Genomic DNA, 55,182 nt, shown 5'->3' on the forward strand with positions numbered 1-55,182 from the left:
GGCGGCGGCAAGTCGGGCGGGGGCGGCGGGCTGGACGGGATCTTCCTCAATGCGTCGCTCGAGCTCGACGTCTGGGGCCGGGTGCGCTATGGCAGTGCGGCGGCCCGCGAGCAGCTTGCCGCCGCCGAGGCCGACTTCGCCTATGCGCGCCAGTCGCTGGCCGCGATGGTCGCCAAGAGCTGGTTCCTGGCGATCGAGGCCGGCATGCAGCGGGCGATCGCGAAGGATTCGCTCGGGTCGTCGGAGACGCTGATGCGCATGGCCGACGACCGGCTGCGCGTCGGCAGCGGCACGGCGTTGTCGTCGGCGCAGGCGCGCGCGAGCGTCGGCACCTACCGCGACACGCTGAGGCAGGTCGAGCTGTCGCGCGAGCAGGCGTTGCGCGCGCTCGAACTGCTCGTCGGCCGCTACCCGGCGGCCGAGATCGCGGTCGCCGACCAGCTGGCGCCGATGCCGCCGCCCTTGCCTGTCGGCGTGCCGTCCGAACTGCTGGAGCGCCGCCCCGACATGGTGGCGGCCGAGCGCCGCGTGGCCGCGGCCTTCAACCGAGTGGGCGAAGCCAAGGCGGCGCAACTGCCGAAGATCAGCCTGACGGCCGGCGGCAGCAACGTGTCGAGCGAACTGATCGTGCTGAAGGACGTCAGCAGCCCGGTGTGGAGCCTGGGCGCGAACCTGATCGCGCCGATCTACCAGGGCGGCGCCCTGCGGGCGCAGGTCGAGATCCGGTCGGCCGAGCAGAAGCAGGCGGTGGCCGAATATGCGCGTGCCGGGCAGAAGGCGTTCAGCGAGGTGGAAACCGCGCTGGGCACGGAATCGATCCTGCGCGAGCGCGAGGCGATCCTGGCCAGCACGATCCGCGACAACGAAGAGGCGCTCAAGCTGGCGCGGATCCAGTACCAGGTGGGTTCGGCGGACCTGCGCACGGTCGAGCAGAGCCAGCTGGCGCTCTATGCGGCGCGGACCTCGAGGCTGCGGGTGCAGAGCGAGCAGCTGGCCCAGCGCACGAACCTGTACCTGGCCCTGGGTGGCGGGGTCTAGCGCGATGGTGTACACGCACCGATGGGAGACACGATTGAAGACCAGCATCACTTTCTTGCGGGCCGCACTGTTGGGTGCCGCCCTGATCGCCAGTGGCTGTTACTACCCGCCGCCCGCGTACCCCGTGCCGGTGGCGGCCCCGGCGAGCTTCGACCGCTCTTTCTCGGCCGCAGCCGGCGCGATGCGCGACCAGGGGCTGGCGATCGGGACCGAAGACCGCGCCGCGGGCATGATCATCGGCAGCGCGGGCAGCGCCACGGTGTCGGCCAGCGTGCGCCGGCAGGCGGACGGCAGCGTGCGGGTCCAGTTCGACGCCACCGGGGCGCGCGATCCCGCGCTCATCGATCGAATCTCGCGCAGCTACGACGCCCGCATGGGCCGCTGACCCCGTCCCGCCAACGGATCGGCAATTGCGGCCTTTCGCCTAGCCCCGTATGCTGCATCCAACCCGAAGAGGAGTGCCCATGTTCTCTGTTGCGACCCGCTTCACGCGCATGCTGGCAGTGACGATCTCGCTGCTGGTGTCGGCGTCCCTGGTGACGGCGCAGCAGGCGCCCACCTTCAGCCGGGAACAGCTCGACCAGATGATGGCGCCCATCGCGCTCTATCCGGATTCGCTGCTGTCGCAGGTGCTGATGGCCGCCACCTATCCGGCCGACGTGGTCGACGCCGCGAAATGGTCGAAAGCCAACTCCAAGCAGCAGGGCGATGCCGCCGTGAAAGCGGTGCAGGACAAGCCCTGGGACCCGAGCGTGCAGTCGCTGGTCGCCTTTCCGCAGGTGATCCAGATGATGGGCGACCAGCCCGACTGGACGCAGAATCTCGGCGACGCCTTCCTCGCCTCGTCCAAGGACGTGCTCGACTCGGCCCAGCGGCTGCGGACCAAGGCCCAGCAGCAGGGCAGCCTCAAGACCACCGAGCAGCAGAAGGTCATCGTCGAGCAGGAGCCGCAGACGCAGCAGACGGTGATCAAGATCGAGCCCACCAACCCGGAGGTGGTCTACGTGCCGGCCTACAACCCGACCGTGGTCTATGGCGCCTGGCCCTATCCGGCCTACCCGCCCTACTACTACCCGCCCTATCCGGCCTACTACCCGGGTGCCGCGCTCGCCACGGGCATCGCCTTCGGCGTCGGCGTGGCCGCCGTGGGCGCGCTCTGGGGCAATGCGAACTGGGGCGGCGGCAATGTCAACGTCAACGTCAACCGCTACAACAGCATCAACAGCAATCGCCAGATTTCGGCGAACCAGACCAACTTCCAGCACAACGCCGCCAACCGCAAGGGCGTGCCGTACCGCGATTCGCGCAGCCAGCAGCAGTACGGCCGCAACGCCGGCGATCCGGGCCAGCGCCAGGACTACCGCGGCCGCGACAACGCGGGCCGCGATGCGCAGCGGCAGCAGGCGCAGTCCTCGCTGCAGCAGCGGGGCATGGACCCGGGTCAGGGCCGAGAGAACCTGCGCAACGACCCCGGCACCCGCGAACGGGCGCAGCAGGCCGTCGACCGCGGCGGCCAGCGGGGCGGCCAGGGCGGGGCCGGCGGCGGCCTTGACCGCGGCGGGCAGGGGCAGGGCGGCGGCTTCGACCGCGGCGGCGCCGGCGGCCGCGAGCAGGTCCAGCATCGTGGCGGTTCCGACAACGCCCTGCGCGGCGCGGGCGACGGCGGCGCCCAGGCGCGGCAGCAGGCCGATCGCGGCAACGCGAGCCGCCAGTCGATGGGCGGGGCCGGTGGCGGCGGCGCCGGCGCGCGCGCGGGCGGCGGTGGCTATGGAGGGGGCGGTGCGCATGCCGGCGGCGGTGCGCGCCCGAGCGGCGGATCCTATGGCGGCGCCCATGCCGGCGGTGGCGCCCGCGCCGGCGGCGGTGGCGGCGGCATGAGGGGCGGTGGTGGCGGCGGACGCGGCGGCGGCGGAGGCCGGCGCTAGGCGCACGTGCGATGACGGCGATGAACCCACTCCACTTCATGCGAGGCTCGAACATGCTGAATCCGATGCGCACCAGGGCGGCAGCGGCCGCAGCGGTCGCCACACTGGCGCTGGCTCTTTCCGCACCCTCATTCGCGCAGCGCGCCTACCCCAGTCCCGAGGCGGCCTCCGAGGCCTTCTTCCGGGCGCTGGCGGACAACGACCAGAAGGCGCTGCAGACGGTGCTCGGCAACGACTGGCGACGCTTCGTGCCGGCGGGCGAAGTCGATCGCGAGGACATCTACGATTTCCTGGGCGCCTACGCCAAGCAGCACAAGGTGGTGCCCGACGGGCCCGACCGCGCGCTGCTGGCGGCGGGCGAAGGCGGCTGGACGCTGCCGATCCCGATCGTCAAGGGCGCGGGCGGCTGGCGCTTCGACCCGCGTGCCGGCGCCGACCAGATGCAGACCCGCCGCATCGGGCGCAACGAGCTGGCCGCCATGCGGGCCGCGCTCGCCTACTTCGATGCCCAGCGGGAGTACGCGCAGGTCGACCGCGACGGCAACGGCGTGCTCGAATACGCGCAGAAGTTCGCCAGCGCGCCGGGCAAGCACGACGGCCTGTACTGGCACACCGGCCCGGGCGAGGCGGAGAGCCCGCTGGGCCCTCTTTACGCCTCGGCCCGGCCCGGCGAGGGCTACCACGGCTACCACTTCAAGATCCTCAAGGCGCAGGGCCCGAACGCACCCGGCGGCGCCTACGACTACGTCATCGGCAAGCGCATGCGCGGCGGCTTCGCGCTGGTCGCCTGGCCGGTGAAGTACGGCGAGACCGGCGTGATGAGCTTCATGGTCAACCACGACGGCGTGCTCTACGAGAAGAACCTCGGCGCCGGCAGCGACGCCGCCGCACGGGCGATGACCTGGTTCGACCCCGATGCGGGCTGGAGAAAGGTCGACGTACAGTAGGCCCGGGCGCAGCGCTGGCGGCGCCCTTCACGCAGCGAGGGCCCGATTGATTCCCGACACCACCCGTCCCGACGGCGGCAGCGACGACCTGCTGCTGCGGGTTTCGCCGCCGAGAGTGCCGCGCCATCTGGTGTCGAGGCCGCGGCTGCTCGCGGCCGAGCCCGCGTTCCGCGATGTCCCGGCCATCCTGCTGCAGGCGCCGGCGGGCTTCGGCAAGACCTCGCTGCTGGCCCAATGGCGGCTCGAGCATCTCGCGCACGGCCGGGTGGTGGCCTGGGTCTCGGCGCAGGCGCGCGACACGCCGCAGCGGCTGGCGCAGGCGCTGGCGCTGGCGGTCCGGCGGGCGGCGGGGCGGTCGACCTTCGGCCACGTGCTGCTCGACGCGGCAACGCCGAGCGGCCTCGAAGGCATCACCATCTGGCTGGCCGAGCTGGCGCAGACGGCGCTCGACGTGGTGCTGGTCGTCGACGAGGCGGAACGCCTGCCGGCGGCTTCGCGCGAGGCGCTGGCCTACCTGCTGCGCAATGCGCCACCCAACCTGCGCACCGTGATCGCCAGCCGGCCCGACTGCAACCTGGACATCGACGACCTGATCGCCTATGGGCAGTGCATGGTGGTCGGCCCCGCGATGCTGCGGTTCAGGCTCGAGGAGACGCTGGAGCTGGTGCAGGGCCGGTTCGGCGCCGGCGTCGACAACGACACCGCCGCCCGGCTGCACGCGCTCACGGAGGGCTGGCCGCTGGGGCTGCAGCTCTCGCTCACCGTGCTGGCGCGCGGCAGCGACGCGCGGGCCGACGTGGCGGGCATGGGTGTGCTCGGCGGGCAGCTGCGCGAGCAGTTCCTGGCGATGCTGCTGGCCAATCTCGAAGCCCGCGACCGCGAGTTCCTGACGCGCATCGCGATCCTCGACCACCTGCATCCGGAACTGTGCCGGCAGGTCGCCGGCATGGACGATGCCACCGAGCGGCTGGCCCGGCTGAGCCGCGACACGCCGGTGTTCGTGGCGGCGGAGCAGGGCGACTGGCTGCGCATGCACGCGCTGGCGCGCGACGTCCTGCGCGAGGGCTTCACCGCGCTGCCGCCGGATGCGCAGGCCGGGGCCCATGCCCGGGCGTCCGCCTGGCTGGCCGAGCGCGGCATGCTCGAGGACGCGGCCCGCCACGCGCTGGTCGCCGGCCAGCGCGAGCGGGCCTACGAGCTGGCCGAGCGCAGCCTCTACGAATCGATCATGACCCACGGCCGGCAGGGCGTGGTGCTCGAATGGCTGGCGCAACTGCCGCCCGAGGAGCTGGACCGCCGGCCGCGGCTGCTGCTGGCCGCCGCCTGGACGCTCGCCACCAGCGAACGCCATGAAGATGCCGGCCGGCTGGTCGACCGGATCCTGGCCCAGCCGCAGCACGCGCCCGATGCCCCCCTGCGCTGCGAATGCGCGTTGATCCTGAGCGGCGGCGCGGTGTTCGCCGACGACCCGGACCGCTTCGCGGCGCTGCACGATCCGTGGGCCGAGGCGCCGCCGCTGCGCGACCCGCTGCTGCTGCAGGTGCACGCCAACCGCACCGCCTACCGGACGCTGCTCGAGGGCGACCCGGCGCTGGCGCGGCTGCGCCAGCAGCAGTCGCCGCGCGGAGACTTCGGCCGCGGGCAGGGCTTCATCGGACGCTGGGGCGAGCTCATCATCGCCCTCTCGTACGTCTGGGAAGGCCAGGTCCGGCTGGTCGAGAGCCTGCTGCATCCGGCCGTGGCCAGTGCCGAAGCCGACCTGGGGCGGCGCAACAGCTTCGTCTGCATGCTCGCCGCCCTGCTCGCCGCCGCGCTGTGGGAGCGCGGCCGCCCCGTCGATGCCGCCGCGCTGCTGGCCGACCGGCTCGACGTGCTGGAGCGCAGCGGGCTGCCCGAAGCGCTGCTGCTGGCCTACCGGACGATGGCCCGCATGGCGGTGGCCGACGGTGCCGAGCACCGGGCGGTGGAACTGCTCGGCGCGCTCGACGCGGTGGGCTCGGCGCGCGCGCTGCCGCGGCTGCGCATCGCCAGCCTGGTGGAGCAGGTGCGCCTGCATGCCCGGCGCTACCGGGCGCAGAGCTGCCGGGAGCTGTGCCAGCGCATCGACGCCCTGCTGGCCGACCCGGCCCTGCCGCAGGGGCGGCTCTGGCGCCGCAGCGTGGACGGGATGCGCGGGCTGGCCCAAGGCTACGCGGCGATCGCGGCCCAGGACTGGCGCGGTGCGCTGGCGCCGCTGGTCCAGGCCAGCGAACTCATGCAGGTGGTGCGGCAGGGACGGGTGGAGATCGAGATCCTCGGCCTGCGCGCCTTCGCGCTCGAGCGTTGCGGCGAGAAAGGCGCCGCTCCGATGCTGCGCGAGGCGATCGATCTGGCCCAAAGTTACGGGCTGGTGCGTATTTTCGAGGATGCCCATCCGGACCTGGGCGCCTGGGCCCGGCAGGCCGGCGGTGACGAGCACGCGCCGATGGCGCCGGCCATGGCCGCCCCGGCGCGCCCGGCGCCGGCCGCCGAGGCGCCCCGGCCCCCGGCCGTGCGCGGCATGGTGCTGACGCCCAAGGAGCGCGAGGTGATGGAGCTGCTGGCGCGCAGCCTGTCCAACAAGGAGATCGGGCGCGCCATGCAGGTGGGCGAGACCACGGTCAAGTGGCACGTCAAGAACCTGCTGGCCAAGCTGGACGCCGGCACGCGCAAGGAAGTCGTGGTCCGCGCCCGCATCCTCGGGCTGCTCCAGCCGGCGCCCTAGCCGGGCGCCGCCCTGGGCGGGAGGGCCCTCCCCCCCTCCTGCAAGGAGGGGGTCTGGAAGGGCGCCGAATCCTATTCTTCGGGCTTGGGAATTCGCGCTCCAGCGACCTCCCACCAGACGGAGACAAGACATGCCCTCGACAACCGAAGCCGCGCCGCTCCAAGGCGCACCCGCCGTGGTATCCAGCGCGGCGCTGAAGACATCCATCCAGGTCGAGCCCTTGACCTGCACCATCGGCGCCGAACTGCGCAACGTGGACCTCGGCGCGGCCTCGCGCGACGCCGACACGGTGGCCGAGATCCGCGCCCTGCTGCTCAGGCACAAGGTGCTGTTCTTGCGCGACCAGGACTTCTCGCGCGCCGAGCACGTGGCCTTCGCCCGCCACTTCGGCGAACTCGAAGACCATCCCGTGGCCGGCAGCGACCCCGAGCACCCCGGCCTGGTGCGGATCTACAAGTCGCCCGAGACGCCGAACGACCGCTACGAGAACGCCTTCCACGCCGACGCCACCTGGCGCGAGAAGCCGCCCTTCGGCTGCGTGCTGCGCTGCGTCGAAACGCCGCCGGTCGGCGGCGACACCATCTGGGTCAACATGGCCGAGGCCCATGCCCGCCTGCCGGAAGACATCCAGCGCAAGATCGAGGGCCTGCGCGCCCGCCACAGCATCGAGGCCAGCTTCGGCGCCGCGATGCCGGTCGGCAAGCGCCTGGCGCTGCACGCGCAGTTTCCCGATGCGGAGCACCCGGTGGTGCGCACCCATCCCGAGACCGGCGAGAAGATCCTCTTCGTCAACGCCTTCACCACGCACTTCACCAACCACCACACGGCGGCCAACGTGCGCTTCGGCCAGGACCACGCGCCGGGCGCCAGCCTGCTGCTGAACTACCTGATCAGCCAGGCGGCGATCCCCGAGTACCAGGTCCGCTGGCGCTGGAAGAAGAACAGCGTGGCCTTCTGGGACAACCGCAGCACCCAGCACTACGCCGTCATGGACTACCCGCCCTGCCACCGAAAGATGGAACGCGCCGGCATCGTCGGCACGGCGACGTACTGAGATTCCTCTTCAACACCCAACCGAAAGACCAACCATGAACTTCCTCGACGGCTCCCTCTTCCCGGAGAACCAGGACAAGCTGGTGATCACCGTGGCGCCCTACGGTCCCGAGTGGATCCCCTCCGACTTCCCGCACGACATCCCGGTGACCATGGCGCAGCAGATCCAGAAGGCGGTCGACTGCTACAACGCCGGCGCCAGCGTGCTGCACCTGCACGTGCGCGAACTGGACGGCAAGGGCTCCAAGCGCCTCTCGATGTTCAACGAGCTGATCGCCGGCGTCCGCAAGGCCGTGCCCGACATGGTGATCCAGGTCGGCGGCTCGATCTCCTTCGCGCCCGAGAACGACGGCGCCAACGCCAAGTGGCTGCACGACGACACGCGCCACATGCTGGCCGAGCTCGACCCGAAGCCGGACCAGGTCACGGTCACCGTCAACACGACGCAGATGAACGTGCTGGAGCACATGGAGGCCGAAGACATCGCCGGCACCTCGCTGGCCGAAGCGCAGACCAACGCTGCCTACCGCGAGATGATCGTGCCCTCGGGCCCCGGCTTCATCGAGGAGCATGTGCGCCGCCTGAGCGCCGCCGGCATCCAGAGCGCCTTCCAGTTCTACAACATCAACAGCTACGAGACGGTGGAGCGGCTGATCCGCCGCGGCGTCTACAAGGGCCCGCTGGTGATGAACTGGGTGGCGATCAGCGGCGGCATGGACGCGCCCAACCCCTACAACCTGACGAACTTCCTGCGCGCCATCCCCGACGGCTCGATGCTGACGGTGGAAAGCAGCATGCGCAACGTGCTGCCGATCAACATGATCGGCATGGCGCTGGGCCTGCATGTGCGCTGCGGCATCGAGGACAACCTCTGGAACCAGTCGCGCAGCGAGAAGATGACATCGGTGCAGCAGATCGAGCAGCTGGTGCGCATGGCGCGCGAGTTCGGCCGCGAGGTCGCCAACGGCAAGGAAGCGCGCGAGATCCTGAAGATCGGCGTGTTCTACGACACCGTCGAGGAGACGCTGGCGGCCAACGGCTTCGCGCCCAACCCGAAGGGGCGCCAGCAGGGCTACCTGCGCCGCGTGGCCTGAAGGTGAACGGAGCGCACCCCATGCCCACCGTGCTCATCGTCCCCGGCCTGCGCGACCACGTCGACGCGCACTGGCAGACGCTGCTGGCCGCCCGCCTGGCGGCGCGCGGCCGCCAGGTGCGCTGCGTGCCCCCGATGGGCCGGGCCGACCTCGACTGCGCGACGCGGGTGGCCGCGATCGAGCGCGAGGCGCAGGCCGTCGAAGGCCCGCTGATCCTGGTGGCGCACAGCGGCGGCTGCGTGATGGTCGCGCACTGGGCGCGCCAGACCAAGCGGGCGGTTCACGGCGCGCTGCTCGCCGCGCCGCCGGACTTCGACCGGCCGATGCCCGCGGGCTATCCCACGCTCGAGGAACTGCGCGCCAGCGGCTGGCTGCCGGTGCCGCGCCGGACGCTGCCCTTCCCGAGCATCGTGGCGGGCAGCCGCAACGATCCGCTGGCCGACTACGGCCGGGTGGCGGAACTGGCCCGCGACTGGGGCAGCCGCCTGGTCGACCTCGGCGAGGTCGGCCACCTGAACCCCGCGTCGGGCTTCGGTGATTGGCCCCGCGCCGAGCTGTTCATCGCCGAACTCTCGCACCGCTGAATCCCTTTCCGGACGGCCCGCACGCTGCCGGCCACTTTTGAAGAATCCAAGGAGACACACCATGGCCCAGGCCATTCGCTTTCATGAAACCGGCGGACCCGAAGTCCTCAGGCTGGAGAACGTCGACGTCGGCGAACCCGGCCCGGGCCAGGCGCGCGTGCGCCACACCTACATCGCGGTCAACTTCATCGACATCTATTTCCGCACCGGCCGCTATCCGCTGCCGCTGCCCAACGGGCTCGGCTCCGACGCCGTCGGCGTGGTCGAGGCCGTGGGCCCCGGCGTGACGGACATCCGCGTCGGCGACCGCGTGGGCTACCTGGTCGGCCCGCAAGGCGCCTACTCGCAAGTGCGCGTGATGCCGGCCGAGGTGCTGATCCCGCTGCCCGATGGCGTCTCCGACCGCACGGCCTCGACCTTGATGATGAAGGGCATGACGGCGCAGTACCTGTTCCGCCAGGTGTTCCCGCTGAAGGGCGGCGAGACCATCCTGTACCACGCCGCCGCCGGCGGTGTCGGCCTGATCGCCTGCCAGTGGGCGCGCGCCATGGGCGTGACGATGATCGGCACCGTCAGCACCGACGAGAAGGCCGCCATCGCCCGCGCCAACGGCTGCACCCACACCATCGTGACCTCGCGCGAGAACATCGCCCAGCGGGTGCGCGAGCTCACCGACGGCAAGGGCGTGCCGGTGGTGTACGACTCGGTCGGCAAGGACACGCTCGAGGCCTCGCTCGACAGCCTGCAGCCGCGCGGCTCGCTGGTCAGCAACGGCACCACCTCGGGGCCGGTGGTGATCGACTCGCAGACGCTGGCGGTGAAGGGCTCGATCTGGGTCACGCGGCCGGCGATGATGCACTACATCACGCCGCGCGCCCACATGCTGTCGATGGCCGAGGAGCTGTTCGGCCATGTGCTGGCGGGCCGCATCGCGAGCGAGCCCAAGCAGAGTTTCGCCCTGGCCGACGCCGCCGACGCGCACCGCGCGCTCGAGTCGCGCGCGACCACCGGCGCGACCGTGCTGGTGCCCTGAGGCCAGGGGAAGACCATGGACCTGCATTCCCACGACGCCAAGCCGGGCGCGGCCGACGGCTACCTGATCGGCCCGCGCCAGGCCTGGTTCGCCTTCGCCATGACCATCGGCCTGATGATGGTCGACTACATCGACCGCCAGGTGATCGTGTCGCTGTTCCCGCACCTGAAGGAGGCCTGGGGCCTGTCGGACAAGCAGCTCGGCGCGCTGGTGTCGGCCGTCTCGGTGACGGTGGCGCTGGGCGCGATCCCGATCGCGCTGTTCGCCGACCGCTTCAGCCGCGTGAAGAGCATCGTCGCGATGGCCACGATCTGGAGCCTGGCCTCGATCAGCTGCATGTTCACCCGCAACTACGGCCAGCTGCTGGCCGCGCGTGCCGCGGTGGGGCTGGGCGAGGCGGGCTACGGCGCGGTCGGCGCGGCCCTCATCGCCAGCCACTTTCCGGCCCGCATGCGCGGCGCGCTGATGGCGGCCTTCTTCGCCTCGGCCTCGGTCGGCTCGGTGCTGGGCGTGATGCTCGGCGGGCTCATCGCCGCCCAATGGGGCTGGCAGGCCGCCTTCGGCGTGGTCGGCGTGCCGGGCCTGCTGCTGGCGCTGCTCTACACCCGGGTGCGCGACTACCGCACCGTGGCGCTGACGCCGCGCATCGAACAGGCCACCCGTTCGACCCAGGGCGCGGCGCGCGCCATCGTGAAGCGGCTGGCGCGCTCGCGCACCCTGCTGTGGGTGTGCCTCGGCGCACCGGCGCAGCTGATCCTGGTGTCGGCCATCTGGGCCTGGATGCCCAGCTACCTCAACCGCATGCATGGCATGGCGCCGGAACAGGCGGGCATGAAGGCCGCGCTGGTGGTGCTGTGCGGCGCGTTGGGCAGCGTGGTGTGGGGCGCGGTCGCCGACCGCGCCGGCCGCAAGAATCCGGCCGCCAAGCTGCACGTGACGGCCGCGGTGTGCGTGGCCTCGGCGGCGGTGCTGGCGTTGGCCTTCGGCGCCGGCCACCTCGGGCTGGAGCTCGGGCGGCAGGCGCAGTTCGCGTTGTTCGCGCTCGGCGGCTTCCTGATGACCTGCACCGTCGGCGTGGTCGCCGCCGTGGTGATCGACGTGATCCACCCCGGCATCCGCGCCACCGGCGCCTCGGTGCTGTCGCTGTTCCAGAACCTGCTCGGCCTGGCCGTGGGCCCGCTCATCGCCGGCACGCTGTCGGACCTGTGGACGCTCGAGAGCGCGCTGATGGCGATGCCGGTCTTCGGACTGCTGGCCGCCTGGGCCTTCATGGTTGCCTCGCGCAGCTACGGGGCCGACCTGCGCAGCGCCGGCGACAGCCGCGACGAAGACACCCCACCCGCGCCGGTCGGCGCCCCCCGCAGCGTCCCGGCCTGAGCCGCGCCGCGCCACCCCTGTCCAATTGAACGAACGAACGGAACCCGCCATGAACGGATTGATGATGGATCAGCCGCTGCTGATCTCCAGCCTCCTCACCCACGCCGAGCGCCACCACGGCGACCAGCAGATCGTCTCGCGCCGCGTCGAAGGCGACCTGCACCGCTACACCTACCGCGAGCTCGGCCAGCGTGCGCGCCGGCTCGCCAACGCGCTCGCCGCGCGCGGCATCGAGAAGGGCGAGCGGGTCGCCACGCTGGCCTGGAACGGCTACCGCCACATGGAGCTGTACTACGCGGCCTCCGGCTCGGGCGCGGTGCTGCACACGCTCAACCCGCGCCTGCACCCCGACCAGGTGGTGTGGATCGCCGACCACGCCGAAGACGAGATCCTGTTCTTCGACCTGAGCTTCCTGCCGCTGATCGAGGCCATCGCCTCGCGCGTGTCGACCATCAAGGCCTTCGTCGCCATGACCGACCGCGCCCACATGCCGGCCGAGTCGAAGGTGCCCAACCTGCTGTGCTACGAGGAACTGATCGAGGACCACTCGCCCGACTTCATGTGGCCGGTGTTCGACGAGAAGGCGGCTTCGTCGCTGTGCTACACCTCCGGCACCACCGGCAACCCGAAGGGCGCGCTCTACAGCCACCGCTCGACCATGCTGCACACCTATGCGGCGGCACTGCCCGATGCGCTGAACTGCTCGGCCAACGACGTCATCCTGCCGGTGGTGCCGATGTTCCACGTCAACGCCTGGGGCCTGCCCTACATCGCGTGCATGGTCGGCGCCAAGCTGGTGTTCCCGGGCCCGTGGCTGGACGGCAAGTCGCTGCACGAGCTGTTCGAGGCCGAGGGCGTGACGGTCTCGGCCGGCGTGCCCACCGTGTGGCAGGGCCTGCTCGCCCATGTGGAGAGCAACGGCCTCCAGTTCAGCACCATGCGCCGCACCATCATCGGTGGCTCGGCCTGTCCGCCCGCCATGATGCGCGCCTTCCAGGAGCGCTACGACGTGCAGGTGCTGCACGCCTGGGGCATGACCGAGCTCAGCCCGGTGGGCGCGGTGTGCACGCTCAAGCCCTGCCACCGGTCGCTCGACGCCGAGCAGCGCCTGGCGCTGCAGTCCAAGCAGGGCCGCTCGGTGTTCGGCATCGACATGAAGATCGTCGGTGCCGACGGCGCCGAGCTGCCGCAGGACGGCAAGGCCTCGGGCGAGCTGATGGTGCGCGGCGCCTGGGTGATCTCGGGCTACTTCAAGGGCGAGGACGCGGGCCCGCTGGTCAAGGGTTGGTTCCCCACCGGCGACGTCTCGACCATCGACGCCGACGGCTTCATGCAGATCACCGACCGCAGCAAGGACGTGATCAAGTCCGGCGGCGAATGGATCGGCTCCATCGACCTCGAGAACATCGCCATGGCGCATCCCGCCGTGGAGATGGCGGCCTGCATCGCGGCGCGCCACGCCAAGTGGGACGAGCGCCCGCTGCTGATCGTGGTGAAGAAGCCGGGGCAGGATCTGACGCGCGAGGAACTCATCCGCTTCTACGACGGCCGCATCGCCAAGTGGTGGACGCCCGACGACGTGGTCTTCGTCGAGCGCATCCCGCTGGGCGCCACCGGCAAGGTGCAGAAGAACCTGCTGCGCGACGCCTACGGCGACCACCTCATGGCCGACGGCGGGCTGAGGTTCGCATGACCGCCCTGTCCGTCGCTGCCTGGCCGGCGCGCAGCCGCACGCTCTTTCCCGGCGTGCTGGCCTGCGCGGTGGTCGCCGCCGCCGCCACCTTCCTGTCGCAGCACTACGGTGCGCCGGTGATGCTGTTCGCGCTGATCCTCGGAATGGCGATGAACTTCCTCTCGGTCGACGGCGCCTGCAAGCCCGGCATCGAGTTCACGGCGCGCCAGGTGCTGCGCTGGGGCGTGGCGCTGCTGGGCCTGCGCATCACCGCCGCGCAGGTGGTGGCGCTGGGCTGGCATCCGGTGCTGCTGGTGGTGCTGTCGGTGGTGCTGACCATCGGCGTGTCGATGGTGGTCGCCAAGCTGATGGGCTTCCAGTCGCTGTTCGGCCTGCTCAGCGGCGGCGCCACGGCGATCTGCGGCGCATCGGCCGCGCTGGCGCTGGCGGCGGCGCTGCCGGCGCATCCGCAGAAGGAGCGCGCGACGCTGTTCACGGTGGTCGGCGTCTCGGCGCTGTCGACCTTCGCCATGATCGCCTATCCGATGATCGCGCACGCCCTCGGGCTCGACGAGCGCGCCGCCGGGATCTTCCTCGGCGCCACGATCCACGACGTGGCGCAGGTGGTCGGCGCCGGCTACGGCATGTCGAAGGACACCGGCGACATCGCCACCCTGGTCAAGCTCATGCGGGTGGCGATGCTGCTGCCGGTGATCGTCTTCGCCGTGATGTGCACGCGCGCCGCCGGCAAGGGGGCCGGGGGCCCGCGCCCGCCGCTGCTGCCGTGGTTCGCCGTTGCCTTCGCGCTGCTGGTCGCCGTCAACAGCACCGGCTGGATTCCGAAGCTGCTGGCCGACGCCGGCAGCGACTGCTCGCGCTGGTTCCTGGTGGCCGCCATCGCCGGCATCGGCATGAAGACGCAGTTGCGCGACCTCGCCACGGTGGGACTGAAGCCCGTCGTCCTGATGTTGGGCGAAACGGTGTTTCTCGCCATACTGGCGATCGCGCTGATTCGCTGGATCTAGATTGAAACACCCCCCGAAGCGCCTGCGGCGCTTCCCCCCTCAAAGGGGGCGATACCAGCGGCCCGGCAAAGCCGGTTCCGCGGTATCCCTGGCCTTTGGCTGCGCCGGTTTCATGGGGCGCGGGCCACACCTGGTGCGGTGGAGCACTGAGATGAACAACTGACTGAGGAAACCGAACATGAATCCGAATCAATGGCGGCGCCGCTTGGTCCAGGCCGCGTGCCTGTCCTGCCTCGGCGTCTCGAGCCTCGCGATGGCCCAGGCCCAGCCGGCGGCGAAATGGCCCGAGAAGATGGTGCGCGTGATCGTGGCCGGCCCGGCCGGCGGCACCGCCGACATCATCGCGCGCCTGGTGGCCGACCAGATGTCGAAGGACACCGGGCAGCCCTTCGTGGTCGACCCCAAGCCCGGTGCGGGCGGCGTGCTGGCGGTCAACGAGCTCTCGAACGCGCCGCACGACGGCCACACCCTGCTGGTGGGCGTCAATTCGCTCGTGAGCGAGATCCCGCACATCATCAAGCTGCGGGTGGACATGGCCAAGGAGATCAAGCCGGTGGCCGAGCTCGGCCACGGCGGCCTGGTGATGGTCGGCGCGCCCACGGTGCCGGCGAAGAACTTCCGCGAGCTGATGGCCTGGATCAAGGCCAACCCCGGCAAGGTGAGCTATGCCTCGTACAGCGCCGGCACGGTGTCGCACGTGGCGGGGCTGCAGCTCAACAAGGCGGCCGGCGTCGACATGACGCACGTCGGCTACAAGGGCTCCACGCCGGCGCTCGCCGACGTGATGGGCGGCCACGTGCCGCTGATGTTCGACGGCATGGCGACCTCGCTGCCGTTGATCAAGGCCGGCAAGATCAAGGCCTTCGCGGTGAGCACCCCCAAGCGCTCGCCCTTGCTGCCCGAGGTGCCGACCTTCGCCGAGCTGGGCTATCCGCAACTGGAGACCGTCTCGTGGATGGGCCTCTGGCTCAAGCCCGACGTGCCCGCCGCGGTGCAGGCCAGCGTGCGCGAGGCGACGCAGAAGGCGCTCGCCCAGCCGGCGCTGCGCGCGCGCCTGCTCGACACCGGGCTGGAGGCCGGCGGCACCCGCACGCCGGAGGAACTCACGGGCTCGCTGGCGGCCGACTACCGGCGCGTGGGCGAGGTGCTCAAGTCGATCGACTTCAAGCCCGAGTGAGTGGGCAAGGACGCCCTAGTCGCGCAGCGCGCGCAGCATGGCGTCCAGCAGCGCATCGGCCGACACGGCGCCGGCCAGCGCCAGCGAGCCGTCGAATACGAAGAAGGGCACCCCGCTGACCAGGTGGCGCACCTTGGCCTGCGGGTGGCGGGCGTGGCTGCGTTCGCCGCCAGCGGGAGGGGCCTCGGCCGGCAGGCCGCATTCGCGCGCCAGCTGCGCCAGCACCGACGCGTCGCCGATGTCCTGGCCGCCGTTGAAGTAGGCCATGAAGATGCGGTCGATCAGCTGGCGCTGCTGGGCCTCGGTGCCGGCCGCGGCCGCCTGCGCCACCCGGGCGTGCGCCGCGGCCGTGTTCGGCAGCACGGCGATCCGGTCGAAGGCGAAATCGACCCCGGCCGCCTGGCCGGCCTGCAGCACCTGCGCGCGCCGCCGGGCGACGGCCTCGGGACTGCCCAGCCGGGCCACGTAGAAGGCCTGGTAGGGCAGGCCGGCCGCCGGCGTGTCGGGCAGCAGGGGGTACGAATGCCAAACCAACTGCAGCGGCACATCGGGCCGCAGCGCGGCGAGGCGGGTGGCGGCGGCGTCGAGCTGGCGCTTGCCGATCAGGCACCAGGGGCAGACGAAATCGAAGTAGACCTCGACCGTCAGCGCGGGCTCGGGCGGATGCATGCTGTGCTCCTGTGGAAGGTGGCCGCACCCGGGTGGCGCGGCGGGGGGAAGGCCCGTCGGGGCCGTGCCGCCAATCTATCGTCCGGAGGTCCCCGCGGCCCCCTCCGCGAAGGAGGGGGAAGCTCGGCCGCGGGGCCGTGGCGGGCCAGGGCCCAGGCCCTATCATCGCCCCCGGCCCATCCGAGGAGGTGCCATGAAGAAGTCGCTGCTGACTCTGGCGGTCGTGGGAACCCTTCAGGCGGGTCAGGGCGCCTGTGCGGATCCGTCGGCCGACGAACCCGAGGACCCGGTCGGGTTCCATGGCCAGGTGATGCTCGACGCGATCCATGACGCCAAGCGGATGAACCCCCAGTGGCGTGCGACCTTGCGGCCGTCGCAGATCCCGGTCGACTGCCCCGGGGACCCGGGCTGCGGCAAGGAAGGCGTCGGCACTTTCAGCGTGCGCCAGTCGAGCCTGGGCTTCAGGGCCAACATCCCGACCCCCATGGGGGCGATCAAGACCGACCTGAGCTTCGACCTGTTCGGCACCGATGGCGGAACCCATGTCCACTGGCTCAACGTGTGGGCCGAGCTCGGCGGCTTCGGCGTCGGCCAGTACGACTCCAACTTCATGGACATCGACGTGTTCCCGAACACCATCGACTACTGGGGCCCGAGCGGGATGATGTTCCTGCGCAATCCCCAGCTGCGCTACACCGCGCTCGACCGCGACGGCATGAAGCTCGCCCTGTCGCTGGAGGCGCCGAACTCGGTGCTCGACACCGGCAAGCTGTCCGAAGTCGACCCGGGTTTCGGCTTCGGCGTCCAGCCTTGGAACCGGCTGCCCGATGCGATCGGGTCGTTTCGCCTCGAGCGCGACTGGGGGCACCTGCGCGTGGCCGGCATGGTGCGGCAGGTGGGCTTCCAGTCCGCCGCCACGCCGCAGGGCCTTGCGTCGGGCCACAAGACCGGCTACGGCCTGAACCTGTCCGGGGCCTACAGGCTGCTCGGCAAGGACTCGATCACCGGGCAGGTCGCCTACGGGCACGCGATCGCGAGCTATGCGAACGACGGCGGCGTCGACCTCGCACCCGGGCGCAACCTGCGGGCCGAGACCGTGCCTTCGACCGCCTGGCTGCTCTACTACAACCATGCATGGAGCGAGAAGTGGTCCAGCGCCATCGGCTACAGCGAACACCGCCAGAGCAACACCTTCGGCCAGTTGGGCAATGCCTTCCAGAAGGGCAGCTACGCCTCCGCCAACGTCCTGTACTACCCGGTCAGGAACATCACGGCGGGGCTCGAGTTCATCTGGGGCCGGCGCGAGAACAAGGATGGGGCGGCGCAACCCGATTCCCGGCTTCAGTTCTCGACCAAGCTCGTCTTCTGACGGAGGAATGCCGCGGCGCCATCGTCCGGCGCCGCGCGCTTCAACCGCCCAGCGCGATGACGATCAGCTCGATGGTCACGCCCAGCACCACCATCAGCAGTGCGGCCCGCCAGGGCGGGGTGCCGGCGTAGCGGCCCCATTCGTAGCCGCAAAGGAACAGCATCACGATGGCGATCGCGGCGGATGCGCGCATCGCGGTGCGCAGGTCGGAGAAGAAGACGAAGGGCAGCGTCGGCGGAAAGGTCGAGAGGAAGACCAGCAGGAAGACGCCCAGGCCGCCGACCACGTCCCGCCGCTTCAGCACGCGGGCCGGGGCGACGTGCGCGGGCTGGGACAGCATCCATTGGCGCGTGCGTTCGAACTCCGGTCGCCCGAGCGCGTCCGACAGCGGGCCCAGCTCCTGGGCGATCAGCCCGTGCGCCTCGTCGGGTTTCTGGCTGGAAACCACCTGGCGCCAGAGCATCGCCTGGCGGGCGCGGCCGACGATGCTGCGCAGCATGAACATCACGCCATCGACGAGGCCCCAGGCGATGTTGCAGCCGAGGGCCGCGAGCAGCATGGCGCGCACTTCCTTCGGCCCCGCCGAAGCCACGCTCAATGTGCCGGTGAAGGTCAGGACCATGAAGAGCCCGAACAGGATCTCCGAGTTGCGATCGATCGGGTCCAGCACACGGTGGCTCATGTTGTCTCCATGCGGTCGGGCATCACGCGTCGACCCAGTGTACGTTCGCCGCCGCGGTCCCGGACGCATCGAACGCGCCGCTCGCCCGTCGGGGATGCGGTGCGCCCGCAACTCGCCGAGCGCGAAGGTGTGATCGCGGTGATGGGACTGGCCGGCCTGTGCCGCCGCCTGTGACGACGGCGCCTTTGCCGTTCCGTCGGGCGGGCATGGACGCCGCTGACGCCGCCAAGCACAATGCACCCGCTCCCGGTCATGTGGGGCAGGAGGAATCCATGAAAGCTCGGTGGCTGGCGCCGTGTGCGCTCGTGCTCGTCTCGTTCCTGCTCGGCGCCTGCGCCAACCCGCCCGGCGCGGCGCCCGGGGGCCCGCTGCCGCGGGTCGTGCAGACACAGACCCTCAAACTCGGCTACAGGGAGGATGCGCAGCCCTTCTCCTTCAAGGGTTCCGACGGCAAGCCGGCCGGCTATTCGGTGGCCCTGTGCCAGCGGGTCGCGGCGTCCATCCAGGCCCAGCTCAAGCTGCCCAAGCTCCAGGTGCAATGGGTTCCCGTGACCGCCGCCACCCGGATGCAGGCGGTCAACGACGGCAGCGTGGACATCGAATGCGGCAGCACCACGCGCACGCTGGGCCGCGAGCAGCAGGTGGATTTCAGCAACACGATCTGGGTCGAGGGTGCCTCCTTCGTGACGCAGGCATCGTCGCCCATGGCGCGCGCCGCCGACCTCAATGGCAAGCGCGTGGGCGTCATCCCCGGCACCACCACCGATGCGGTGCTCAAGAGCCTGGCGGCGCGCGGCATCGTGCCCGTGCTGGTGCCGATGCAGACCCACACCGAGGGCATCGCGGCGGTGCGCACCGCCCGCGTCGACGCCTATGCCACCGATCGCCTGATCCTGCTGGGCGAAGCGCTCGGGCAGCCTTCCACGGTGGCGCTCAAGCTCAGCGACGACTACCTGTCCATCGAGCCTTATGCGCTGATGATGCGGCGCGACCCCGACCTGCGGCTGGCGGTGAACCGCGGCTTGGCCGAGACCTACCGCAGCGGCGCGATCGTCGAGCTGTTCAAGCAGTCCTTCCCGGCCGGCGCGCGACCCTCGCCGCTGCTGGAGGCCGCCTACATCCTGAACGCGCTGGAAGAGTAGCCGGGCCGTTTCCACGCCGCTCGCTCCCGGGGCGCCGCAGTGCTACGCTATGCGGCACACGAGCGCAGGAGACAACCATGACGGCCAGCTACGTGGAAATACAAGGCGCCCAGGCGGATGTCGATCTCTGGGACGGGCTCATCAGGGACCACAACGCCCTGATCGTCGCCATGATGCAGAAGATGTCCGAGGTGGCCAACCCGGACGCGGTGTGGTTCGACGAGCGGATCACGGAGGCCGAAGGCATCGAGAATCGCCTGGTCGTCGGACTCGACCGCGCCCAGCGCCGGTTGCGCGGATTGATCTAGGCCGCGTGCTGGTCCATGAAGCGCTCGACGCGCCGCGCAGTCTGCGCGGCGCGGGTCAGCACGAAGAGATGCCCGCAGTCGACCGTCTCCAGCGTCGCCCGGGGCAGCCCGGCCGCGATGATGCGGCCGTTGACCGGCGGCACGATCGGATCGTCGCTGCCCATCATCACGAGCGCCGGCGCCTGCACCCGCTTGAGCCATGGCCAGCTGGTCCAGCCCGCGGTGGCGAGCAACTGGTAGAAGTAGCCGTGCCAGCTCGGGCTGCGCATGGATTGGGCATGCAGCTGCAGCAGCTCGCTTTCGAAGCGCAGTTCGCCGCCGTAGAGGTCGCCGCCGATGCGCATCAGGTAGGCCGGATCGACGTAGCGCCGCGGGCTCAGCATCTTCAGCAGCACGTTGAGCCGGCCCGGCACCATGACGATGCCCGCGCAGGTGGCGGCCAGCGTCAGCGTGCTGCAGCGGCGCGGATGGTGGATCGCGAACTCCTGCGCCACGGCGCCGCCCCACGAGACGCCGAACACATGGGCGCGCTGCACGCCCAGGTGGGTGAGCAGGTCGGCGCCGAGCCGCGCGACGTCGCGCGGACGGTAGGGCAGCCAGGGCGCGGGCGATTCGCCGACGCCCGGCGCATCGAAGGTGACGACCCGCGTGCGCGCGAAGCGGGCCATGAAAGGCGCCATCGTCTCGACGCTGGCGCCGATGCCGTTGAACAGCAGCAGGGTGCGTTCGGCGTCCGGCGCGCCGCCGATGGCGACGCGCAGGCGCTGGCTTCCGAGGCGGACCGTGAAGGTCTCCAGAGGCGGGGCCCCGGCCTTCATTCGGCCGCCGGCCCGCCGGGCCCGAGCACGTAGCTTCCCGGTGCCGCGCACAAGGGCGGATGGCTGCGCCCGCCTTCGCGCTGCGGCGCGCGCTTGGGCGCGTCGGAGCGCTGCGCCAGCCAGGCCGCGAGGTGCGGCCACCAGCTTCCTTCGTTCGCCTGGCTGCCCGCCTCGAAGCGCTCGGGCGTGTCGTGCGCACCGGCATTGGTCAGGAAGGACGCCTTCTTGCCGCCTGGCGGCGTGACGATGGACTGCACATGACCGCTCGAGGTCAGGACGAACTCGCTGCGCCCGCCGAGCATGCGGCGGGTCTGGTAGCAGCCCTCCCAGGGCGTGATGTGGTCGGTGCGGCCGGCGACGATGTAGCTGTCGCAGGCGACGTCGGCGAGCGACAGCGGCAAGCCGTCGATCGAGAGCCCGCCGTCGTGCGCCAGGGCGTTGGTCTCCAGCAGCGCGATGAAGTCGGCGTGCAGCCGCGCCGGCAGGCGCGTGGTGTCGGAGTTCCAGTAGAGGACGTCGAAGGTCGGCGGCTTTTCGCCCATCAGGTAGTTGTTGACCCAGTAGTTCCAGATCAGCTCGTTGGGCCGCAGCCAGGCGAAGACCTTGGCCAGGTCCTTGCCCTGCAGCACCCCGCTGCCGCCGCTGGCGCTGCGCGCGAGTTCCAGCGTCTCGAGGTGCGCGAACAGGCCCATGGAACTGTCGGCAATGCCTTGCACGTCGAGCAGCGACACCAGCAGCGTGAGGCTGCGCGCCCAGTCGCTGCCCTTGGCCGCCAGGTACGAGAGCAGGGCCGATGCGGTGATGCCGCCGGAGCAGGCGCCCAGCACGTGCATCTGCGGCGCGCGCGAGATGCTGCGCACGGCTTGCATGGCCTCTTCGAGTGCCAGCACGTAGTCTTCCAGCCCCCAGCCCGCCTGGGCCGCGGCGGGATCGAACCAGCTCACCACGAAGACCTGGAAGCCCTGCTGCACCAGGTGCTCGATCAGGCTGCGGCCGGGCGCGAGGTCCCAGATGTAGTACTTGTTGATTTGCGGCGGCACGATGAACAGCGGCGTGCCGTGCACCTTCTGCGTCTGCGCCCGGTACTGGACCAGCTCCAGCATCGCATGGCGATACACGACCGAGCCGGGTGTGACCGCGAGGTTCTCGCCGACGCCGAAGGCGGTGCCATCGACCATCGCAGGCAGGCCGCCGTTGTCGCGCCAGTCGGTGACCAGGTTGCGCGCGCCGTCGAGCAGGTTGCGCCCGCCGGTATCGAGCGTGCGGCGCAGCGCCGCCGGGTTGCCCAGCAGCGTGTTGGTCGGCGCCAGGGTGTCGGCGACCATGCCCAGCGCCATGCGGGTGCGGGCCTCGTCGCGTGGCGACAGTTCGAGTTCGCCGGCCAGCCGATGGGCTTCCCGCACCAGTGCCAGGTGGCCGTGCATCAGGCCGCGATAGAGCGGGTTGCCCTGCCAGGCCGGATCGTCGAAGCGGCGGTCGCCGGCGGCAGGCGCGAGGGTCGAGCGGCCGAGTGCCGCGTCCAGCAGCGCCGCGCCGGACCGCCGCAGGCTCTGCAGGGCCTCGACCGGCCGGGTGCCGGCGGCGGTGGCGAGCGCGGCCAGCGAATTGGCGAGCCGCGTGCCGTCGCGCGGCAGGTCGCCGCGGATGTGCGCGCTCATGCCATCACCAGGGCCAGGGATTCGGCCACCATCACCGGACCCCAGGCCTCGCCGCGGGCATGCGCCGTGTTGCGGCAGCGGACCAGCCACTGGCCGGGCTGCTTCTCGGAGACCTCGGCCAGTTCCACCTGCAGGCGGACATAGCTGCCGCTCGGCACCGGCGCGAGGAAGCGCACGCGGTCGAAGCCATAGTTGAGCACGCCGCTCGCATCGGCGGGATAGACGTTCAGCTCGAAGTGCGCCGCCGGAATCAGCGACAGCAGCAGCAGGCCGTGGGCGATGGTGTGGCCGAACGGCCCCTGCGTGCGGGCGCGATCGACGTCGACGTGGATCCACTGGCTGTCGCCGGTGCAGCCGGCGAAGCTGTCGATGCGCCGCTGGTCGAGCAGCGTGGGGGCCGAGTGACCGAAGTCATGGCCGACATGCGCCTTCAGCGCGGCCAGGGTGTAGTCCTTGGGGATGTTCATGGTGAGCCCGCTGGCGGCCGCTCTCAGAAGATGTGGCGGATGCCGACGTCGTAGCCGGTGGAGGACTTGGCGGTCGGCACGACGCCGTTGATCGCCTTGTTGTAGAAGGCCGGGCCGCCCACCGTGAGGTCGGCGCCGTTCGTGTTGTTGACGCGTGCCACGGTCGTGTACAGGGCCGTGCGCGCCGACAGGTTGTGCACGTAGCCGAGGGCGAACTTCTCGGCCTTCGGATCCGACGCCAGGCCGGGGATGACCTGGCTCAGGGCGCTGACGTTGTTGTACTTGACCTGGGTGTAGACGGCCCGGATCAGGCCGGGGCCGACCGGCACGGTGGCGCCGACCAGGGCGCCGTTGGCACCGGGGCTGGTGAAGCCGAAGGCGTTGGGCAGCGGCGGGATGCCGGAGAAGTCGGTCTTCGTCTTGTTGTGCGAGTACTCGCCGAACAGCTTGACGACGCCGAAGTCGTAGGTGGCGCCAAGGTTCCAGATGTCGAGATAGCTCGTGGTGCCCTGCAGGAACTGGTCTCCGATGGTGCTGCGGGCGGCCGCCAGGGCGACGTCCAGCGGACCCTTGGCGTAGCCGAAGCGACCGCCGATGTAGCGCCCGGCACGCTGGCTGTTGGGCACGTTCGGGGTCAGCGTGCCCGGGTCGTACTTGGTCGACTCGTTGAAGGCATACATGACCTGGCCGTAGAAGCCGCCCAGGTTCGGCGGCAGGAAGTAGCCCACCGAATTCGAGGCCCGGACGTAGTTGGGATTGCCCTGGAAGCCGTTGGCCGCCTGGCCCGGCGAGTTGAAGCCGCTCGCGGTGGCGATCAGGTTGAGGCCGACGCCGTTGGAGGTGAACGGATCCATCACGGCGTCGTTCCAGAACGTGGGGGTGTAGTCGCGGCCGAGGCGGACCTCGCCCAGCACGCCCGACAGGCTCACGGTCGAGCGGCGGTTGTAGGCCAGGCCGCCGCTGGGCGTGACGCCGTTGCCGGTGTCGTTGAGCAAGCCGGCCTCGAGCCAGAAGCTGGCCGCCGCACCGCCCCCGAGATCCTCCGTGCCGCGGAACCCCAGGCGGCTGCCGGCGTAGCCCGAGCTGTTCTGCCCCGTGCTGCGGGTCGTGACGCCGACGCCGAGCGGTGTCTCGGCCTTGTTCGAATAGCCGCTGACCGTGGCGTCGATGACGCCGAACGTCGTGATGGAGGACTGAGCGGAAGCGCCGCCGGCGGCGAGGACGGTCAAGGCGATCAGGGTTTTCTTCATGGGGTCTCTGCGTTCTTTGGAGAAGAGTGGAGGGGGCGAAGTGAATGAGCGCTGGCGAGGGGCCTGCCTCGTCCGCCGGGTGCGCTTGCGGAACAGGCCGAATTCTGAAAGGGGGGGTGGTCCGGATGCCCCTCCTTGGCGGAGGGGGGGCAGGGCGGGGAAGGCCCGAGGGCGCTGCGTCGGGCCGATGCCGCCGGATTGCTGTCCAATGCGCTGCAGGTCGTCACTTCACCCATGGAGGTTGCAGCATGAAGCTCGGCAGGATCCTTCTCGGCGCACTCGCAGTCGCCGCCATTGCCGCCACCGCGGGCTGGTTCAGCCTGGACAAGGAAACGCGCGGGCTGATCGCCACGCTGCCGACCAACCGCGACCTGCTGTTCTGGAGCCAGCCGCAGCGCGACGCCGCCTTCCGGGCCCTCGACCGGCTGCCGGTGCTGGCCAAGGCCCGCGTCGTCGCCGCCGGTGGCAAGCCCTCACCCTTGCCGCCGGGCCCGCCGCTGCCCCTGCCGCTGGACGTCGACGCCTACATGGCGCAGCAAAGGAGTGCGGCGCTCCTGATTCTCCACGACGGCAAGCTGCGGCTGGAGCGCTACGGCCTGGGCTTCGACCGCGACGGGCGCTGGACCAGCTTCTCGGTCGCCAAGTCCATCACCTCCACGCTGCTCGGCGCCGCCGTGCGCGACGGCAAGATCCGCAGCCTCGACGACAAGGTCAGCGACTACATCCAGGAGATGAAGGGCTCGGCCTATGACGTGGTCAGCATCCGCCAGCTGCTGACCATGACTTCGGGGGTGCGCTGGAACGAGGACTACGCCGATCCGAACTCTGACGTGGCGCGCTTCAACAACCACCAGCCCGAGGAAGGCGTCGATGCGCTGGTGAGCTACCTGCGCAAGCTGCCGCGGGCCGTGCCGCCCGGCACGCGCTGGAACTACAGCACCGGCGAGACCAACCTGGTGGGCGTGCTGGTCGCGCGGGCCACGGGCAAGCCGCTGGCCAGCTACCTGTCGGAGAAGATCTGGGTGCCGGCCGGCATGGAACAGCAGGCGACCTGGATCCTGAGCCGCACCGGCCAGGAGATCAGCGGCTGCTGCATCCAGGCGGCCACGCGCGACTTCGCCCGCTTCGGGCAGTTCGTGCTCGACGGCGCGCGGGCCGGCGGACAGCCCGTGGTGGCCGACGGCTGGCTGGCCGACGCCACCACGCGCCAGGCCGACATCGGGCAGCCTGGCCGCGGCTACGGCTTCCAGTGGTGGACCTACGACGACGGCAGCTTCGCGGCGCGCGGCATCTTCGGCCAGGGCATCTTCATCGACCCGAAGCGCCGGCTGGTGATCGCCTCCAACGGCGACTGGGCGGGCGGCGCCAACGACCGTGCCGACAGCAAGGCGCGCGAGGACTTCTATCAGGCGGTGCGCAAGGCGATTGACGACGAGGCGGCGAGGAAGCCCGGAGGCTGAGCCTATGTCGGCAGGTACTTCGCGATCTGCCCGAAGGCGTTGGCGACATACGCTTCCTTCTCGCCCACGGGCGCCACGTAGTGCAGCGCCGCCCTGGCGGCCTCGGCCCCCTCGGTGCGGGCGATGAGCCAGGCCGCCAGGTAGGGCGAGGCCAGGCAGCCACCCGCGGTGGCGACGTTGCCTTGGGCGTGGAAGGGCTGGTTCAGGACCTCGACGCCGGCCGCCTGCACCCAGGGCTTGGTCGTCAGGTCGGTGCATGCCGGCACGCTGCCGAGCAGGCCGAGCCGGGCCAGGATCAGGGTGCCGGAACACTGGGCCGCGATCAACTGCCGGCCGGGGTCGAGCGCCAGGCGGCCCATCAGCGCGAGGTCGTCGACCACCTCCCGGGTCCGTATCCCGCTGCCGACGACGACGGCATCCGCGGCCCGCGCATCTTCCAGCGAGGACTGGGCGCGCACGGTGACGCCGTTCATGGACGTGACTTCTGCCGTCGGGCAGCACAGCGTCACGCGCCAATCGGGCTTCTTGATCCGGTTCAAGACGCCCAGGGCAATCAGCGAATCCAGTTCGTTGAAGCCGTCGAAGGTGAGGATGGCGATGTGCATGGTGCCGCCATCGTAGGTGCAGCGATCAATACAATCAAAAAATTGTCATGAATACACCGAGCGATGGCCGAAGCCCGATACAAGCAGCTGGTCGATGAACTCGCGGCCGAGATCCGCAGCGGGCGCCTTGCGCCGGGCACGCGCCTGCCCACCCATCGCCGGCTGGCCGGGCGCCACGGGCTGGCCCTGGTTACGGCGACGCGCGTGTACGCCGAGCTCGAGGCCATGGGCCTGGTCAGCGGCGAGGTCGGCCGCGGCACTTTCGTTCGCGAGGCTGCGCTGCCCTATGGCCAGGGCGTCGACCAGCAGGCCGTGGCAGCGGGCCTGGTCGACCTGAACTTCAACTACCCGTCGCTGCCCGGACAGGCCGAGCTGCTGCGTGCTGCCCTGCGGCAGATCGCCGCCGGCGGCGATCTGGAAGCGATGCTGCGCTATGCGCCCCATGGCGGGCGCATGCACGAACGCGCCTGCGTGGCCCGGCACCTGGCGTCGCGCGGGCTGGCGGCCGAGCCCTCCAGCGTGCTGATCGTCGACGGCGCGCAGCACGGCCTGGCGGTGACGGCGATGGCGCTGCTGCAGCCGGGCGACGTGGTCGCGGTCGATGCCCTGACCTATCCGGGATTCAAGGTCCTGGCCGAGGCCCAGCGGCTGGAGCTGGTGCCCATTCCGGCGGCCGGGCAGGGGCCCGACCTGGATGCGCTGGCGCGGCTGTGCGCGCGGCGCCGGGTCCGGGCCGTCTACACGATGCCGACGCTGCACAACCCGCTGGGCTGGGTGATGAGCGCGACCCGGCGTCGCCGCCTGGCCGCGATCGCCCGCCAGCACGGGCTGCTCGTCATCGAGGATGCGGCCTATGCCTTCCTGGCCGACGACCCGCCGCCGCCGATGGCCATGCTGGCGCCGGCGCACACGGTCTACGTGTCCGGCCTGTCGAAGAGTGTGGCGACCGGGTTGCGCGTGGGCTTCGTCGTCGCCCCAGAGGCCTGGGTGCAGAAGATCGAGCGGGCGATCCGGGCCACCACCTGGTGCGCGCCGGGCGTGACGACCACGATCGCCTGCGGCTGGCTGGAGGACGGCACGGTCGGCCGGCTCGAATCCGAGAAGCGGCAGGACGCCGCGGCGCGGCAGGCGCTGGTCGGCGCCGCGCTCGCCGGCCTGCGCTGCGTGCGCCATCCGGCGTCGTACTTCGCCTGGCTGCCGCTGCCCGAAGAGGCCCGCGCCGACCGGGTCGCGGCGGCCCTGATGCGCGAAGGCGTCTCGGTGTCGACGGCCGAGCCCTTCGCGACCTCGCGCCCTGTGCCGCACGCCCTGCGGCTGGCGCTCGGCTCGGTCGCGCTCGACAGCCTGGAGAGCGCCCTGAGGACCGTGCGGCGGATCGTCGGCGAGCACGCCGGCTGAGCGTCAACCATGAGATTTGCTCGTTAATCCATTGATTTATATCGTTTGACGAATAGTTTGTGGACGGTTGCAATCCCTCTACCGACTTCCAGGAGCTTTCCCATGTGGCGAACCATTTCCCGACGCAATCTCGTCAGCGCGACGGCCACCTTGGCCGTGGCGACCGGCCTGACGCTGGCGGGCCGCGCGAACGCGCAGACCCCATCGGCCGAACTCGACCAGCTGTTGAGCAAGCAGGCGATCACCGAGCTGCTCTACAAGTACCCCCGCGCGCTCGACCGGCTCGACCGCGAGCTGCTGCTGTCGCTGGGACACCCCGATGCCAAGGTCGAGTTCGGCAAGACGGTGTTCCCCAACTGGCTGGCCTACACCGACTGGATGATGAAGGCCCATGCCGCGATGCTGGGCAACAACCACCGCATCACCAACATCCTGATCGAGGTCCACGGCGACAAGGCGGTCAGCGAATCCACCGGCACCGCGACGCTGCTGGTGAAGCAGGACAAGGGCGACGACTACGAAGAGCGCTGGATGCACTCGCGCTACCTGGACACCTGGTCGCGCCGTGGCGGCAAGTGGGCGCTCGATGGCCGCCAGACCGTGATGGACTACCGCCGGGTCAAGCCGGTGCCGGCGGCCGAGGTCAAGGCCCAGTACGAGATGGGCGCCCGCACCGGGCTCGCCGATCCTTCGTACAAGCTGTTCCGCAACGACAAGTAGCCCACCCACCGCGATGATCAATTGTTCGAACGGCACGCCCCGCAGCCTGCTGGGGTCAGGGGGCTGGCGCGCACTCTGCGGGCATCTCGCCTGCAACCCGCGGCGCGGCTTTCTCAAGTCGATGGGTGCCCTCGGCGCGGCCGCCCTGCTTCCCTCCACCGCCGCCCTGGCGCAGGCGCCGGCCGCCGGCAGCGGCAGGATCGATTTCCATCACCACTTCTTCTCGCCGGCCTGGGTCAGGCTGGTCGAATCGAAGAACGCCGCGAAGCCGGTGCTAGGCTTCGAGCAGTTCAAGAGCCACACGATCGCCAAGGACATCGAGGCGATGGACAAGGGCAACGTCGAGAAGGCCTTCCTGTCGGTGACGCAGCCCGGCGTGTGGTTCGGCAATGTCGAGGAAACGCGGGGCGCCGCCCGCGAGCTGAACGAATTCGCCACCCGCCAGAAGTCCGACTACAAGGGCCGCTTCGGCCACTTCGCCGTGCTGCCGCTGCCCGATGTCGACGCCAGCCTGCGCGAGATCGAGTATGCGTTCGACACGCTCAAGGCCGACGGCGTCGGCCTGCTGTCGAGCTACGACGACCAATGGCTGGGCGACAAGGCCTTCGCGCCGGTATGGGCCGAGTTGAACCGCCGCAAGGCCGTGGTCTACATCCACGCGACGGCGCACAATTGCTGCTCCTGGGACTTCCAGCCGGGTGTGCTGCCCACCTTCGTCGAACTGGGCTCGGACCTGGCCCGTGCGATGGTCAGCCTGATCCAGAGCGGGACCGCGAAGGCGACGCCCGACGTGCGCTACATCTGGTCGCACGGCGGCGGCAGCATCTGGGCGCAGCGCTTCCTGGTCGGCGAAACCGCCGAGTCGCTGGCGCGCGAGGCGCCGGCCGATTCCAGGCTGCATCACTTCCGGCGCTTCTTCTACGACACCGCTGCGGCCGCAGACGCGATCCACATGGGCATCCTCAAGCTGATCGTGCCGCCCTCCCAGATCGTGTTCGGCTCGGACTATCCATGGGTCGAGCCGGCGCGCATTGCGGCCGGGCTGCAGGCTTCGGGGCTGAGCGCCCAGCAGCTGCAGGCGATCTACCGCGACAACGCATTCAAGCTGATGCCCGAGCTGCGCCAGCCGACTCTTCAAGCAGACCCCAAGACAACATGAAGCTCCTTCGCGTCCTCGCGACCTCGCTCAGCCTGCTGGCCGGCGTGTCGCAAGCCTTCCCCAGCCACGCCGTGAAGATCGTGGTGCCCTACGCGCCCGGCGGCGGCGTCGACGTCATCGCCCGGGTCCTGGCCGAACGGCTGCAGTCCAAGTGGGGCCAGCCGGTGATCGTCGAGAACAAGACCGGCGCCTCGACCATCATCGGTGCGGTCGCGGTGGCCAAGGCGCCGCCGGACGGCCACACGCTGCTCCTGACCAGCGAGTCGACGATCACCAGCAACCCCTTCCTGTTCGACAAGCTGCCCTACGACCCGAACCGCGACCTGCTGCCGATCACGCAGCTGATCAGCCTGCCGCAGATGGTCGTCGCCCACCCGTCCGTCAATGCGTCGACGATGGGCGAACTGGTCGCGCTGGCCAAGGCCAAGCCGGATGCGCTGAGCTATGCGACCTACGGCTCCGGCAGCCTGCCGCACCTGATGTTCGAAGGACTCAAGGCGCGCAGCGGCGTGCAGATGGTCCAGGTGCCCTACAAGGGCATTTCCCCGGCCGTCGCGGCCGTGCTCGCCGGCGAGGTCCAGCTGACCCTCGCCGGGGTGTCGGCCGCGCAGGTCCACATCCAGGCCGGCAAGCTCAAGCCGCTCGCCATTGCGCGCAAGGAGCGCCTGCCGGCCCTTCCGAATGTGCCGACGCTCGCCGAAGCCGGGCTGTCGAGCGTCGATCCGGGCGAGTCGTGGTTCGGCCTGTTCGCGCCCGGCGGAACTTCGAGCGCCGTGGTGCGGCAGATCTTCAAGGACGTGGCGGAGGTGGGCGCCGACCCCGTGTTCCGCGAGCGCCATGTGCTGTCGCGCGGCTTCGACCCGGTGTTCTCCGCGCCGGAGGCTTTTACCGCCTTCATCCAGTCGGACATGCGGCAGAAGTCGCAGCTGATCCGGATCTCCGGCGCCAAGGCGGAATAGCCCATGACCACCCTTTCGACAGCGCCGGCGACGGCGCAGGGCGCAGCCTTGCCCGAAGAGTTCGTGATCCGCGGCGGCCACGTGCTCACGATGGATGCCGAACTGGGCGATCTGCCCGGCGCCGACGTGCATGTGCGGGACGGCGCGATCGTCGCGGTCGGCAACGACCTGGCCGCGCCGGGCGCCCGGACGATCGACGGGCGCGGCATGATCGTCATGCCCGGCTTCGTCGACACCCACTGGCATCTCTGGAACAGCGCCCTGCGCGCCTGGGTCCGCGGCGACGACCCCGACCACGGCTACTTCCCGGTGACGCTGCGGCTCGGGCCGCTGTTCACGCCCGAGGATTCGTACCGCTCGGTGCGGCTGGGCCTGGCCGAGGGGCTGCTGTCCGGCATCACCACGGTCCACAACTGGTCGCACAACACGCGCAGCCCCGAGCATGCCGACGCCGAGCTGCGGGCGATGCGCGAGATGGGCGTGCGCGGTCGCTTCGCCTACGGCTGGGGGCAGGACCTGCCGCTCGACCGGACCATGGATCTGCAGGACCTGGCCAGGGTGCAGCGCGAGGCCATGCCGGCCGATGGCTTGCTGACGCTCGGCGCGGCGGTCCGCACCCCGATCTCGAACCCCCGCGGCGCCGTCCCGATCGAGGTGGTGAGCGAGGAGTGCGCTGCCATTCGTGGGCTCGGACTGCCGATCACCATGCATGCACGGCCGGGCATCGTGTCGGTGCTCGACCGGCACGGGCTGCTCGGGCCCGACCTGCAGCTGGTGCATCCGCAGGGCCTGAGTCTCGAGGAGTGCCAGCGCCTGGCCGCCCAGCGCACCACCATGACCTGCTCGCCGGTCATCGAGATGCTCTACGCCCAGGCGACACGCGGCGAGATCCAGTTCCAGGAACTGCAGGAAGCCGGCGTGCTGCAGAGCCTGTCGGTCGACAGCTCGGCTGCGTCGGCGAATGCGGATTTCTTCGGCTGCATGCGCGCGCTGCTGTGGTCCCACAAGCAGCGCTTCGGCAGCCGCGTGCCCCTGACGGCGCGCCGCCTGCTCGAGCTGGCGACCCTGGATGGCGCCCGCGACCTGGGCATCGCGGACCGGGTCGGCTCGCTGGTGCCGGGCAAGCGCGCAGACATCCTGCTGGTGCGTGCCGACGATCTGAACATGGGCCCGGTGATCGATCCGGCGTTCGCGCTGGTGTATTCGGCGCAGCCGCGCAACGTCGACACGGTGATCGTCGACGGGCGGGTGCTGGTGCGCCAAGGCGAACTCACGCAGGTGGACGCCGGGCAGGTGGTGCGCGACGCGATGGCGTCGGTGCGCGATCTGGCGTGCCGCGCCGAAGCCCCGGGGGCGGACCGACCGTAGTCAAAGTCGCGCATGGCAATCCCGCCAGCGCCAACATCGAAGGAGTTCTCGAATGAAGTTTCCAGTTCTGATCGCGGCCTGGCTGGCCGCCGGCGCCCTGTCGGGCGCGGCCCATGCGGCCGACTACATGGCGCAGGGGGAGCGGATCAAGGGCCGGTCCTATTCGCCGGCGGTCGTCACCGAGGGCGGCCGCGTCGTCTGGCTGGCCGGGGAGACCACCACGGTCGACCTGAACGGCAAGGACATCAAGGGCGACTTCGAAGCGCAGGCACGCACCATCTTCGCGTTGCTCGACCAGACCCTGCAACGGGCCGGCGGCAGCCTGAAGGACATCGTGACCATGACCGCCTACCTGACCGATGCCCGCAATGGCGCGACCTTCTCGAAGGTGCGCAGCGAGATGTTCCCGGACCGCAAGTTTCCGGCCAGCGCCCAGATCACGGTCTCCAACCTGGCCGTGCCCGGCATGCAGATCGAGATCCAGGCGGTGGCGGTGATCGGCGACAAGTGCGCCAGCCCCAACCCCTGCCTGCCGGCGCCAAAGTAGGCGCGAGCGCGCAACGTCTTCAGTCGGCTGCCGAGACGCCCTGCCCATGCAGCCGCTTGCAGCGCGCGGCCAGGCAGTCGTAGAAGGCGGCCGCCCCCGGCGACAGCGAACGCCCCGCGCGGCCGATGAACTCGATCTCGCGGTGGACGATCGGCTCGTGCAGGACCCGGAAGCGGGTCTTGGTGGTGCGCAGCAGCGAGCCGATGTAGGCCGGGACCACGGCAATGCCCAGCCCGGCGTCCGCCAGGCCCACGGCCGTGCCCAGGTAGCCGACCTCGAAACGCGGCTTGAACGCCACGCCAGCCTCATGAAGGAAGGGATCGATCAATGTCCGGAATCCGCTCGCCTGCGACATCGAGATCATCGGCTGGCCGGCCAGGTCGGCCCAGGTCAGGTTGCGCCTGCGCTTCGCCAGCGGCCAGTCGGCCGGCACCATGACGCCGAGCGAATGCCGCAGCATCGGCAGGCGCTGCAGGTCGGCATCGGCGTTCGGGAAGACGCCGAAGCCCATGTCGACGTCGCCGTTCTGGACCATGCGCACGATCTGGTCGACCGGCAGGTCCGCCAGCCGCACCGAGACCGCCGGATGCAGCGCCTGGAACTCGGCGATGACGCTCGGCAGAAAGGTGCCGGCCAGCAGTGGCGTGGTGGCGATCGTGATGTGGCCGCGGCGCTTCAGCATCAGGTCCTGCGCATCGGAGACGGCCCGCTCGACGTCCGCCAGGATGCGCTCCGCGCTCACCAGGAATTCGTTGCCGGCGTCGGTGATCGAGATGCGCCGGGTGGTGCGGTCGATCAACTGCACGCCGAGCTGGCTCTCCAGGTCGCGCACCAGCAGGCTGGTGGCCGACTGGGTCAGGTGCAGCCTGCGGGCCGCGATGGTGAAGCCGCCCTGGCGCGCGACCTCGGCGAATGCCCGCAACTGGCGCAATGTCACATTCATTGGGAGATCTCATGAGTCTGTCGAACCCATCTGTTTTTAACATGGCCGAGCTTTGCGGCACAAGCCGGCCCGCCGCCAACGGCCAACCGCAGCACTCGCGTGCATCGCTGGCGCGGCGGCTCAGGCTGCACCAGCTCGAAGTGTTCGACCAGGTCGTGGAGGCCGGCTCGATCCTCGCGGCCTCGCGCGAGCTGGCGATGTCGCAGCCGGCGGTCAGCAAGTCGATCCACGACCTCGAGCAGCAGCTCAACGGGATCCTGTTCGTGCGCAGCAAGCGCGGCGTGCTCCTGACCGAGTTCGGCGCCCTGTTCCGCCGCCACGCCAAGGGCCTGCTGGGCGAGCTGCGCTACATGGCGGAAGACCTGAACGCCTGGCAGTTCGGATCGACCGGCCATGTCATCGTGGGCACGCTGATCGCCGCCTCGGCCACGCTGCTGCCCGAGGCCATCACCCGGCTGCGAACGGCGGTGCCCGACGTCACGGTGACGGTGCGCGTCGGTCCCAACCCGACCCTGTTCGCCGCCCTCGAGCGCGGCGAGGTGGATGTCGTGGTCGGCGTCCTTCCGGCCGACAGCGAGGCCCGGCGCGCGTCGCTGCTGCACGTGCCCTTGTACGAAGAGACGCTGTGCGTGGTGGTCGGGGCGAAGAACCCGCTGGCCCACCAGCGCAGCCTCGACCTGTCGGCGCTGCATCCGCTCGAATGGGTGGTGCCGACGCGCGAGTCGGCCGCCTACGAATCGGTGCGGACCTTCTTCGCCAACGACGGTCTGGGGATGCCGCGGCGGCTGGTGGAGTCGGTGTCGATCCTCACCAACCTCAGCCTGGTGTCGGGCGGGTCGATGGTCGCCCTGATGCCGCAGTCGGCGGCGGAGCGCTTTGCCGAAGCCGGCCTGCTCGCGATCCTGCCGCTGGGCGGCCTGAGCTCCTTCAGCGAAGTGGGCTACACGGTGCGCGCGGACCGCCTCGCCAGCGCTGCGACCGAGCGATTCCTGGCCGCGCTGCGCGACACCTCGCTCGAGCGTCGATCTATTCCGCGCAGCTATGCATTCGGCCCAACTGGTCATTAGTCAAGGAGACATCGCCTCCCTAGACTCCGACCCGCTCTGCAACTGCCCGCCTCGCTTCCCATCACCCAACCTTCAAGAGAATCCGTGAACACCTCCCGCCTTCATCCCGCGCTCGTCGGTCTCGCTGCCCTGCTGACGGCCCATGCCGCCTCGGCCCAATCGTCCATGACCCTGTTCGGCATCGTCGATGCGTCGGTGAGCCACTACGAGGCCGGCCCGCGCAGCCAGACCGTGCTTGCGAACTCGGCCCTGAACAACACGCGGCTCGGCTTCCGCGGCACCGAAGACCTCGGCGGCGGGATGTCCGCCAACTTCTGGCTGGAGGGCGCGCTCAATGTCGACGACGGCAATGCGTCGGGCTTCAACTTCGCGCGCCGCTCGACCGTCAGCCTCGCCGGGGTGTGGGGCGAGCTGCGCCTGGGCCGCGACTTCACGCCCACGTTCTGGAACGATGCGGTGTTCGACTTCTTCAACGCCACCGGCGTCGGCACCTCCGTCATCTCGCAGGCGCGCAGCAGCAGCACCTCGCCGGGCCGCATGCCCTTCACCGCGGACTTCGGCGCCAACAACCCGACCTACATCCGCGCCAGCAACAGCGTCGGCTATTTCCTGCCGCCGACGCTCAACGGCTTCTATGGCCAGCTCCAGTACGCCTTCGACGAGCAGGTCTCGCCGGGCAGCAACCAGGGCCGGTACGTGGCGGGACGCGTCGGCTACCTGAAGGGGCCGGTCAACCTGGCGGTCGCGGTCGGCCGCACCACCGGCGCCGACCCCGCGACCGCCGCGGCCCCCGACGTGTCGACCGTCAACGTCGGTGCTTCCTATGACTTCGGGCCCGCCAAGCTGGCGGGCCAGTACTCGCGCGAGAAGTACGAAAAGGCCACCGCCAGCAACACCAGCACCGGCTACATGCTGGGCGTCAGCGTGCCGCTCGGCGTCGGCAGCCTCAATGCGGCGTACTCCTGGGTCGACATCGACCTGCCGGGCACGCCGAGCGCCGACAAGATCGCGCTCGGCTATGTCCACAACCTCTCGAAGCGCACGGCGCTGTATGCGACTGTCGCCCACCTCGGCAACAAGAACCGCTCGCAGCTGACGGTTGCCAACAGCCTGCAGGGCACCGCCAACGCATCGTCGACCGGCTACGACTTCGGGATCCGCCACATCTTCTGACGGCGTCCGGCATCATCGAGAATCGTCTCGATGAAGAAGCCGACCCCGAAGTTCCAGCCGGAAGAACGCCCCAAGCCGCCCGGCACGCCGCACTCGCGGCTGTCGCTGGCGCGCCGGCTGCGCCTGCAGCAGCTGCTGGTCTTCGAGAAGGTGGTCGAGGTCGGCTCGATCCTCGGGGCCTCGCGCGAGCTGGCCCTGACCCAGCCGGCGGTCAGCAAGTCGATCCACGAACTCGAACAGCAGCTCGGCGAAGCCGTCTTCCTGCGCGGCAAGCGCGGCGTCGTGCTCACCGAGTTCGGCCGCCTGCTGGAGCATCGCGCCAAGTCGATGCTGGCCGAGTTGCGCCTGATGGCGGAAGAGCTCAACGACTGGCAGACGGGCAGCGCGGGCCACGTGGTCGTGGGGACCTTGATCGTCGCCTCCGTCACGCTGCTGCCCGAGGCGATCGCGCGGCTGCGCCAGGAAGTCCCCAACGTGGTCGTGACGGTGCGCGTCGGACCCAACTCGACCCTGTTCCCGGCGCTTGCGCGCGGCGAGCTGGACGTGGTGGTGGGCGTGCTGCCCAAGGAGGATGCGATGCGGCACGACGACGGCCTCGACCGTGCGCCGCTGACCCATGTGCCGCTCTACGAGGAGGCGCTGCGGGTCGTGGTCGGCAGCCAGAACCCGCTGGCGCGCAGGCGCAAGATCCGGCTGGCGGAGCTGCACGACCTCGAATGGATCGTGCCGACGCAGGAGTCGGTGGCGCATGCATCGGTGCGGGAGTACTTCCGCAAGGAGGGCCTGGCCATGCCGGCGCGGCGGGTCGAGTCGGTGTCCATCCTGACCAATGCCTGGCTGGTGTCCGACGCTGCGATGGTGGCCTTGATGCCGGCGTCGGTGGCCGAGCGCTTCGCCCGCGCGGGCATGGTGTCGATCCTGCCGATGGAGGGCCTGGGCCCGTTCAGCGACGTCGGCTACACGGTGCGTTCCGACCGCCCGCCGGGCGCCGCGACCCAGCGCTTCCTGGCGGCGCTGCACGACGTCGGGCGCGAACTGCAGCGATAGCGCCAAGTATTCCTGTTGGCTATATTTCCAGCCGAACAAGTCATTATTCAAGAATAGATCGAGTCCCTAGACTCCGGCGCATTCCCTGCTGGAGACCCTTGTGACCGAACCCCATGTCCTGCCGGCTAGCCTGGCCACGCTGCGCAACTACGTCGACGGCGCCTTCGTCGCCACCGGCAGGACCTTCGACAACCTGAGCCCGCTGACCGGGCGGCTGCTGGCCAAGGTGCACGAGGCCGACCCGGCGCTGGTCGACCGCGCGGTGCAGGCGGCGCGACGGGCCCTGGAAGGCCCCTGGGGCCGGACCAGCGTCGACCAGCGCGCCGCGATGCTGCACCGCGTGGCCGACGTGATCGAGCGCCGCTTCGACGAGTTCGTCGCCGCCGAAGTGGCCGACACCGGCCGCCCGGTGCAGCAGGCGCGCACGCTGGACGTCGCCCGCGCCATCGCCAACCTGCGCACCTTCGCCGACCTGGGCCGCGCGGCCCACGGCGAGCACTTCGAGACCCGCACCGCGGCCGGCGACGAGCTCATGAACTACACGCTGCGCAAGCCGCTCGGGGTGGTGGCCAGCATCTCGCCGTGGAACCTGCCGATCCTCTCGATGACCTGGAAGGCCGCGCCGGCGCTGATCTGCGGCAACACGCTGGTGGTCAAGCCGTCGGAGGAGACGCCCTCGTCGGCGACCCTGTTGGCCGAGGCCTTCGACGAGGCCGGCATCCCGCCGGGCGTGTTCAACCTGGTGCACGGCTTCGGTGCCGGCTCGGCGGGCGAGGCGATGACCCGGCATCCGGGGGTCGACGCCATCACCTTCACCGGCGAATCGCGCACCGGCACCGCGGTCATGAAGGCCGCGGCCGAAGACTTGAAGGAGGTTTCGCTCGAGCTCGGCGGCAAGAATGCCGCCATCGTGTTCGCCGACTGCGACTTCGATGCCGCGGTCGAAGGCGTGGTGCGCTCGTCCTTCGCCAATGCCGGCCAGGTCTGCCTGTGCTCCGAGCGGGTCTACGTCGAGCGCCCGATCTTCGAGCGCTTCGTCGCCGCCATGAAGGCCCGCACCGAGGCGCTGAAGATCGGCTGGCCCGGCGAGCCGGGCGTCGACATGGGCTCGCTGATCTCGCGCAAGCACCGCGAGAAAGTGCTGGCCTACTGCCGGTTGGCGCTCGCAGAGGGCGCCACCCTGGTCACCGGCGGCGCGGTGCCGCAATTCGGCGACGCGCGCGACGACGGCGCCTTCATGCAGCCGACGATCTGGACCGGCCTGCCGGACAGCGCGCGCTGCGTGCGCGAGGAGGTCTTCGGTCCGGTCTGCCACATCGCGCCCTTCGACACCGAGGACGAGGTGCTGCGGCGCGCCAACGACACCGACTACGGCCTGGCCGGCGTGGTCTGGACCCGCGACCTGGCGCGCGCGCACCGGGTGGCGCGGCGCTTCGACACCGGCATCGTCTGGGTCAACACCTGGTATCTGCGCGACCTGCGCACGCCCTTCGGCGGCACCGGGCGTTCGGGCCTGGGCCGCGAGGGCGGGCGCTGGTCGCTCGACTTCTATTCCACCACCAGCAACATCTGCGTCAAGCTATGAAGGATTTCCCCATCGACCCGCATCTCGCCGCCCTTGCCGACGAACTGTGGCAGGCCGAGCAACGCGGCGAGCCTATTGCGCCGTTGCGCGAGCGCATCGCGCAGCTGGCCGCGGGCACTGACCTGCTCCAGGCTGCCTATTCGATCCAGCAGCTCAACATCCAGCGCCGCATCGATGCCGGCGCGCGGCGGGTCGGGCGCAAGATCGGCCTCACCTCGGTGGCCGTGCAGCGCCAGCTCGGCGTCGATGCGCCCGACTTCGGCGCGTTGCTGGCCGACATGGCGGTGGGCGACGGCGAGGAGATCGCGCCGTCCCGGCTGATGCAGCCGAAGGCCGAGGCCGAGATCGCGCTGGTGCTCGAGCGCGACCTGCCGCACGAGAAGCACACGGTGGCCGACCTGATCGGCGCCACCGCCTACGCGCTGCCGGCGATCGAGGTGGTCGGCAGCCGGATCGCCAACTGGGACATCCGGCTGGTCGACACCGTGGCCGACAACGCGTCTTCGGGGCTGTTCGTGCTGGGCACGCGGCCGGTGCGCCTGTCGCGCCTCGACCTGGCGGGCTGCGGCATGTCGATGGAGCGCGCCGGCGACCCGGTGTCGGTCGGCGTCGGCGCGGCCTGCCTGGGCAACCCGCTGAACGCGGCCGTCTGGCTGGCCGACACGCTGGCCCGGCTCGGCACGCCGCTGCGCGCCGGCGACGTCCTGATGACCGGGGCCCTGGGGCCGATGGTCCCGGTGCGCCCCGGCGACGTCTTCACGGCGCGCATCGAAGGCCTGGGCGCGGTCAGCGCCGTCTTCGGCCGCTGATTTCCATTCGACGAGATTCCATGAACGACAACTCACGCATCCCGGTCGCCATCATCGGCTCCGGCAACATCGGCACCGATCTCATGATCAAGGTGCTGCGCAATGCCCGCCACCTAAGGATGGCGGCCATGGTCGGCATCGACCCGCAGTCCGACGGCCTGGCACGCGCCGCGCGCATGGGCGTGGCGACCACCGCCGAGGGCATCGACGGCCTGCTCGGGCTGCCGGGCTTCGCCGCGATCGGCATCGCCTTCGACGCCACCAGCGCCGGCGCCCATGCCCGCCACAACGCGGCGCTGCAGGCGCACGGCGTGCAGGTGATCGACCTGACGCCGGCCGCCATCGGGCCCTACGTGGTGCCGGTGGTGAACCTCGACGCCCACCTGGACGCGCCGAACCTCAACATGGTGACCTGCGGCGGGCAGGCCACGATCCCGATCGTGCGTGCCGTGTCGCGCGTGGCAAAGGTGGGTTATGCCGAGATCGTGGCCTCGATCGCCAGCAAGTCGGCCGGCCCGGGCACGCGCGCCAACATCGACGAATTCACCGAAACCACCTCGCGCGCCATCGTCGAGGTCGGCGGGGCGGCGCACGGCAAGGCGATCATCGTGCTGAATCCGGCCGAGCCGCCGCTGATGATGCGCGACACGGTCTACTGCCTGGTCGGGCTCGACGCCGACTGCGCCGCCATCGACGCCTCGGTGCGCCGCATGGTGGCCGAGGTCGCGGCCTACGTGCCAGGCTACCGGCTCAAGCAGCACGTGCAGTTCGAGCGCATCGACGGCGAGCGCCGCATCCAGGTGCCGGGGCTCGGCGCGGTGCAGGGGCTCAAGGTCACGGTGCTGCTCGAGGTCGAGGGCGCCGCCCACTACCTGCCGGCGTACTCCGGCAATCTCGACATCATGACCAGCGCCGCGCTGGCCACCGCCGAGCGCATGGCCGCGCGCCGGCTGGCCACGGCCTGAGGATCCCCATGAATCACACGGAAAAGAAGATCTACGTCTCGGACGTCACGCTGCGCGACGGCATGCATGCCATCCGCCACCAGTATTCGCTGGCCGACGTCGAGCGCATCGCGCGCGCCCTCGACCTGGCGCGGGTCGACAGCATCGAAGTCGCGCACGGCGACGGGCTGCGCGGCGCCAGCTTCAACTACGGCGTCGGCGCCCACAGCGACATCGAATGGATCGCGGCGGTGGCCGGCGTGGTGCGCCACGCCAAGGTGGCGACGCTGCTGCTGCCCGGCATCGGCACGCTGCACGACTTGCGCGCCGCCTACGATGCCGGCGCCCGCGTGGTGCGGGTCGCGACCCACTGCACCGAGGCCGACATCTCGAAGCAGCACATCGAATACGCGCGCGAACTCGGGATGGACACGGTCGGCTTCCTGATGATGAGCCACATGAACAGCCCCGAGGGGCTGGCCCGGCAGGCCCAGCTGATGGAGAGCTACGGCGCCCAGTGCGTCTACGTGGTCGACTCCGGGGGCGCGATGAACATGGACGACGTGGCGGCGCGCTTCCAGGCCTTCAAGGCGGTGCTCCGGCCCGAAACGCAGACCGGCATCCATGCCCATCACAACCTGAGCCTGGGCGTGGCCAACAGCATGGTGGCGCTGCAGCATGGCTGCGACCGCGTCGACGCCAGCCTGACCGGCATGGGCGCGGGTGCGGGCAATGCGCCGCTCGAAGTCTTCATCGCTGCGGTCGACCGCATGGGCCTGAACCATGGCTGCGACGTACGCCAGCTCATCGATGCGGCCGAGGACATCGTGCGCCCGCTGCAGACGCGCCCGGTGCGGGTCGACCGCGAAACCCTGGCGCTGGGCTATGCCGGCGTGTACTCGAGCTTCCTGCTGCACAGCGAGGCGGCGGCCGCGCGCTACGGCCTCGCGGCCTTCGACATCCTGGTCGAACTCGGGCGCCGCCGCATGGTCGGCGGCCAGGAGGACATGATCGTCGACGTGGCGCTGGACCTGCTCGACAGGAAGAGCCCCGAAAAGGAGGCCGCATGAACATGCAGGACACATGGAACGAGGCCGCGGTGCGGCTCGACGACGCCGCCCGCGAGCGGCGCGGCATCGCGCAGTTCGAGCCGGGCGCCTTCGACCTGGCGCGGGCCTACGAGATCCAGCGCGCCGCGATCGAGCGCCGCATCGGCCGCGGCGAGCGGCATGTGGGCATCAAGCTCGGCTTCACCAGCCGGGCGAAGATGATCCAGATGGGCGTCGACAGCCTGATCTGGGGGCTGCTCACCGACGCGATGATCGAGGAAGAGGGCGGCTTGGTCGACCTCGCCCGCTACATCCATCCGCGGGTCGAGCCCGAGGTCTGCTTCCTGACCCGCAAGACCATCGACGGCCCCTTGACCGCGCTCGAGGCGGCCGACCGCATCGAGGCCGTGGCGCCGGCGATGGAGATCATCGATTCGCGCTATCTGGACTTCAAGTTCAGCCTCGAGGACGTGGTGGCCGACAACTGCTCGTCGGCCGGGCTGGTGGTCGGCGCCTGGTCGCGCGATTTCGACGGCCTGGCCAACGCCGGCGTACGGCTGCAGTTCGACGGCCGCGACGTGCAGGTGGGTTCGACCGCGGCCATCCTCGGCCATCCGCTGCGCTCGATCGTGCAGGCCTCGCGGCTGCTGCAGGGCGCGGGCATGAGCCTGCCGCCGGGCTCGCTGATCATGGCCGGCGCAGCCACCGCTGCCGAGGCCTTGCGGCCCGGCGTCCACGTGCAGTGCCAGATCGGCAGCGGCGCCGGCGCGCTGGGCCGCGTCGCCTTCCTGGCCACGGGAGCCGGCGCATGACGGCGACGCAGCCTCCTGTGGCCGGCGTCGTCGCCGGCAAGGCCACGCCGCGCGGGCGCTTCCCGCACATCCGGCGCGCCGGCGACTTCCTGTTCGTCTCGGGCACCAGTTCGCGCCGGGCCGACAACAGCTTCGCGGGGGTCGAGGTCGATCCGCTCGGCGTCACCCGGCTCGACATCGCGGCGCAGACGCGGGCGGTGATCGAGAACATCCGCGACATCCTGCGCAGCGCCGGTGCGGACCTGTGCGACCTGGTGCAGGCGCAGGCCTTCCTGGTCAACATGAACGACTTCGGCGGCTACAACGCGGTCTGGGCCGAGTACTTCGACTACGACGGGCCGACCCGCACCACGGTGGCGGTGCACCAGCTGCCCCATCCCCACCTGCTGATCGAGATCAACGCCGTGGCCCATGCGCCGCAGCCACGTTCCTCCTGAATTCGAAAGAACGCCATGCTCAAGTACGGACGCCCCCTCAATTTTCAGCGCTGGCTGGACGACAACGCGCATCTGCTGAAGCCGCCGGTCGGCAACCAGCAGATCTGGAAGGACGGTGACTTCATCGTCACGGTGGTCGGCGGCCCCAACGGCCGCAGCGACTTCCATGACGACCCGGTCGAGGAGTTCTTCCACCAGTTCAAGGGCAATGCCTACCTGCTCCTGTGGGACCGCGGCCGCTACGAGCGGGTCGACCTGAAGGAGGGCGACATCTTCCTGATGCCGCCCCACACCCTGCATTCGCCGCAGCGGCCCGAGGCCGGCAGCCTGTGCCTGGTGATCGAACGCCAGCGGCCGGCCGGCGAGCGCGATGCCTTCCAGTGGAGCTGCGCCCATTGCGGCGGCGTGATCCAGCGCCACGAGGTGCAGCTGCAGAGCATCGTCGACGACCTGCCGCCGCTCTACGAGCGCTTCTACGCCAGCAGCGCGGACGAGCGCCGCTGCCCGGACTGCGGCGAGGTCCATCCGGGTCGCGACCACCAGGCCTGGCACCGCGGGCTGGCACTGGCGGAGCCGCGCGCATGATCGACATGCATTCGCACTTCCTGCCGATGATCTCGCGCGAGGAAGCTTTCTCCGTCGACGCCGCGCGCGCACCCTGGCTGGCGGTCGAGCCGGGCGCTTCGCAGGGCCAGATCATGGTGGGCGACCGTCCCTTCCGGCCGGTCTACCAGGCCCTGTGGGACCCGGCCTTCCGCGTCGCCGAGCTCGACCAGCAGGGGGTGGCCATGCAGATCGTCTGCGCCACGCCGATCATGTTCGGCTACGGCTGGGAGCCGGCCCGGGCGGCCGACTGGGCCGCGCGCATGAACGACCACGCGCTGGCCTTCTGCCGTGCCCATCCGCAGCGCCTGAAGGCGCTGGCGCAGGTGCCGCTGCAGGATCTCGAACTGGCCTGCGCCGAAGCCACGCGCGCCAAGGCGGCGGGCTGCATCGGCGTGCAGATCGGCAACCACCTGGGCGACAAGGATCTCGACCACGAGCAGCTGGTCGACTTCTTGATCCACTGCGCCGAACAGGCGATCCCGGTGCTGGTCCACCCCTGGGACATGATGGGCGGCAACCGCATGCAGAAGTGGATGCTGCCCTGGCTGGTGGCGATGCCGGCCGAGACCCAGCTGGGCATGCTGTCGCTGATCCTGTCGGGGGCGATGGAACGCATCCCCGCGTCGCTGAAGATCTGCTTCGCCCACGGCGGCGGCGCCTTCGCCTTCCTGCTCGGACGGGTCGACAACGCCTGGAAGCACCGCGACATCGTGCGCCAGGACTGCCCGCGCCTGCCGTCCGAGTATGCCCGCCGCTTCCATGTCGACTGCGCGGTGTTCGACCCCGGCGCGCTGAGGCTGCTGGTCGACGTGATGGGCGACGACCGCGTGATGCTCGGCTCCGACTATCCGTTCCCGCTCGGCGAGCAGCGCATCGGCGCGCTGGTGCGCGAGGCGGCGTTCCTCGATGCGGCGCAGCAGCGACGCATCCTGCAGGGCAATGCCGCGTCCTTCTTCGGCCTGCCGGCAGCCACTCCACTTCTCCAGGAGAGCACTCCATGATCCATCGCATTCGCCCGCTCCTCGTCGCCTGCGCCTTCGGCCTCGCGGCAGTGGCTGCCTCGGCCCAGGTCAAGATCGGCTTCATCGGCACCCTGTCCGGTTCGGCGGCGGCGCTCGGGCAGGACCAGTACGACGGCTTCATGCTGGCGGTGGCGCAGCGCGGCGGCAAGCTCGGCGGCGTGCCGGTGACCGTCCTCAAGGAGGACGACCAGCTCAAGCCCGACCTCGCCGTGCAGGTGGTGCAGAAGCTGATCCAGAAGGACAAGGTCGACCTGGTCACCGGCGTGACCTTCTCCAACGTGATGATGGCGCTGGCCAAGCCGCTGGCCGAATCGGGCCTGCTGTTCGTCGGCTCGAACGCCGGGCCGGCGCCGCTGGCCGGCAAGCAGTGCCACCCCAACTTCTTCTTCACCTCGTTCCAGAACGACAACCAGGCCGAGGTGCTGGGCAAGTACGCGGCCGACAAGGGCTACCGCAAGATGCTGCTGCTGGCGCCCAACTACCAGTCCGGCAAGGACCAGGTGCTGGGCTTCAAGCGCTACTACAAGGGCGCCGTGGCCGGCGAGATCTACACCCAGCTCAACCAGCCGGACTACTCGGCCGAGCTGGCGCAGATCCAGGCCGCGGCACCCGATGCGATCTTCGCCTTCTTCCCCGGCGGCATGGGCGTGAACTTCATCAAGCAGATGAACCAGTCGGGCCTGCTTCACAAGGTGCCGCTGCTGACCGTCAGCACGGTCGACGGCACCACGCTGCCGGCCATCAAGGACGCGGCGCTCGACGTGCTGGCCGGCGCGGCCTGGGGCCCGGACCTCCCGAACCCGGCCAACGCCGCCTTCGTCGCTGCCTTCGAGAAGAAGCACGGCCGCATCCCGTCGCAGTACGCCGCGCAGGGCTTCGATGCGGCGCTGGCGATCGACAGCGCGCTGGCCAGGACCCAGGGCGCGGTCGCCAACCGCGATGCCCTGCGCGCGGCGCTGGCGGCCGCCGACTTCGCCTCGGTGCGCAGCGGCTTCAAGTTCGCGGCCAACGGCTTTCCGGTCCAGGACCAGCATGTGTTCGTGGTCGCCAAGGACGCGCAGGGCCGGGTCTCGCTCAAGAAGATCGCGACGCCGCTGCCGGGCCTGGTCGACGCCTACGCGGCCGAGTGCCCGGCGAAATGAGTCCCGAGTTCCTTCTGACCCAGCTGCTGAACGGCGTCCAGTACGGCGTGCTCCTGTTCCTGATGGCCGCGGGGCTGACGCTGGTGTTCGGCATCATGAACTTCATCAACCTGGCGCACGGTTCGCTCTACATGATGGGCGCCTACTTCGCGGCGCTCGCCTACGGCAAGACCGAGTCCTTCCTGCTCGCGATCGTGGCCGGCGCGGCCGGCCTGTTCGTGCTGGCCGTGCTGCTCGACCGGATCGCGTTCTCGGCCCTGCATCGGCGCGACCACCTCGACCAGGTGCTGGCCACCTTCGGGCTGGTGCTGTTCGCCAACGAGGCGGTGCGCTTCTTCTGGGGCAGCGCACCGCTGTTCATGGACGTGCCGGGCTGGCTCTCGCAGCCGGTGCAGCTGCTGGGCTTCAACTACCCGGCCTACCGCGGCGCGATCATCGTCGTCGGACTGGGGGTGGCCTTCGGCCTGCACCTGCTGATCGACCGCACCCGCATCGGCATGCTGATCCGCGCCGGCGCCAGCAACCGGCAGATGGTGTCGGCGCTCGGCGTCAACATCGCCTGGCTCACCACCTTCATCTTCGCGCTCGGCGCTGCGCTGGCCGGGCTGGCCGGCGCGATGGTCGGCCCGATCCTCTCGATCCAGCCCGGCATGGGCGAGCCGATCCTGATCCTGACGCTGGTGGTGATCGTCATCGGCGGCATCGGCTCGGTCCGCGGCGCGCTGTTCGGCGCCCTGATCGTCGGCATCGTCGACACCCTGGGCCGCGGCGTGCTGCCGGGGCTGCTGTTCAAGCTGTTCGACCCGGCCATCGCGGCCGCTGCCGGTCCGGCGCTGGCCTCGGTCGGCGTCTACCTGCTGATGGCCGCGGTGCTTGCGCTCAAGCCCGAAGGCCTTTTCCCGACGCGCCATTCATGACCACCCTGTCTCCCTCTTCCCGTGCCCGCCGCCCGGCCGGCGCCGGACGCCGCCCCCGCCTGGCCAGCGGTGCGATCGCGCTGCTCGCGCTGGTGCTGCTGGCCGTGCCAGCCTATGCGGCGGTGGCCGGCGACGCCTACGCGCTGACGCTGGCCTCGCGCATCCTGGTGTTCGCGCTCGCCGCCGCGGGCCTCAACATCGCGCTCGGCCACGGCGGCATGGTCAGCATGGGCCACGCGATGTACATGGGCCTGGGCGCCTATGCCGTGGTGCTGATGCAGGGCTTCGGCATCGCGTCGGGTTGGCTGCAGCTGCTGGCACTCGGCGCCGTCGTGGCCGTCGTCGCGCTGGCGGTCGGCTGGGTGGCGCTGCGCACCCGCGGCATCGCCTTCATCATGATCACGCTGGCCTTCGCGCAGCTGTTCTTCTTCCTGTTCGTGAGCCTCAAGGCCTATGGCGGCGACGAAGGCATGACCTTGCAGCAGCCGAGCGCCTTCGGCGTGCTGACCGGCCATGCGAGCGCCCTCTACTACGCGCTGCTGGCCTGCGTCGGCGCCGTGGCCTATGGCAGCTGGCGCATGATCGGCTCGCGCTTCGGGCTGGTGCTGCGGGCCTCGCGCATCAACGAGCGGCGGGTCCAGGCCGTCGGCACCTCGGTCCTGCCGTACCGGCTCACGGCCTACGTGCTGTCGGCGCTGGTCTGCGCGCTGGCCGGCTTCTTCCTGGTCAACCTGACCGGCTTCGTGTCGCCCGCCTACCTGGCCTGGACCGTGTCGGGCGAGCTGATCGTGATGGTGGTGCTCGGCGGCGCCGGCACCATCGCCGGTCCGCTGGTCGGCGCCGCCGCCCTGCTGCTGGTCGAGGAAGGACTCAAGTCCTGGACCGAGTACTGGATGATGGTGCTCGGCCCGCTGATCGTGCTGATGGTGCTGGCACTGCGGCGCGGCCTCTGGGGCCTGCTGGCATCGGCCAACGACACCGATGCGGAGGCCCGGCCATGAAGCCGCTGCTGTCGGTGCAGGGCCTGGTGAAGCGCTATGGCGCGCTGCTGGTGACCGATGCGGTCGACCTGGACATCCGGGCCGGCGAAGTGCATGCCGTGATCGGTCCCAACGGGGCCGGCAAGACCACGCTGATCAACCAGATCGCAGGCGAGGTGCGCAGCGACGCCGGCCGGATCTGGCTCGACGGCCAGGATGTGACGCCGTGGTCGGTGGCGGCGCGGGCCCAGGCCGGCCTGGGGCGCTCCTACCAGATCACTTCGGTGATCGCGGAATTCAGCGTGCTCGAAAACGTGCTGCTGGCGGTGCAGGCGGTGCGCGGCCACAACTTCCGTTTCTGGCAGCCGGTGACGCGGACGGCCGGGCTGGTCGAGGCGGCCGATCGCTATTTGTCGCTGGTGGGCCTGTCGGGCGTGCGGCGGCGCACGGCGGGGCTGCTGTCCTACGGCCAGCAGCGGCAGCTCGAACTCGCGATGACGCTCGCGATCGAGCCCGAGGTGCTGCTGCTCGACGAGCCGATGGCCGGCCTGGGGCCGACCGAGACGCAGCAGATGGTCGAGGTGCTGCAGGGCCTGCGGGCGCGCTACGCGATGCTGCTGGTCGAGCACGACATGCAGGCCGTGTTCGCCTTGGCCGACCGCATGAGCGTGCTGGTCTACGGCAAGGTGGTGTTCTGCGGCAGCCCGGCCGAGGTGCGCGAGAGCGCGATCGTGCGCGAGGCCTACCTGGGCGACGAGGAGATCCCGGCATGAGCGAAGCCAGCGCCATCATCCAGCAGGCCGCGAGCCGGCCGCTGCTCGAACTCGACGCCGTCGACGCCGGCTACGGGGCCAGTCAGGTGCTGTTCGGCATGTCGATCGCGGTCCGGGCGGGCGCCTGCGCCACGCTGCTCGGCCGCAACGGCATGGGCAAGTCGACCACCATCAAGAGCCTCATGGGCCTGATCAAGCCGAGGCGCGGCGTGGTGCGGTGGAAGGGCGACCCGGTGCAGGGCCGGCCGCCGCATGCGATCGCGCGCGCCGGGATCGGCCTGGTGCCCGAAGGCCGGCAGGTGTTCCCGAATCTCACGGTGCGCGAGAACCTGGTCGCGACCGCGATCCGGCGGCCGTCGTCGGCGGCGCCGTGGACGCTGGCGCGCGTGCATGCCCTGTTCCCGCGGCTGGCCGAGCGCGGCGCGAACTTCGGCAACCAGCTGTCCGGCGGCGAGCAGCAGATGCTGGCCATCGGGCGTGCGCTGATGACCAACCCCGAGCTGCTGGTCCTCGACGAGGCGACCGAGGGCCTGTCGCCCTTGATCCGGCAAGAGATCTGGACCGCCCTGGCGGCGATCAAGGCCGAGGGCACCGCGATCCTGATCGTCGACAAGAACCTGGGGCCGCTGCTCGGGCTGGCGGACCATCACCACATCGTCGAGAAAGGCCGGGTCGTGTGGCAGGGCGACTCGCAGGCGCTGCGCGGGGACCGTGCGGCCTGGACGAGGTTCCTCGGCGCCTAGACGTCACTCGCCACTTTGCGCAGGCATTCGATGAACAGTCGTGCCACGGGCGTCAAGGCCCGCGCGTCGGGCACCAGCAGGGTGATCCGCAGCATGGCGATCGGGCCCGGCAACGGCAGCTGTACCAGCCCGAGCGTGCTCCATCCCCCACCCAGGGGATCGTCGACCATGAACGCCAGCGCATCGGTGCGGTGGAGCAGAGTCATCGCCAACTGCGACGTCTGGCAGGCGATCACGTCGGTGGGCGGCGGCAGGCCTTGGGCCTCGAAGAGGCGGCGCAGCAAGACCGGCCCGTAGCTGGGTACCAGCCATGTGCACTGCTGCAGCAGCCGCAACGAGCGCGTATCGGCCTGGGGATGGCTGGCGCGCGCCCGCACCACCAGCGGTTGCTCGAGCAGGAGCTCACGTTCGAAACCATCGTTCGCGTCATCCAGCTCGCTGATCAATGCAAAGTCGCAGTCGACACCCAGCCAGCGCTCGTCGGTGCTGGGCAGGCTCAGTTCCCGGAGTTCGAGCACGACGCCGGGCCGGCGCAGGCGGAATTCGACCAGGGCCTCCGGCAGCAGCTGGGAGGCCGCCCCGCTGAAAGCCACGCAGAGCCGCCCGCCGACCCCGTCGCGCAGTTGTGCGATCTCTTCCTTGGTGCGCCGGACCTCGTTGAACAGCAGGTGGGTACGGCGCAGCAGGGCGGTGCCGATCGCGGTCGGCACCACGCCCTTGACGCTGCGCGCGAACAACGGCGAGCCCAGGCTGCGCTCGAGTTCACGCACGGCATGCGTGACCGCAGGCTGGGTGAGGTGCACCTGGCGAGAGGCCGAGCGGATGCTGCCGGACTCCGCCACCGCACGAAAGATCTGCAGTTGACGCAAGGTCAGGTGCGGGCTGCCGAGATGAGAAGGGTCCGTCAATTCAATTGATCGTCACAAAAAAGATTCTGTCTTTTGCGGATCGCGCGCTGTTCCTACAGTCGCTCTGCCTTTCCCCGCAAGTCTCCTCAAGGAACACCTGATGACGAACAGTGCCCCCATGAACGACAGCTCGGTGCGCGCCTGCTTCTCGGCCGACTACGCCGAAGCGCGCGCGAAATTCATTGCGCTTGCCCAGCAGGCCGACGCCAGTCTCGAGCACCATGTCCTCGAAGGCCAGCTCGGCGCCCAGGGCGAAACGCTGGCCACCGACGTGGCCCTTTTCGGAGCGTCCGGCGACGCACCGCTCCTGGTGCTGAGTTCGGGCGTGCATGGCGTCGAAGGCTTTTGCGGTTCGGGCTGCCAGCTGGCGCTGCTGCACGACACGCAGCTGCTGCAGAAGGCGCACGAACGCGGCGTTGCCGTGCTGCTGATCCATGCCATCAACCCGTACGGCTTCTCGCACCTGCGTCGCACCAACGAGGACAACATCGACCTCAACCGCAACTTCATCGATTTCGCGCACCCCACGCGCAACCCGGCCTACGCCGAGGTGCAGGCGCTGATGCTGCCCGCCGAGTGGCCGCCCACGGCCGCCAATGCCCAGGCCATCGGCGACTACGTGGCGGCCCATGGAGACGACGCATTCCACGACGCCTTGGTCACGGGGCAATCCGAATTCGCCGACGGCCTGTTCTACGCCGGCACGGCGCCGAGCTGGAGCAACCGCACGCTGCGCGCGATCCTGCGCCGCCATGGCGAGGGTCGGCGTCGCATCGCCTGGATCGACGTGCACACCGGCCTGGGCCCTCGCGGCCACGGCGAGAAGATCCACAACGGCTTGCCCGGCATGACCGAGAACCTCCACCAGGCGCGTGCCATCTGGGGCGCCGACGTGGTCGCGGCCTGGGAAGGCGACTCCTCCTCGCGCCAGGTGGTGGGTCATGCGGCCACCGCGGTGATCGCTGAGTGCCCGCAGGCCGAGGGCGTGGGCATCACGCTCGAGTACGGCACGGACGACACGGCGGCCATGCACGCGTTGCGTGCCGAGCAATGGCTGTATCGCCACCCTCACGCGGCCAGCGCCGGGCAGCGCGCGGCGATCAAGCAGCAGTTGCGCGACGCCTTCTACGTGGACCACGACGAATGGCGAGGGATGGTCGCCGGCCAATGCCGGGTCGCCCTGTTGCAGGCTTGCCTGGCCCTCGGCCGCTGACGCGAAGGCCATCGATCGGCTCTTGCATCGCTGCGCCGGCGTGGCCCTATTGCCGCGCCAGGGGATCGAGGTTGCGGCCGCCTTTTCGGCCGCGTAAGGGAGACATTTCCAATGAAGAAGACTTTGTCCGCCGTGGCAGGCCTGGCTGTGGCCGGCGTTTCCTCGGCGCAATCGACTGTCACCGTGTTCGGCGTGCTCGACGCTTCGATCAGCAGCTATTCGAACAGGGCCGAAGACAGGCAATTCCCGACCCGAGGCAGCGCCACCATCCGGCGCACCGAGCTGACCAACTCCGCCTACAACTCCAGCCGTCTGGGCTTTCGCGGCACCGAAGACCTCGGTGGCGGCCTGGCTGCCGGCTTCTGGCTCGAGGGTGCCGTCAACAACGACGACGGCACCGGCAGGGCGGGCGGCGGTGGCATGAACTGGCAGCGCCGATCGACGATCAGCCTGTCCGGCGCGTTCGGCGAAGTTCGTCTGGGCCGCGACTTCACGCCGACGTCCTACAACGACGGCGTGTTCGATCCGTTCGGCAACAACGGGGTGGGGGCCAGCGCGATCGGACTGGGCAACGGCAGGCGCAGCCCGGGCCGCTTCCAGAACGGCTACGCGGACAATCGCAGCTACGTGCGGGCCAGCAATTCCGTGAGCTATTTCCTGCCGCCGAACCTGGGGGGTGTCTATGGACATTTCATGTATGCCTTCAATGAAGCGACCAAATACAAGCCGGCGAACCCGGAGGCGAAAGACAGCGATGGCACCGCGTTGATGAAGCCCAACAGCCAACGCACCGGCCGTTACGTCGGCGGTCGCGGCGGCTATGCCAACGGCCCGCTGGACGTCGCGCTGGCCTACAGCGAAACCGCGATTTCAGACGACTTCTTCGCCGGCACCACGACCACCGTCAAGTTCTGGAATCTGGGCGCTTCGTACGACCTGGGCGCCGTCAAGCTGTTGGGCGAATACTCGAGCGCCAGGGCAGCGACCGATCGCGTGCACGGCCACCTCTTGCCCTGGCGCGATCCGGTCGCGAAGGGCTGGGTGCTCGGTGCCACGGCACCCGTCGGCCCTGGGCTGATCCGCGTGGCCTATTCGACCTTCCAGTTCACCCGTCTGATGGGCGCGACGCCGGAGCCCGAAGCCAGCCAGATCGCCATCGGCTATGTGCACAACCTGTCCAAGCGCACGGCCTTGTACGCCACCGCGGCGCGCGTGAGCAACAGGAACGGTGCCGAACTCTCGGTGGGCGGTCCGGCCTTTCTGGACTCCATGAACGGCAGGCCACTGACGCCGACGACCTCGACCGGCTACGACTTCGGGATTCGCCACGCCTTCTGATGTCACTCGTTGAGATGGCAGGCACTCCAATGCCCCGGCGCGACCTGCTGGAGCACCGGCGCTTTCTCCTTGCAGCGCGCCCCGGCCTTGGGGCAACGAGGGTGAAACGCGCAACCGGGCGGAGGGGCCAGGGGCGAGGGCAGTTCACCTTGGATGGGCGCGAAGCTGCGGTGGCCCACTTTGAGTGTCGGTATTTCCGCCATCAAGGCCCGGGTATAGGGATGGTTGGGCTGTGAAAACAGCATCGGGGTCGGCGCGGACTCCACCACCCGGCCCAGGTACATGATCACCACGCGGTCGGCGATGTGTTCGACCACTGCGAGGTTGTGACTGATGAACAGGTAGCCGAGTCCGAGTTCCGCGCGCAGGGCCATGAACAGGTTGATCACCTGGGCCTGGATGGACACGTCCAGCGCGGCGATGGCCTCGTCGCACACCAGCAGCCTGGGCTTCACCGCCAGGGCGCGGGCGATCACGATGCGCTGGCGCTGGCCACCGGAGAACTGGTGCGGATAGCGGCCAGCGTAGGCGGGATCCAGCCCCACCTTGCGCATCAGTTCGGCCACGTAGTCGGACACCCGGGCCTTCGGCGCCAGGCCATGCACCACGGCGGCTTCACCGATGGCCTCGCCCACGCGCAGCCGCGGGTTGAGCGAAGCAAAGGGGTTCTGGAACACCATCTGCACGCCCAGCTCGAAATCCTTGCGCTGGGCGTCCGTCATGTCTCTGACCAAGGTGCCGTCGTAGCGCACGTCGCCGGCCGTGGCGGCCGAAATGCCCGCCGCCATGCGGCCCAGGGTGCTCTTGCCGCAGCCCGACTCTCCCACCAGGCCGACCACCTCGCCGCGACCGACGCGCAGGTTCACGTCCGTCACGGCATGCACCACGGGCAGGGGAGGGGTGAGGCCCATGCGCTGGCCCCAGCGACCGATCAGGTCCTGCGGCGGCGAGAAGCGCTTGGTGACGCCCTGGAGATCAAGCAAGGATGTGGCGCGCATCGGCATTCGCTCCCAATGGATGAGGATGCCAGCAGCGCACCGCATGGCCCTCTGTGACCGTGAGTTCGGGTTCTGTCGCGCACTGCGCGCTGGCCCGCGCGCAGCGTGGCGCGAAGGCGCAACCCGGCGGGCGGTTCATGGGCGACGGGGTCGTTCCGGGTATCTGGGTCAGTGGCTGGCCGCGGCGTTCAGATGACGGCACCGAACCGATCAGCCCGACGGTGTAGGGGTGCGCCGCGCGTTCGATGACATCGGCGGTGCTGCCGGATTCGACGATGCGCCCGGCGTACATCACCGCCACCCGGTCGGCGAGGCCGGCCACCACGGCCAGGTCGTGCGTGATCCAGATCAGGCTGGTGCCGGCGTCGCGGCAGAGCTTCTGCATCTCGAACAGGATCTGGCCCTGGATGGTCACGTCGAGCGCCGTGGTGGGCTCGTCGGCCACGATCAAGTCGGGGCTGTGCAGCAGCGCCATGGCGATCGCGATGCGCTGGCGCATGCCGCCCGACAATTCATGGGGATAGGCCGCCAGCCGCTCGTCGGGCGCCGGAATGCCCACCCGCACCATGGCGTCGCGTGCCCTGGCCAGCGCTGCGGGCCGGCCGACCGCCTCGTGCGCCTGGATCGCTTCGATCATCTGGGTATCGATGCGCAGGACCGGGTTCAAGGTCATGGTCGGGTCCTGAAAGACCATCGCGATCTTGCGGCCTCGCAGGGCACGCAAGGCCGCTTCGTCCAGCCTCGCGAGGTCTTCGCCCTTGAACAGGATCTGACCCGACACCACCTTGCCCGGCGGATCCACCAGGCCGATGATGGAGAAGCCCGTGACGCTCTTGCCCGAGCCCGACTCGCCGACCAGGCCGAGGATTTCTCCTGGATGGACGTGCAGGTCGACGCCATCCACTGATTTGACGACACCGGCGCGGGTGGCGAAGTGGGTCTTGAGCCCTCTCACTTCCAGGGTCGGGGCGGCGCCGTCGGTCATTGCGCGTTCCTCGGGTTGAGCACTTCGCGCAGCTGGTCGCCCACCAGGTTCAGCGAGACCAGGGTGAGCGCCAGCGCGACGCCTGGAAAGAAGGAAATCCAATACCTGCCGGACATCAGGTAGTCGAAGCCGTTGGCTGTGAGCATGCCCAGCGACGGCTCGCTGACCGGCACGCCCACGCCGAGAAAAGACAGGGCTGCTTCGCCCGCGATGCAGGCGGCGACGTCGATGGTCGCCAGGGCGATCAGCGGCGGCATGCAGTTGGGCAGCATGTGCCGCAGCAAGGCGCGCATGCCGCCGAGCGACAGGCATTGCGCAGCCTCCATGTATTCCTTGTTGCGTTCGACCACCGCGGCGGCGCGCGCCGTGCGGGCGAAATAGGCCCACTGCACCACCACCAGCGCCACGATGATCTTGTCCACGCCCTTGCCAAGCACCGACAACAACACGAGTGCGATCAGCAAGGCCGGCAAGGCCAGCTGGACATCGACGATGCGCATGATGAGCGCGTCCATCCAGCCGCCCCGGTAGGCGGCGGCAACACCGGCCAGGGTGCCGATCGCCAGCGATGCGCCGACCGCCACGAAGCCCACCATCAGGCTGATGCGCAGGCCGTACAGGATGGCGGAGAGCATGTCGCGCGCCTGGGCGTCGGTGCCCAGCCAGTAGGTCATCGAGCCGTCGCTCGCCGTGCTGCCCGGCGCGAGCTTGCCGTCCATCACGTCCAGGACGGACAGGTCATGGGGGTTTTGCGGTGCGATCCACGGGGCCAGCAGGGCGCCTGCGACGATCAATGCGAACAGCACCAGGCCCACCATGGCGAGACGGCTTTCGGCGAACTCGGACACGACGCGGGGCCATCTGGAAGGCGTGGCGCTCATCTGCTGTCTCCAAGGCGAATCCTCGGGTCCAGGAGGCCGTACGTGACATCGACCAGAAGATTCAACGTGATCAGGAAGCTGACCACGATCAGCACGTAGGCGACCACCACGGGGCGGTCGAGTGTCAGCACCGAATCGATCAGCAGCTTGCCCATGCCGGGCCAGGCGAAGATGGATTCGGTGATCACCGCGAACGCGGCCATGCGTCCGAATTCCAGCCCGAGGATCGTCACCAGCGGGATCATCAGGTTCTTGAGCACGTGCACGCTGATCACGCGCCGCTCCGACAGCCCCTTGGCGCGGGCGAACTTGACGAAGTCCATGGGCACCACCTCGCGCGCCGTGGCACGGGTCAGGCGGGCCAGCAGCGAGGCCGCGCCCAGGCCCAGGGTCAGGGCAGGCAGGGCCAGGTGCTTCAGGCCGTCCACGGTCAACACGCTCAGGCCCACGGGCCCGAGGTAGACCAGCTCGCCGCGGCCCGAGGAGGGCAGCCAACCGGTCATCACCGACAGGCCCATGATGAGCATCAAGCCGACCCAGAAGGTCGGCAGGCTAAAGCCCAG

General features: G+C 70.0%; 54 protein-coding genes (2 of these 54 cut by a window edge). 41 read left to right on the top strand and 13 right to left on the bottom strand.

Going from position 1 to position 55,182, the window contains the following annotated elements; all coding sequences use genetic code 11:
- The 13 genes from QTI33_RS16515 to QTI33_RS16575 all read left to right on the top strand — a co-directional run.
- Positions 1 to 1,038: the 3' portion of a TolC family protein gene (locus QTI33_RS16515; protein WP_286507187.1), read on the top strand. The gene continues 336 nt to the left of window position 1, outside the view; only the last 1,038 of its 1,374 coding nucleotides appear in the window; its start codon lies beyond the left edge, outside the window; it ends in the stop codon at positions 1,036 to 1,038.
- A gap of 34 nt (positions 1,039 to 1,072) precedes the next feature.
- Positions 1,073 to 1,423 carry a hypothetical protein gene (locus tag QTI33_RS16520; RefSeq protein ID WP_286507188.1) on the top strand — a complete coding sequence of 117 codons (351 nt, stop codon included), beginning with the start codon at positions 1,073 to 1,075 and terminating at the stop codon, positions 1,421 to 1,423.
- 79 nt (positions 1,424 to 1,502) lie between these two features.
- Positions 1,503 to 2,963, top strand: coding sequence for a DUF3300 domain-containing protein (locus QTI33_RS16525; protein WP_286507189.1), 1,461 nt, complete (start codon positions 1,503 to 1,505; stop codon positions 2,961 to 2,963).
- Between the two features lie 20 nt (positions 2,964 to 2,983).
- Complete coding sequence (locus QTI33_RS16530; protein WP_286507190.1) at positions 2,984 to 3,910, top strand: DUF2950 domain-containing protein; 927 nt, start codon at positions 2,984 to 2,986, stop codon at positions 3,908 to 3,910.
- Positions 3,879 to 6,653 (top strand): winged helix-turn-helix domain-containing protein, encoded by a 2,775-nt coding sequence (locus QTI33_RS16535; protein WP_444814848.1) that lies wholly within the window; start codon positions 3,879 to 3,881, stop codon positions 6,651 to 6,653. Before QTI33_RS16530 ends, QTI33_RS16535 begins: the two co-directional genes overlap by 32 nt.
- Positions 6,654 to 6,858: 205 nt before the next feature.
- The gene (locus QTI33_RS16540) at positions 6,859 to 7,707 is read left to right on the top strand and encodes a TauD/TfdA dioxygenase family protein (protein ID WP_286507286.1); all 849 of its coding nucleotides are present in this window, start codon (positions 6,859 to 6,861) and stop codon (positions 7,705 to 7,707) included.
- Positions 7,708 to 7,741: 34 nt separating this feature from the next.
- Complete coding sequence (locus QTI33_RS16545) at positions 7,742 to 8,800, top strand: beta-keto acid cleavage family enzyme (protein WP_286507192.1); 1,059 nt, start codon at positions 7,742 to 7,744, stop codon at positions 8,798 to 8,800.
- Positions 8,801 to 8,820: 20 nt separating this feature from the next.
- On the top strand, positions 8,821 to 9,384 hold the full coding sequence (locus QTI33_RS16550) for an RBBP9/YdeN family alpha/beta hydrolase (protein WP_286507193.1): 564 nt from the start codon (positions 8,821 to 8,823) through the stop codon (positions 9,382 to 9,384).
- Positions 9,385 to 9,445: 61 nt separating this feature from the next.
- The gene (locus QTI33_RS16555) at positions 9,446 to 10,417 is read left to right on the top strand and encodes a quinone oxidoreductase family protein (RefSeq protein WP_286507194.1); all 972 of its coding nucleotides are present in this window, start codon (positions 9,446 to 9,448) and stop codon (positions 10,415 to 10,417) included.
- Positions 10,418 to 10,432: 15 nt separating this feature from the next.
- The gene (locus tag QTI33_RS16560) at positions 10,433 to 11,794 is read left to right on the top strand and encodes an MFS transporter (protein ID WP_286507196.1); all 1,362 of its coding nucleotides are present in this window, start codon (positions 10,433 to 10,435) and stop codon (positions 11,792 to 11,794) included.
- A gap of 49 nt (positions 11,795 to 11,843) precedes the next feature.
- Complete coding sequence (locus QTI33_RS16565) at positions 11,844 to 13,487, top strand: 3-(methylthio)propionyl-CoA ligase (protein WP_286507197.1); 1,644 nt, start codon at positions 11,844 to 11,846, stop codon at positions 13,485 to 13,487.
- On the top strand, positions 13,484 to 14,491 hold the full coding sequence (locus QTI33_RS16570) for a YeiH family protein (protein ID WP_286507198.1): 1,008 nt from the start codon (positions 13,484 to 13,486) through the stop codon (positions 14,489 to 14,491). The genes QTI33_RS16565 and QTI33_RS16570 overlap by 4 nt, the downstream gene beginning before the upstream one ends.
- A gap of 178 nt (positions 14,492 to 14,669) precedes the next feature.
- Positions 14,670 to 15,668: a Bug family tripartite tricarboxylate transporter substrate binding protein gene (locus QTI33_RS16575; RefSeq protein ID WP_286507199.1), complete on the top strand. Its 999-nt coding sequence runs from the start codon at positions 14,670 to 14,672 to the stop codon at positions 15,666 to 15,668.
- Positions 15,669 to 15,683: 15 nt separating this feature from the next.
- Here the strand turns inward: QTI33_RS16575 and QTI33_RS16580 are convergent, their stop codons facing one another.
- Positions 15,684 to 16,337, bottom strand: a complete 654-nt coding sequence (locus QTI33_RS16580; RefSeq protein WP_286507200.1) for a DsbA family oxidoreductase — start codon at positions 16,335 to 16,337, stop codon at positions 15,684 to 15,686.
- 193 nt (positions 16,338 to 16,530) lie between these two features.
- On the opposite strand from QTI33_RS16580, the gene QTI33_RS16585 reads away from it, so the two are divergent.
- On the top strand, positions 16,531 to 17,706 hold the full coding sequence (locus QTI33_RS16585; RefSeq protein ID WP_286507201.1) for a DcaP family trimeric outer membrane transporter: 1,176 nt from the start codon (positions 16,531 to 16,533) through the stop codon (positions 17,704 to 17,706).
- A gap of 40 nt (positions 17,707 to 17,746) precedes the next feature.
- On the opposite strand, the gene QTI33_RS16590 is transcribed toward QTI33_RS16585, so the two are convergent.
- The gene (locus tag QTI33_RS16590) at positions 17,747 to 18,388 is read right to left on the bottom strand and encodes a VIT1/CCC1 transporter family protein (protein ID WP_286507202.1); all 642 of its coding nucleotides are present in this window, start codon (positions 18,386 to 18,388) and stop codon (positions 17,747 to 17,749) included.
- A 272-nt stretch (positions 18,389 to 18,660) separates the two neighbouring features.
- Here QTI33_RS16590 and QTI33_RS16595 point away from each other — a divergent pair, with 272 nt between their 5' ends.
- Together QTI33_RS16595 and QTI33_RS16600 are read left to right on the top strand one after the other, a co-directional pair.
- Positions 18,661 to 19,530 carry an amino acid ABC transporter substrate-binding protein gene (locus QTI33_RS16595; protein ID WP_286507203.1) on the top strand — a complete coding sequence of 290 codons (870 nt, stop codon included), beginning with the start codon at positions 18,661 to 18,663 and terminating at the stop codon, positions 19,528 to 19,530.
- Between the two features lie 77 nt (positions 19,531 to 19,607).
- Positions 19,608 to 19,838, top strand: a complete 231-nt coding sequence (locus QTI33_RS16600) for a hypothetical protein (RefSeq protein ID WP_286507204.1) — start codon at positions 19,608 to 19,610, stop codon at positions 19,836 to 19,838.
- Here QTI33_RS16600 and phaZ read toward each other — a convergent pair.
- Genes phaZ through QTI33_RS16620 form a run of 4 tightly spaced genes read right to left on the bottom strand, consistent with a single transcriptional unit; the run spans position 19,835 to position 24,031 of the window.
- Positions 19,835 to 20,656 (bottom strand): poly(3-hydroxyalkanoate) depolymerase, encoded by an 822-nt coding sequence (phaZ, locus tag QTI33_RS16605; protein WP_286507205.1) that lies wholly within the window; start codon positions 20,654 to 20,656, stop codon positions 19,835 to 19,837. The genes QTI33_RS16600 and phaZ overlap by 4 nt on opposite strands.
- A complete protein-coding gene (locus QTI33_RS16610) occupies positions 20,653 to 22,314 on the bottom strand; it encodes an alpha/beta fold hydrolase (RefSeq protein ID WP_286507206.1) in 1,662 nt (553 codons plus the stop codon). Before QTI33_RS16610 ends, phaZ begins: the two co-directional genes overlap by 4 nt.
- A complete protein-coding gene (locus QTI33_RS16615; protein ID WP_286507207.1) occupies positions 22,311 to 22,781 on the bottom strand; it encodes a MaoC family dehydratase in 471 nt (156 codons plus the stop codon). Before QTI33_RS16615 ends, QTI33_RS16610 begins: the two co-directional genes overlap by 4 nt.
- A 23-nt stretch (positions 22,782 to 22,804) precedes the next feature.
- Positions 22,805 to 24,031, bottom strand: coding sequence for a porin (locus QTI33_RS16620; RefSeq protein ID WP_286507209.1), 1,227 nt, complete (start codon positions 24,029 to 24,031; stop codon positions 22,805 to 22,807).
- Between the two features lie 248 nt (positions 24,032 to 24,279).
- Here QTI33_RS16620 and QTI33_RS16625 point away from each other — a divergent pair, with 248 nt between their 5' ends.
- On the top strand, positions 24,280 to 25,491 hold the full coding sequence (locus tag QTI33_RS16625; RefSeq protein WP_286507210.1) for a serine hydrolase domain-containing protein: 1,212 nt from the start codon (positions 24,280 to 24,282) through the stop codon (positions 25,489 to 25,491).
- A gap of 2 nt (positions 25,492 to 25,493) precedes the next feature.
- Here the strand turns inward: QTI33_RS16625 and QTI33_RS16630 are convergent, their stop codons facing one another.
- The gene (locus QTI33_RS16630; RefSeq protein WP_286507211.1) at positions 25,494 to 26,096 is read right to left on the bottom strand and encodes a DJ-1/PfpI family protein; all 603 of its coding nucleotides are present in this window, start codon (positions 26,094 to 26,096) and stop codon (positions 25,494 to 25,496) included.
- Positions 26,097 to 26,159: 63 nt separating this feature from the next.
- Between QTI33_RS16630 and QTI33_RS16635 the strand changes: the two genes are divergently transcribed.
- From QTI33_RS16635 to QTI33_RS16660, 6 genes are all read left to right on the top strand, one after another.
- Entirely contained in the window at positions 26,160 to 27,494 is a 1,335-nt protein-coding gene (locus QTI33_RS16635) for an aminotransferase-like domain-containing protein (RefSeq protein WP_286507212.1), read from the top strand.
- Between the two features lie 102 nt (positions 27,495 to 27,596).
- Positions 27,597 to 28,214: a nuclear transport factor 2 family protein gene (locus QTI33_RS16640; protein WP_286507213.1), complete on the top strand. Its 618-nt coding sequence runs from the start codon at positions 27,597 to 27,599 to the stop codon at positions 28,212 to 28,214.
- 13 nt (positions 28,215 to 28,227) lie between these two features.
- Positions 28,228 to 29,373, top strand: coding sequence for an amidohydrolase family protein (locus tag QTI33_RS16645; protein ID WP_286507215.1), 1,146 nt, complete (start codon positions 28,228 to 28,230; stop codon positions 29,371 to 29,373).
- Positions 29,370 to 30,332: a Bug family tripartite tricarboxylate transporter substrate binding protein gene (locus QTI33_RS16650; RefSeq protein ID WP_286507216.1), complete on the top strand. Its 963-nt coding sequence runs from the start codon at positions 29,370 to 29,372 to the stop codon at positions 30,330 to 30,332. Before QTI33_RS16645 ends, QTI33_RS16650 begins: the two co-directional genes overlap by 4 nt.
- 3 nt (positions 30,333 to 30,335) lie before the next feature.
- Positions 30,336 to 31,700, top strand: coding sequence for an amidohydrolase family protein (locus QTI33_RS16655; protein ID WP_286507218.1), 1,365 nt, complete (start codon positions 30,336 to 30,338; stop codon positions 31,698 to 31,700).
- Between the two features lie 52 nt (positions 31,701 to 31,752).
- Positions 31,753 to 32,247: a RidA family protein gene (locus tag QTI33_RS16660; RefSeq protein ID WP_286507219.1), complete on the top strand. Its 495-nt coding sequence runs from the start codon at positions 31,753 to 31,755 to the stop codon at positions 32,245 to 32,247.
- A 19-nt stretch (positions 32,248 to 32,266) separates the two neighbouring features.
- Here QTI33_RS16660 and QTI33_RS16665 read toward each other — a convergent pair whose 3' ends face one another.
- Positions 32,267 to 33,190 carry a LysR family transcriptional regulator gene (locus QTI33_RS16665; protein WP_286507220.1) on the bottom strand — a complete coding sequence of 308 codons (924 nt, stop codon included), beginning with the start codon at positions 33,188 to 33,190 and terminating at the stop codon, positions 32,267 to 32,269.
- Positions 33,191 to 33,231: 41 nt separating this feature from the next.
- On the opposite strand from QTI33_RS16665, the gene QTI33_RS16670 reads away from it, so the two are divergent.
- The 16 genes from QTI33_RS16670 (at position 33,232) to QTI33_RS16745 (ending at position 48,296) form a co-directional block, all read left to right on the top strand.
- Entirely contained in the window at positions 33,232 to 34,257 is a 1,026-nt protein-coding gene (locus QTI33_RS16670) for a LysR family transcriptional regulator (protein ID WP_286507221.1), read from the top strand.
- Between the two features lie 84 nt (positions 34,258 to 34,341).
- Positions 34,342 to 35,430, top strand: a complete 1,089-nt coding sequence (locus QTI33_RS16675; protein WP_286507222.1) for a porin — start codon at positions 34,342 to 34,344, stop codon at positions 35,428 to 35,430.
- Between the two features lie 30 nt (positions 35,431 to 35,460).
- Positions 35,461 to 36,477 (top strand): LysR substrate-binding domain-containing protein, encoded by a 1,017-nt coding sequence (locus QTI33_RS16680; RefSeq protein ID WP_286507223.1) that lies wholly within the window; start codon positions 35,461 to 35,463, stop codon positions 36,475 to 36,477.
- Between the two features lie 100 nt (positions 36,478 to 36,577).
- Positions 36,578 to 38,062, top strand: coding sequence for a 2-hydroxymuconic semialdehyde dehydrogenase (locus QTI33_RS16685; protein WP_286507224.1), 1,485 nt, complete (start codon positions 36,578 to 36,580; stop codon positions 38,060 to 38,062).
- Positions 38,059 to 38,871, top strand: coding sequence for a 2-keto-4-pentenoate hydratase (locus QTI33_RS16690; RefSeq protein ID WP_286507225.1), 813 nt, complete (start codon positions 38,059 to 38,061; stop codon positions 38,869 to 38,871). The genes QTI33_RS16685 and QTI33_RS16690 overlap by 4 nt, the downstream gene beginning before the upstream one ends.
- A gap of 20 nt (positions 38,872 to 38,891) precedes the next feature.
- Positions 38,892 to 39,836, top strand: a complete 945-nt coding sequence (locus QTI33_RS16695) for an acetaldehyde dehydrogenase (acetylating) (RefSeq protein ID WP_286507226.1) — start codon at positions 38,892 to 38,894, stop codon at positions 39,834 to 39,836.
- 8 nt (positions 39,837 to 39,844) lie between these two features.
- On the top strand, positions 39,845 to 40,885 hold the full coding sequence (dmpG, locus tag QTI33_RS16700) for a 4-hydroxy-2-oxovalerate aldolase (protein WP_286507227.1): 1,041 nt from the start codon (positions 39,845 to 39,847) through the stop codon (positions 40,883 to 40,885).
- Positions 40,882 to 41,676 carry a 2-keto-4-pentenoate hydratase gene (locus QTI33_RS16705; RefSeq protein ID WP_444814849.1) on the top strand — a complete coding sequence of 265 codons (795 nt, stop codon included), beginning with the start codon at positions 40,882 to 40,884 and terminating at the stop codon, positions 41,674 to 41,676. Before dmpG ends, QTI33_RS16705 begins: the two co-directional genes overlap by 4 nt.
- On the top strand, positions 41,673 to 42,113 hold the full coding sequence (locus QTI33_RS16710) for a RidA family protein (protein WP_286507228.1): 441 nt from the start codon (positions 41,673 to 41,675) through the stop codon (positions 42,111 to 42,113). Before QTI33_RS16705 ends, QTI33_RS16710 begins: the two co-directional genes overlap by 4 nt.
- Before the next feature lie 15 nt (positions 42,114 to 42,128).
- Entirely contained in the window at positions 42,129 to 42,698 is a 570-nt protein-coding gene (locus QTI33_RS16715) for a 3-hydroxyanthranilate 3,4-dioxygenase (RefSeq protein WP_286507229.1), read from the top strand.
- A complete protein-coding gene (locus QTI33_RS16720) occupies positions 42,695 to 43,720 on the top strand; it encodes an amidohydrolase family protein (RefSeq protein ID WP_286507230.1) in 1,026 nt (341 codons plus the stop codon). Before QTI33_RS16715 ends, QTI33_RS16720 begins: the two co-directional genes overlap by 4 nt.
- The gene (locus QTI33_RS16725) at positions 43,717 to 44,883 is read left to right on the top strand and encodes an ABC transporter substrate-binding protein (protein WP_286507231.1); all 1,167 of its coding nucleotides are present in this window, start codon (positions 43,717 to 43,719) and stop codon (positions 44,881 to 44,883) included. Before QTI33_RS16720 ends, QTI33_RS16725 begins: the two co-directional genes overlap by 4 nt.
- Entirely contained in the window at positions 44,880 to 45,800 is a 921-nt protein-coding gene (locus QTI33_RS16730; protein ID WP_286507233.1) for a branched-chain amino acid ABC transporter permease, read from the top strand. The genes QTI33_RS16725 and QTI33_RS16730 overlap by 4 nt, the downstream gene beginning before the upstream one ends.
- Positions 45,797 to 46,801 (top strand): branched-chain amino acid ABC transporter permease, encoded by a 1,005-nt coding sequence (locus tag QTI33_RS16735; RefSeq protein ID WP_286507235.1) that lies wholly within the window; start codon positions 45,797 to 45,799, stop codon positions 46,799 to 46,801. The genes QTI33_RS16730 and QTI33_RS16735 overlap by 4 nt, the downstream gene beginning before the upstream one ends.
- On the top strand, positions 46,798 to 47,553 hold the full coding sequence (locus QTI33_RS16740; protein WP_286507236.1) for an ABC transporter ATP-binding protein: 756 nt from the start codon (positions 46,798 to 46,800) through the stop codon (positions 47,551 to 47,553). Before QTI33_RS16735 ends, QTI33_RS16740 begins: the two co-directional genes overlap by 4 nt.
- Complete coding sequence (locus QTI33_RS16745) at positions 47,550 to 48,296, top strand: ABC transporter ATP-binding protein (RefSeq protein WP_286507238.1); 747 nt, start codon at positions 47,550 to 47,552, stop codon at positions 48,294 to 48,296. The genes QTI33_RS16740 and QTI33_RS16745 overlap by 4 nt, the downstream gene beginning before the upstream one ends.
- Here QTI33_RS16745 and QTI33_RS16750 read toward each other — a convergent pair.
- Positions 48,293 to 49,204: a LysR family transcriptional regulator gene (locus QTI33_RS16750; RefSeq protein ID WP_286507239.1), complete on the bottom strand. Its 912-nt coding sequence runs from the start codon at positions 49,202 to 49,204 to the stop codon at positions 48,293 to 48,295. The genes QTI33_RS16745 and QTI33_RS16750 overlap by 4 nt on opposite strands.
- 100 nt (positions 49,205 to 49,304) lie before the next feature.
- On the opposite strand from QTI33_RS16750, the gene QTI33_RS16755 reads away from it, so the two are divergent.
- Together QTI33_RS16755 and QTI33_RS16760 are read left to right on the top strand one after the other, a co-directional pair.
- On the top strand, positions 49,305 to 50,417 hold the full coding sequence (locus QTI33_RS16755; RefSeq protein ID WP_286507241.1) for a M14 family metallopeptidase: 1,113 nt from the start codon (positions 49,305 to 49,307) through the stop codon (positions 50,415 to 50,417).
- Positions 50,418 to 50,528: 111 nt separating this feature from the next.
- Positions 50,529 to 51,755: a porin gene (locus tag QTI33_RS16760; protein WP_286507242.1), complete on the top strand. Its 1,227-nt coding sequence runs from the start codon at positions 50,529 to 50,531 to the stop codon at positions 51,753 to 51,755.
- A gap of 2 nt (positions 51,756 to 51,757) precedes the next feature.
- Here QTI33_RS16760 and QTI33_RS16765 read toward each other — a convergent pair whose 3' ends face one another.
- The 4 genes in view from QTI33_RS16765 to QTI33_RS16780 are tightly spaced (each overlapping or abutting the next) and all read right to left on the bottom strand, a layout consistent with a single transcriptional unit that may run on beyond the window.
- Entirely contained in the window at positions 51,758 to 52,753 is a 996-nt protein-coding gene (locus QTI33_RS16765) for an ABC transporter ATP-binding protein (RefSeq protein ID WP_286507243.1), read from the bottom strand.
- Complete coding sequence (locus QTI33_RS16770; RefSeq protein WP_286507244.1) at positions 52,731 to 53,738, bottom strand: ABC transporter ATP-binding protein; 1,008 nt, start codon at positions 53,736 to 53,738, stop codon at positions 52,731 to 52,733. Before QTI33_RS16770 ends, QTI33_RS16765 begins: the two co-directional genes overlap by 23 nt.
- Positions 53,735 to 54,619, bottom strand: a complete 885-nt coding sequence (locus QTI33_RS16775) for an ABC transporter permease (protein WP_286507245.1) — start codon at positions 54,617 to 54,619, stop codon at positions 53,735 to 53,737. The genes QTI33_RS16770 and QTI33_RS16775 overlap by 4 nt, the downstream gene beginning before the upstream one ends.
- Positions 54,616 to 55,182 carry the 3' portion of an ABC transporter permease gene (locus QTI33_RS16780; protein WP_286507246.1) on the bottom strand. Its footprint extends 408 nt past the window's final position, so the window shows 567 of its 975 coding nt (coding positions 409–975); the start codon falls outside the window, past its right edge — the gene reads right to left on this strand; its stop codon occupies positions 54,616 to 54,618. The genes QTI33_RS16775 and QTI33_RS16780 overlap by 4 nt, the downstream gene beginning before the upstream one ends.

The sequence above is a fragment of the Variovorax davisae genome (assembly GCF_030316845.1).
GTDB lineage: Bacteria > Pseudomonadota > Gammaproteobacteria > Burkholderiales > Burkholderiaceae_C > Variovorax > Variovorax davisae.

What these genes read in the sequence shown, in the direction of transcription:
- QTI33_RS16525 (WP_286507189.1), top strand. Translation starts at nt 1,503, where the DNA reads ATGTTCTCTGTTGCGACCCGCTTCACGCGCATGCTGGCAGTGACGATC.
- QTI33_RS16530 (WP_286507190.1), top strand. Translation starts at nt 2,984, where the DNA reads ATGAACCCACTCCACTTCATGCGAGGCTCGAACATGCTGAATCCGATG.
- QTI33_RS16535 (WP_444814848.1), top strand. Translation starts at nt 3,879, where the DNA reads ATGCGGGCTGGAGAAAGGTCGACGTACAGTAGGCCCGGGCGCAGCGCT.
- QTI33_RS16545 (WP_286507192.1), top strand. Translation starts at nt 7,742, where the DNA reads ATGAACTTCCTCGACGGCTCCCTCTTCCCGGAGAACCAGGACAAGCTG.
- QTI33_RS16550 (WP_286507193.1), top strand. Translation starts at nt 8,821, where the DNA reads ATGCCCACCGTGCTCATCGTCCCCGGCCTGCGCGACCACGTCGACGCG.
- QTI33_RS16555 (WP_286507194.1), top strand. Translation starts at nt 9,446, where the DNA reads ATGGCCCAGGCCATTCGCTTTCATGAAACCGGCGGACCCGAAGTCCTC.
- QTI33_RS16560 (WP_286507196.1), top strand. Translation starts at nt 10,433, where the DNA reads ATGGACCTGCATTCCCACGACGCCAAGCCGGGCGCGGCCGACGGCTAC.
- QTI33_RS16565 (WP_286507197.1), top strand. Translation starts at nt 11,844, where the DNA reads ATGAACGGATTGATGATGGATCAGCCGCTGCTGATCTCCAGCCTCCTC.
- QTI33_RS16570 (WP_286507198.1), top strand. Translation starts at nt 13,484, where the DNA reads ATGACCGCCCTGTCCGTCGCTGCCTGGCCGGCGCGCAGCCGCACGCTC.
- QTI33_RS16575 (WP_286507199.1), top strand. Translation starts at nt 14,670, where the DNA reads ATGAATCCGAATCAATGGCGGCGCCGCTTGGTCCAGGCCGCGTGCCTG.
- QTI33_RS16580 (WP_286507200.1), bottom strand. Translation starts at nt 16,337, where the DNA reads ATGCATCCGCCCGAGCCCGCGCTGACGGTCGAGGTCTACTTCGATTTC.
- QTI33_RS16585 (WP_286507201.1), top strand. Translation starts at nt 16,531, where the DNA reads ATGAAGAAGTCGCTGCTGACTCTGGCGGTCGTGGGAACCCTTCAGGCG.
- QTI33_RS16590 (WP_286507202.1), bottom strand. Translation starts at nt 18,388, where the DNA reads ATGAGCCACCGTGTGCTGGACCCGATCGATCGCAACTCGGAGATCCTG.
- QTI33_RS16595 (WP_286507203.1), top strand. Translation starts at nt 18,661, where the DNA reads ATGAAAGCTCGGTGGCTGGCGCCGTGTGCGCTCGTGCTCGTCTCGTTC.
- QTI33_RS16600 (WP_286507204.1), top strand. Translation starts at nt 19,608, where the DNA reads ATGACGGCCAGCTACGTGGAAATACAAGGCGCCCAGGCGGATGTCGAT.
- phaZ (WP_286507205.1), bottom strand. Translation starts at nt 20,656, where the DNA reads ATGAAGGCCGGGGCCCCGCCTCTGGAGACCTTCACGGTCCGCCTCGGA.
- QTI33_RS16610 (WP_286507206.1), bottom strand. Translation starts at nt 22,314, where the DNA reads ATGAGCGCGCACATCCGCGGCGACCTGCCGCGCGACGGCACGCGGCTC.
- QTI33_RS16615 (WP_286507207.1), bottom strand. Translation starts at nt 22,781, where the DNA reads ATGAACATCCCCAAGGACTACACCCTGGCCGCGCTGAAGGCGCATGTC.
- QTI33_RS16620 (WP_286507209.1), bottom strand. Translation starts at nt 24,031, where the DNA reads ATGAAGAAAACCCTGATCGCCTTGACCGTCCTCGCCGCCGGCGGCGCT.
- QTI33_RS16625 (WP_286507210.1), top strand. Translation starts at nt 24,280, where the DNA reads ATGAAGCTCGGCAGGATCCTTCTCGGCGCACTCGCAGTCGCCGCCATT.
- QTI33_RS16630 (WP_286507211.1), bottom strand. Translation starts at nt 26,096, where the DNA reads ATGCACATCGCCATCCTCACCTTCGACGGCTTCAACGAACTGGATTCG.
- QTI33_RS16635 (WP_286507212.1), top strand. Translation starts at nt 26,160, where the DNA reads ATGGCCGAAGCCCGATACAAGCAGCTGGTCGATGAACTCGCGGCCGAG.
- QTI33_RS16640 (WP_286507213.1), top strand. Translation starts at nt 27,597, where the DNA reads ATGTGGCGAACCATTTCCCGACGCAATCTCGTCAGCGCGACGGCCACC.
- QTI33_RS16645 (WP_286507215.1), top strand. Translation starts at nt 28,228, where the DNA reads ATGATCAATTGTTCGAACGGCACGCCCCGCAGCCTGCTGGGGTCAGGG.
- QTI33_RS16650 (WP_286507216.1), top strand. Translation starts at nt 29,370, where the DNA reads ATGAAGCTCCTTCGCGTCCTCGCGACCTCGCTCAGCCTGCTGGCCGGC.
- QTI33_RS16655 (WP_286507218.1), top strand. Translation starts at nt 30,336, where the DNA reads ATGACCACCCTTTCGACAGCGCCGGCGACGGCGCAGGGCGCAGCCTTG.
- QTI33_RS16660 (WP_286507219.1), top strand. Translation starts at nt 31,753, where the DNA reads ATGAAGTTTCCAGTTCTGATCGCGGCCTGGCTGGCCGCCGGCGCCCTG.
- QTI33_RS16665 (WP_286507220.1), bottom strand. Translation starts at nt 33,190, where the DNA reads ATGAATGTGACATTGCGCCAGTTGCGGGCATTCGCCGAGGTCGCGCGC.
- QTI33_RS16670 (WP_286507221.1), top strand. Translation starts at nt 33,232, where the DNA reads ATGGCCGAGCTTTGCGGCACAAGCCGGCCCGCCGCCAACGGCCAACCG.
- QTI33_RS16680 (WP_286507223.1), top strand. Translation starts at nt 35,461, where the DNA reads ATGAAGAAGCCGACCCCGAAGTTCCAGCCGGAAGAACGCCCCAAGCCG.
- QTI33_RS16690 (WP_286507225.1), top strand. Translation starts at nt 38,059, where the DNA reads ATGAAGGATTTCCCCATCGACCCGCATCTCGCCGCCCTTGCCGACGAA.
- QTI33_RS16695 (WP_286507226.1), top strand. Translation starts at nt 38,892, where the DNA reads ATGAACGACAACTCACGCATCCCGGTCGCCATCATCGGCTCCGGCAAC.
- dmpG (WP_286507227.1), top strand. Translation starts at nt 39,845, where the DNA reads ATGAATCACACGGAAAAGAAGATCTACGTCTCGGACGTCACGCTGCGC.
- QTI33_RS16705 (WP_444814849.1), top strand. Translation starts at nt 40,882, where the DNA reads ATGAACATGCAGGACACATGGAACGAGGCCGCGGTGCGGCTCGACGAC.
- QTI33_RS16710 (WP_286507228.1), top strand. Translation starts at nt 41,673, where the DNA reads ATGACGGCGACGCAGCCTCCTGTGGCCGGCGTCGTCGCCGGCAAGGCC.
- QTI33_RS16715 (WP_286507229.1), top strand. Translation starts at nt 42,129, where the DNA reads ATGCTCAAGTACGGACGCCCCCTCAATTTTCAGCGCTGGCTGGACGAC.
- QTI33_RS16720 (WP_286507230.1), top strand. Translation starts at nt 42,695, where the DNA reads ATGATCGACATGCATTCGCACTTCCTGCCGATGATCTCGCGCGAGGAA.
- QTI33_RS16725 (WP_286507231.1), top strand. Translation starts at nt 43,717, where the DNA reads ATGATCCATCGCATTCGCCCGCTCCTCGTCGCCTGCGCCTTCGGCCTC.
- QTI33_RS16730 (WP_286507233.1), top strand. Translation starts at nt 44,880, where the DNA reads ATGAGTCCCGAGTTCCTTCTGACCCAGCTGCTGAACGGCGTCCAGTAC.
- QTI33_RS16735 (WP_286507235.1), top strand. Translation starts at nt 45,797, where the DNA reads ATGACCACCCTGTCTCCCTCTTCCCGTGCCCGCCGCCCGGCCGGCGCC.
- QTI33_RS16740 (WP_286507236.1), top strand. Translation starts at nt 46,798, where the DNA reads ATGAAGCCGCTGCTGTCGGTGCAGGGCCTGGTGAAGCGCTATGGCGCG.
- QTI33_RS16745 (WP_286507238.1), top strand. Translation starts at nt 47,550, where the DNA reads ATGAGCGAAGCCAGCGCCATCATCCAGCAGGCCGCGAGCCGGCCGCTG.
- QTI33_RS16755 (WP_286507241.1), top strand. Translation starts at nt 49,305, where the DNA reads ATGACGAACAGTGCCCCCATGAACGACAGCTCGGTGCGCGCCTGCTTC.
- QTI33_RS16760 (WP_286507242.1), top strand. Translation starts at nt 50,529, where the DNA reads ATGAAGAAGACTTTGTCCGCCGTGGCAGGCCTGGCTGTGGCCGGCGTT.
- QTI33_RS16765 (WP_286507243.1), bottom strand. Translation starts at nt 52,753, where the DNA reads ATGCGCGCCACATCCTTGCTTGATCTCCAGGGCGTCACCAAGCGCTTC.
- QTI33_RS16770 (WP_286507244.1), bottom strand. Translation starts at nt 53,738, where the DNA reads ATGACCGACGGCGCCGCCCCGACCCTGGAAGTGAGAGGGCTCAAGACC.
- QTI33_RS16775 (WP_286507245.1), bottom strand. Translation starts at nt 54,619, where the DNA reads ATGAGCGCCACGCCTTCCAGATGGCCCCGCGTCGTGTCCGAGTTCGCC.